Raw genomic sequence first — 54,223 nt, forward strand, 5'->3', positions numbered from 1 at the left:
ACACCGTCACCGTGTCCAAGAACGACATCCGCGGCCTGGTGAACAACTCGGGCGCCGGTTACGACTCCAACGTCTTCCAGGCCAACCTGCCTTACTCGGTCACCGGCACCTACACCGCCGGCGCCGTCGGCTCCACGGCCGCCGCGACCAACGGCAACTACATCAACCTGGCCGCCAACGCCAACTCCACCAGCGCCAGCCACGGCGCCTGGAAGTCGGCCATGGCCCTGAACGTGAACATCCCCGTTCCGTCCAAGTCGCTGCTCGCCGGCGCCTATGAAGGCCAGCTGACCGTCAACATCCAAGCCTTCTGATCTTCAGAAGCATCTACAAGCGGCAGCGCATCTCGGGCCGTCATCCTTCGGGGTGGCGGCCTTTCGTCATTCGGGGGTGCGCGTGGAAGTTCGCGTGATAGGCTACACGGATGGTTACTCTCGCCCTCCTTGCAGCCATGACCGGCTTCGCGCTTAGTCCCGCCCCGCAGGCTGACAAGCCGAACGTCATGTATATGGGACCGCACCCGCAGCCGGTTTCAACCTGGTCAGCGTCGTATAAGTTTGACTGCGGTGAGCGCCAGGTGATCTTGGACATTGCCGTGAGCGCAGGCCGGGCAAGGGTTTCCAAGCTCGATCTAGGACGGGGCGAGGCCGCCGACATCCTACCCGAACTAAATCGCACGCTGGCGACCCAAAGTTTCAACGATGTCGTTGTTACGTGTACGCGGATCGATCCCTATCCGAGCGTTATGTTCAAGACGTTTCGTGAGAACACGGAGGGCGGATATGAGCCTTCCGCTGTGTTGGTCAGTTCTGTCGGCCCAGCTGCCGGCGACGTCGCCCTTGAAGATCGAGGATTGAGGCGCGGCAGCGCCCTCCGCATGAATTCCAATTAACGGGTTAGCTCTCCGTTTTCAGCCTATGGGCGCGTGTTCCCCTCCGTAGGAACACGGTGGCTCGGTGAATCTCACCCTTCCGCAGGACGCCGGGCAACTACCCCTCGTGGCTCTCGTGACAGAATGCCACATCAATTAACGACAATCTGTGATTGCTAACAGCGTAATAGCATGACGCATTGAACGGCGGGAGATCAGCTCCCTTGGAGGACTGACTATGCTGAAGAAGATTGCCGTCGCCGCCACTTTTGCCGCTTCGACCCTGATAGGCGTTCCCGCCGCCAATGCCGGCAGCCAGGGAGCCTGCATGTCGAAGTACATGGATGATCTGATCGAATGCGGCGGTGTCACATCCTGCGAGATGTGGGCTGACGTCGTTTACATCCAATGCATCCAAGGGCTGCACGATGGTATCGATCCCGAGCCCAACACCTGACACTCCATACTGTGGGCCCGCCCTCTTTCGAGGGCGGGCTGCTTTCAGAAGTCGTTCGGCAGCATGGGCCGCTGCCAGTGCAGACATAGATCGGCATCGCATCGTAATAGGGCGAAGGCACGTTGGCCCGCAGCACATAGACATTGTCGCCCCAACCGCCGCATCCACGATCGGACACTTCGCCGAGATATTCAGTCTTCGCAGCGTCGGCGTAATAGACGTAGCTGTACGCCGTCAGATCAGCCTGAGCGGAGGCTGTCGTCACGCCGGCAGCGGCCACCAGCGCAGCGCCGACCAGCAGGGCTTTAACGCGGATTTTCATCGTGTTCACTCCCATGTGCACGCCCCATCGCGTGCTGTTCTAGGAGCGCCGCGCGGCTGACTGAAATCAACTCACAGGCGTGTCGTAAACCATGATTGTAAGCTTCACAGGGGAATGACTGCATTGACAGCACAACTGCTGAGTGCCGGTATAGGACCACCTTCGCCCCTGAAGGAATGGAGTATGTGATGAAGAACTCGCTACGCCTTTCACTGGTCGCCGCCGGTTCAGTGGCCATCGCCGCGCTGACCGCTACGGCGCCTTCCGCGCAAATATCCGGCCCTGGCGATCGGGTCGCGCTCTATGACATCGTCTATTACAGCGACGCCTCGAAGACCGAAGAGGTCGGCCGCAATCAGGGCGTCTGTTACGGCGGCTGGGGCAGCCCAATCTGGGCTGGAAGCAGCCAGTACACCTATGGCCAGCAGACCGCATTCTACGGCCAGGAACATGTCGGTTGGTGCACCGCCAACGGCACCGAATATTTTTGATGTTGGGAGCGCTGACATGATCACGAAGACCATCCGCACAACCATCGCCGCCGCAGCTTTCTGCGCCGCCGCCATCGCCACGACCGGTGCGCATGCTGCACCGGGCGACTACTGCCAGTATGTCGATGCCGCCGTGTACTGCGGTGTTGAGGAAAATCTCTATCCCGGGGCCTCGGGGTACAACGACTGTGTGAGACGCTGGGAACGCGCGTCCTGGGACTGCTAAGTCGCTACCGACAGTATCATGGGCCGTCATTCTTCGGGTGGCGGCCGCTCGTCGTTTCAGCACTCCGTGAGGAACTCTGCCTCGGCCTCCGTTCCGATCCGCGTCTGACTGCTGATCCAGACATCAAGACCCCGATAGTTCAGCCCGCCGTTGTTGCGGATCTTCAGATGCCGGCCGGCCTCCTGAACTAAAAACCAGGTCCAGTGCGCGACGATCAGGATCTTGGGCGCCGTCGCCGCCTCGATCAGGGCATCGATCTGGTCCAGCGTCAGGTCCGGTTCGCCGGCGGCCATCGCCACAACTCCGTCAACTGGCCCCCGCTGCCATGGTGCCCCCGGATCACGATCGTTGGGCGGCGGTTGCCGCATCGCTTGCAGACCATCTTCGCGCGCATGTCGCGCAGAGGCGTGAACCGCTGCGCCTGGGGCAGCTTCGCCCAGGCCGGAATGACGCTGCTGCCGCACTGGCAGACCAGAGCGCATTGGTCGCCTCGGCGGATGTCATCAGGCGTCGTGTCGTCGCGATAGAAGTTCAGCACGGCGTCACAGCTCCGGATCGTCGCTGATCGTCGCCTTCACCCGCGCCTCGGGCGGGTCGTGCATGGGCCAAAAGACGCCCTTTGGCTCGCCGGGGGGCGTGAACAGAAAGACCATTCGGCCGGGGCATCCGTAGCGCCGACAGCGCGCCCACCGGTTCCAGAGCTTCACCTGCGGTCCTGACAGGCGAATGACGACCGACAGGTCCACCCAGCAATCCAGATGACATCGCGGGCACCGAGTCGAGATTGTCCAGTGGTCGCGGCGCAGCTGCGACACCGTCATGTGCGGGGCCACGCTGAGGTGATGGCCGAGTCCCCGGTTCTCCGGCTTCTTGTAGCCCACGGCTCATCGGCGCGAGAGGCGCGCCGCGAGCATATGGGTTTCGTCCGCCGTCATCTTGGCGAACTGCCCCATGCCCAGCGCCAAGGCGGCGCTGACCAAGCGGTCGTTCTCTTCCTTCGACACATCGGCGACATTCGACCCCGGCCCCGGCGTCGCCGGTAAGCTAGGATGCGGCGGCGGATTCGGCACGACGCACGCGGCCAGCTCGGCCTCAAACCGCATCAGCTCTGACAGCGGCATCGGTCGTGACGAACCCGGTTTGTCGATCGGCATGCCCTTCCTCCTCCTTCATTTCGCCTCCGTCCGGGGCGGGATCGGCGCGTGCCAACGCGTCGATCTGCGGGCCTTACCCCGCACGACCAGGACCGATCGGCCGTCCGGCTGATCGCCGCCCCCGCTCACGCGAGCCGGGGACTCCTACTCGTGCAAAAGGCGACTCCGCAAATGAATTGTTCTCGTAATGTTCTCATCATTGATCAGCGCCCCGTCGCGCCGTGCGAACCGCCGACGGCGTGGCTGGGCGGCAAGCGCCACCTGGCCCGGCGGATCTGCGGCGTTCTGGCCGCCACGCCTCATGACGCCTATTGCGAGCCGTTCATCGGCATGGGCGGCGTATTCCTGCGTCGGCGGTTTCGCCCGGCCGTCGAGGTGATCAATGACCTGAGCGGCGACGTTGTGACCCTGTTCCGCGTCGCCCAGCGCTTCCCCGACGCCCTGATCCGCGAACTGGCGTGGCGGCCGGCGGCGCGGGCGGAGTTCGAGCGGATCCGCGGCACACCCGATGGCGATCTGCTGGACATCGAACGGGCGGCCCGGTTCCTTTACCTTCAGACGTTGGGCTTCGGCGGTAAGGTCGCCGGCCGGTCCTATGGCGTCAGTCCGACCAGTCCCCACAACTTCGACCTGACGAAGATCGAGCCGCGTCTGCGTCAGCTGCATGACCGGATGGCCGGGGTCGTAATCGAAAACTTGGACTGGCTGGCCTTCATCAGCCGCTACGATCGCGCCGGCAGCCTGTTCTATCTCGACCCGCCCTATTGGGGCGGCGAGAGCGACTACGGCGCCGGCATGTTCTCGCGGGACGACTTCCAGCGGATGGCCGACAAGCTGCGGACGATCGAGGGGCGCTTCTTGCTGTCGATCAACGACCGGCCGGAGATCCGCGAGATGTTCGCCTGGGCCGATATCGAGGCCGTGAAGACGATCTATTCCATCCAAGGCGGGAATGCGCCCAGCGCGGCCGAGTTGCTGATCGCCAAGGACGTCGAGCTTGCTCCGGCTGCTCCGCAGGCCAAGCTGCTGTAACCAACAGCAACCCAGGAGAATGTGGGCTAGCTACGCCGACCTCAGTCGCGGCTGGGGCGGCGGAAGATGGCTTCCTTGCCAAACATAGCCGCGTCGGCACGCATCGCTTTCATCGTTCGAGAAGATGCCACTCGATCCAAATCCGCAAACATCGCCGCCTCAATCTTTTCATGCTGGCTATCTGAGATTGCGGCGGAGGCGTCAGCCGCAATCTTAGCCTTCTCTTGATAGAGACCCATCAGCTCACCAGGAATAACGACACTCCCCGGTTTCAGGACGCCGTCCTTCACGTGAACCTTCGTGCCTTTCCAAACACGATCAGGGTCTACTACCGTCCCAAAAATCTGGAAGCGACCGAGCTTCGCCCAGGCGTACGTAGACCTGGAATTGCCGACTATATCGAGCATGATTGCATTCATCGTGAAGCGATTGAAGTTCGTGGGGAGGTCCACGAACGACGCAGTTTCAGCGACGTCCCAAATCACCAAGTGCTGCTCGTGCTTGCCTGGGTGAGGGAGACGGCCCAGTAAAAACTCGCGCCAAGCCAACTCCGTCTGCTGGAAAAGCTGTTCTTCAGCCTCCGTGTAGGTCACCTCGGGGTTGCGCCCCTTTGCATAGACAAGCACGCGCCACGTGACGGACACACAGAACTTTAGCAGCCAGTCGGTATAGCGAGTCAGTTCTCGCCCGTCAGACCACGCTGCCACCACCTCATTTGCGAACTTCCGCTCCCAAACGCTGAATAGTTGCTCGCAGTCGCCGCACAACCAAGGAAGCTTCAAGCCGTCCTGAGCGCGTTTGTTCGGCGCATCTGAAAACCGCATGTGACCGGTAGCGCTGTTTTTCTTCAAGTCGCGGAACACGAACGCCGGAATTATGTGGCTGACGCGGAGCGGCTTCTCTCGCCAGCACAAGCGACATGCCAAATCGGAACTTGGACCCAAAATCAGGCTCATCTCGACAAGCTATGATCTAGAAGGGTCTAGGTCCATCTGTCGGCTGTCGATGACAGTGCGCGAGAAGAACGGCCCGAGAACATCCTCCGGGACTATTCCGGGACTTTCTCTCCCGAACCGGGACTTTTGCTCCCTTTTGGTCCCCGTCATCGCGGCGCGGCCATACTGCTGCGCCAAGCCAACTGCCTGATTTTGGGGAGGAAAGTGGTGACTGGAGGCGGGATCGAACCGCCGACCTGTGGGTTATGAATCCACCGCTCTAACCATCTGAGCTACCCAGTCCCGGGCCCCGCGCGAGGCCGGGGCCAGCGCGAAAGAGGCGTGCCTATATCGCCGTCGGGCGCGCGGTTCAAGTCGTCTTGGACCAGAACCTGCGGCGATAGAGCGCAAGACGCCCTGCGGCAGGAACGGTAACGCTAGCCTCGCCGTTTCGTAACGACTGCCTACAGCCAGCCGGAGCTATCCCTTCATGCGCCTGATCGTCGCCGCCGCCTCGACATCCCTGCTCGTTCTCGCCGCCGCCTGTGGCGCGAATAGCGAGAGCGCCGTTGCCGGGCCTCAGGCTGGGGCCCCGCTGGAAACCCGTCCGGCGAACAATCCCGATCAGCAACCGGCCTTCGCCGGCCAGACCCGCGCGCCGGGCGTCAAGACTGAACAGGCCATGACCCACACGGTGGTCGCCTCGGGCCTTGTCCACCCCTGGGGTCTGGCGGCCCTGCCCGACGGCCGCTGGCTGGTGACTGAAAAGCCGGGCCGTCTGCGCATCATCACCGCTCAAGGCCAGCTCGGCGAACCGGTCGCGGGCTTGCCCGCCGTCGATGCGCGCGGTCAAGGCGGCCTGCTGGATGTGATCGTCGGGCCGAGCTTTGCGCAGGATCGCATGATCTATTGGAGCTATGCCGAACCGCGGGAAGGCGGCAACGCCACCTCGGTCGCGCGTGGGCGTCTGTCAGACGACGGATCGCGCGTCGAGAACGTCCAGGTCATCTTCCGCGCCCTGCCCGTCTATGACGGCGACAAGCATTTCGGGTCGTCCCTGGCCTTCGCGCCAGATGGCAAGTTGTTCATCACCCTGGGCGAGCGCTCGGACAAGCCCATGCGGCCCCAGGCGCAGGATCTAGGCTCGCACATGGGCAAGACCATCCGCATCAACGCCGACGGCACGGTCCCGCAAGACAATCCCTTCGTTGGCCGCGCCGGAGCCCTGCCGGAAATCTGGAGCCTGGGACACCGCAACGTCCAGGGCGTTGCCGTTCAGCCGGGAACGGGCGCCATCTGGACCATCGAACATGGCACGCGCGGCGGCGACGAGGTCAATCTGGACAAGGCCGGCGCCAACTACGGCTGGCCGGATGCGGCCTACGGCGTCGAATATGCGGGCGGTCAGATCAACAGCGGCGCGACGCAAAAGGATGGCACCGAACAGCCCGTCTACTACTGGGATCCGGTGATCGCACCCGGCGGCGCAACCTTCTATCAGGGTGCCATGTTCACCGGCTGGGACGGCAACCTGCTGGTCGCGGGCCTGAAGGAAAAACATATTGCGCGTCTGGTGATCCAGAATGACCGCGTGGTGGGCGAAGAGCGCCTGCTGACGGACTTGGGCGAACGCATACGCGACGTGGCGGTCGGCGCCGACGGATCGGTCTGGGCCATCACCGACGAGCAGAACGGTAAGCTGGTCAGGCTGTCGGCGACGCAGTAGTCTTTGAGGGCCGGGGGGCTATGCGGAGCGGTTGACGCTCCAAAGGGAGCAGCGAACCATGCGTATCCTCATCCTTTCCGCCGCCATTGTCCTGCCGCTGCTTTCGGGCTGCGGCACGATGGGCGCGACCAATAGCTATCAGCAGGAGCTGAACGCCTTGGAAGCCGCCTGCACGCGTGACCAAGGCATTCTGACGCCGACCGGCGTTCAGACCGGGCGTCCGCAGACCGAATACGCCTGCAAGATCACCGGCGGCGCCACCCGTATTCCGCCTCGCTGACAGCGGGCGCTCGGCCGGCATTCCCACGTTCTGATACCGTCAGTCCGTCGAAGCATCCGCCTCAAGCGGCCGCGATCACGCGGCTTATTACTTGACGTTGACGTAAACGTAGGGTTCTTGGCGTCCACGCTTGGAACCGCCTTGTCCGTCGTGCCGCGACCTGCCGCACGTTGAGGATGGGCCCAAAGATGGAGACGCACTTCCATGGCTGACGCCTATATCTACGACGCCGTCCGCACGCCGCGCGGCAAGGGCAAGAAGGACGGCTCGCTGCACGAGATCACCGGCCTCAGCCTGGCGACCCAGGTGCTGGAAGCGCTGCGCGACCGCAACGACCTGGACACCTCCAAGGTCGACGACGTCATCCTGGGCTGCGTCACGCCCGTGGGCGAACTCGGCGCCGATATCGCGCGCACGGCCGTGCTTTCGGCCGGCTGGTCGCAATATACGGCGGGCGTCCAGATCAACCGTTTCTGCGCCTCGGGCCTGGAAGCCGTGAACATGGCGACGGCCAAAGTGAAGTCCGGCGAGGCCGACTTCGCCGTCGGCGGCGGCGTCGAAGTCATGAGCCGCGTGCCCATGGGTTCGGACATGGGCGCCTGGCCGACCGACCCTTCCTCGGCCTTCCCGACCTATTTCGTGCCGCAGGGCGTCTCGGCTGACATGATCGCCACCAAATACGGCTTCAGCCGCGACGACGTGGACGCCTATTCGGTCGAGAGCCACAAGCGCGCCGCCAAGGCCTGGGCCGAGGGCCGGTTCAAGAACTCGGTGATCGGCGTCAAGGACCAGCTGGGCCTGACCATCCTGGATCATGACGAGACGATCCGTCCGAACACGGACATGCAGGCGCTCGGCGGCCTGAACCCCTCCTTCGCCATGATGGGCGAAATGGCCTTCGACGGCGTGATCAACCAGCGCTACCCCGAGGTCGAACGCGTCAATCACGTCCACACGCCCGGCAACTCGTCCGGCATCGTCGATGGTTCGGCCGGCGTGCTGATCGGTTCGTTGGAAGCCGGCCAGGCCCTGGGCCTGAAGCCGCGCGCCAAGATCCTGGGCGGCGCCTCGATCGGTTCGGAGCCGTCGATCATGCTGACCGGCCCGGAATATGTGACCCGCAAACTGCTGGGCAAGCTGGGCATGACGCCCGACGACATCGACCTGTGGGAGCTGAACGAGGCCTTCGCCGCCGTCGTCCTGCGCTACATGCAGGCGCTCGACATCGACCACGCCAAGATGAATGTGAACGGCGGCGGCATCTCGATGGGCCACCCGCTCGGCGCCACCGGCGCCATGATCACCGGCATCGCGCTGGACGAGCTGGAGCGCTCGAACAAGTCGACCGCCCTGGTCACCCTGTGCATCGGCGGCGGCATGGGCACCGCCACCGTCATCGAACGCGTCTGATCCGGGAGCAAATGGATATGGAAAACTTCAAGATCGACGTCGACGCCGACGGCATCGCCCTGATCACCTTCGACGTTCCGGGCCGTTCGATGAACACCCTGACGTCCTCGGTGATGAAGGAAATCCCCGAGTTGGTCGAACGCATCAAGACCGACGACGCCATCAAGGGCGCCGTCATCACCTCCGGCAAGGCCTCGGGCTTCTGCGCCGGCGCGGACCTGGGCGACATGGCCGGCGGCGTGCTGTCGGGCGGCGGCGACCTGCAAAAGGCGTTCGATGCCGGCTGGAAGCTGAACGGCGCCTTCCGTGCGCTTGAAACCTTGGGCAAGCCGATCGCGGCCGCGATCAACGGCCTGGCCTTGGGCGGCGGGCTGGAGTTCACCCTGGCGGCCCACTACCGCGTGGTCGAGAACGACAACAAGATTCAGCTGGGCCTGCCCGAGATCAAGGTCGGTCTGTTCCCCGGCGGCGGCGGCACCCAGCGCCTGACCCGTCTGGTTGGCGTCCAAAACGCCATGATGGCGATGAGCGAGGGCAAGTCCTTCCGCCCGAACGACGCCAAGGGCGCCGGCATCGTCCATGAGGTGGTCGAGAAAGGCCAGTCGGTCGAGGCCGCCAAGGCCTGGATCAAGAATAAGGTCGAGTCGGGGGGCAAGGCCGTCCAGCCCTGGGACGAGAAGGCGTTCAAACTGCCTGGCGGCGGCCCCTATCACCCGGCCGGCATCCAGAACTTCATGGTCGGCAACGCCATGCTGCGCAAGCAGTCCTACGGCAACTATCCGGCCGTGGTGAACCTGATGAAGGCCGTTTACGAAGGCGCCCAGGTGCCGATGGACGCGGCCCTGCGCATCGAGACCCGCTACTTCATCAAGACCCTGATGACGCCGCAGGCCCAGGCCATGATCCGTTCGCTGTTCCTGTCCAAGCAGGAGCTGGACAAGGGCGCCGTTCGCCCGGCCGGCGTGCCCAAGTCCGATCCGAAGAAGGTCACGGTCATCGGCGCCGGCATGATGGGCGCGGGCATCGCCTATGTGCAGGCGCTGGCCGGCATCGAAACCATCCTGATCGACCAGACGCAGGACGCCGCCGACAAGGGCAAGGCCCACGTCGAGGAACTGCTGAAGAAGCGCCTGTCGCGCGGTCAGCTGACGCAGGAGAAGTATGACGCTCTGCTGGGTTCGGTCACGGCGACGACGGACTATGAGCTGATCAAGGGTTCTGACTTGGTTGTCGAAGCCGTGTTCGAGAACCGGGAGATCAAGGCCGATGTGACCAAGCGCGCCGAGGCGCAACTGGCCGAGGGCGCCGTCTTCGGCTCCAACACCTCGACCCTGCCGATCACCGGCCTGGCCGAGGCCTCGGTGCGGCCCGAGGACTTCATCGGCATCCACTTCTTCTCGCCCGTCGACAAGATGATGCTGGTCGAGATCATCCTGGGTGAAAAGACGGGGCAAGCCGCCATCGCCAAGGCGCTGGACTATGTGCTGAAGATCAAGAAGACGCCGATCGTCGTCAACGACAGCCGCGGTTTCTACACCTCGCGCTGCTTCTCCACCTTCCTGATGGAAGGCATGGCGATGCTGGAAGAGGGCTATGGTCCCGCCTTGATCGACAATGTCGGTCGCATGACCGGCATGCCGCGCGGCCCGCTGGAAATGCACGACGACGTCGCCCTAGACCTGTCCTACAAGATCGCCAAACAGACGGCGCTGGACCTGGGCGACAAATACGTCCCATCGGAAGGCGCCGACATCGTCGCCAAGATGGTCGAGGGCGGGCGTTTCGGTCGCAAGAACGGCAAGGGCTTCTACGATTACGATCAGAAGCCCAAGACGATCTGGAAGGGTCTGGGCGAACTGGCCCCCACCACCAAGGGCATCGACCAGCCGGAAGAGCCGACCGCCTTCGCTCAGATCGACGAACTGAAGACGCGCCTGCTGTATCGCCAGGCCGTCGAAGTGGCCCGTTGCTGGGAAGAGGGCGTCATCGACGACCCGCGCGAAGCCGATCTGGGCGCCATCCTGGGCTGGGGCTTCGCGCCCTGGACCGGTGGCCCGATCAGCATGATCGACGGCATCGGTCTGGCCAAGTTCGTCGAAACCGCAGACCGCCTGGCCGCGACCTACGGCGACCGCTTCAAGGTCCCGCAGCTGCTGCGCGACATGGCGGCGAAGAACGAAACCTTCTACGGCAAGTTCACCCCGGAGAAGGCCGCCGCCTGATCGGTCGCGGACATCCACAGACGGAACGGGCGGCCTTCGGGTCGCCCGTTTTCGTTTGGCGTTTGACTTTCGTCATCCTCCGGCGCGCGAAGCGCGACCGGGGGGGACCCAGCGGCGCCGGCGGCGATCGTTCCATCGCAGGATCTTGGGGCGTCGAGTCCGCGACAGCTTCGCGCTCACGCGCGCCGCTGGGTCCTGGTTCTGCGCTACGGTTCGCCCGGAATGACGAAAAAAGGATCAGCACCGCTCACAAAAGAAAAAGACCCGCTCGACACGAGGTCGAGCGGGTCGCTCCGCCGCCCTTCGCGGGGTCGGTGGCGGGTCGCTAGGGGCGACGGAGTAGCGGTGAAAAGACCGGACCGAGCCCGGGACGAACTCTGAAAGTCCGCCCAGCCACGGAGGCTGGCGTCAGCCTTCCAGGTCCTGGCCTTCGTCCGGCTCGGGCGTGCCCAGCAGTTCGTCGGCGATCTTGTTGGTCGAGGCGCGCACGGCCTTTTCGATCGAGGCCGCGATGTCGGGGTTCTGCTTCAGGAACTCGCGCACATTCTCGCGGCCCTGACCGATCCGGGTGGAGTCATAGCTGAACCAGCTGCCCGACTTTTCGATGATGCCGGCCTTAACGCCCAGGTCGATGACTTCGCCCAGCTTGGAGATGCCCTCGCCGTACATAATGTCGAAGATGACCTCGCGGAACGGCGGGGCGACCTTGTTCTTGACCACCTTGACCCGGGTGGTGTTGCCGACCACCTCGTCACGGTTCTTGATCGCGCCGGTGCGGCGGATATCCAGACGCACCGAGGCGTAGAACTTCAGCGCATTGCCGCCCGTCGTCGTCTCGGGCGAGCCGTACATGACGCCGATCTTGTGACGGATCTGGTTGATGAACAGCACGATGCATTTCGATTTGGAGATCGAGGCCGTCAACTTGCGCAGCGCCTGGCTCATCAAGCGCGCCTGAAGGCCCGGCAGGCTGTCGCCCATCTCGCCCTCGATCTCGGCGCGCGGCGTCAGGGCCGCGACGGAGTCGACGACCACAATATCGACGGCGCCCGACCGAACCAGCGTATCCACGATCTCCAGCGCCTGCTCGCCAGTGTCCGGCTGCGACACCAGAAGATCATCCAGATTGACGCCCAGCTTCTGGGCATAGACCGGGTCCAGCGCATGTTCGGCGTCGACGAAGGCGGCGACCCCGCCCTTCTTCTGCACTTCCGCGACGGTGTGCAGAGCCAAGGTCGTCTTGCCCGAGGATTCCGGGCCGAACACCTCGATAACCCGCCCGACCGGCAGGCCGCCGATGCCCAGCGCCATGTCCAGGCCCAGCGAGCCGGTCGAGACGCTGTCGATCTCGGCGACCACGCCCGCTTTGCCCAGTTTCATCACCGAACCCTTGCCGAAGGCGCGATCGATCTGCGCGATCGCCGCCTCCAGGGCGCGTTGCTTGTCGCCGTCGTCCTTGCCCACCAATTTGAGTGCCGCCTGTGAAGCCATTGCCTTCGTCTCCCTTGCCATGATTCCCGTCATTCAGCTTGGGAGAGACCCGCCTGGACCCGCCCCCGTTTCGTGAGGCAGACTATGTGCATGGTTTGTTCTGGTTCACAAGATGTTCTCATTGATCAAAACGAGAACAGCCAAATCCTACGACCGTTTTTGACGCCGTCTAAAGCGGAAGGCGCAGGCTGAAGCTGGCGCCCTCGGGGTCGTAAGTCATGACCGCCGAGCCGTGCAGCGAGCGGTCGATCGTCGAGTCGATCAGCACCGAACCGAAGCCCTTGCGCTGAGGCGGCGACACCGCCGGCCCGCCACTTTCCACCCAATCCAGCAGCAGATGGCCTTCCGCCACGGACCAGTCGATCCGCACACAGCCCGAGGCGTTCGACAGTGCGCCGTATTTGGCGGCGTTCACCGCCAGCTCGTGAAAGACCATCCCCATCCCCAACGTCTGTTGCGCGTTCAGATCGACGGCCGGACCGGTCAGGCGGACCTGTTCCTCGGCATAGGGGGCCAGTTCCTGAGCCAGCATGGCGCGCAGATCGACATGCTCCCAGTTCGCAGCCGTCAGCAGGTTCTGAGTGTTGGACAGGGCCACGAGCCGCGCTTCGAAAAGGGCGGTGAAGGTGGCGACATCCGGCGTGCGCCGCGCGGTCTGGTGGGCGATGGACTGCACCGTGGCCAGTGTGTTTTTCACCCGGTGATTCAGTTCGTTGATCAGCAATCGCTGCAAGCGTTCGCTGTCGGCCAAGGCGGCGAAGGCCTCGCGGCGATCGGTGATGTCGGTGATGACGCCCGACATCTTAATCGGCCGGCCCGAACGACTGCGGATCAGGCGCCCGCGCAGATGGATCCAGCGACCCGAGGCCGGCAGACGCCATTCCTGATCATATTCGCCCTCTCCCGCCAAGGCGCGCTGCAGCGCCTGGCGATGCAACGGCAAATCCTCGGGCGACAGACGATCGCCGACCTCGGTTGCGCCAAGGCGGCAGGACGGATCAATGGACAGGATTTCGCGCGCGCGGTGCGACATCATCGTCGTCTTCATCGGCAGGGTCGCTTCCCAGAAGCCGACGCCGCCGGCGTCCACGGCCGCCAGAACATTGGCGCGTTGATCCACGATCGAGGCGCCCAGCGCGAGGAACAGCAGTGTCACCGCCCCGGTCGTCACCGCGACCGCCAGGACCACCGGCGACGCCCCGCCCTCCACCGGCCCTGCGTCAGCGATCGGGGTCAGGATCAGGGCCGCCATGCCGACATGGTGCATGGAGACGATGGCCAGACCCAGGATGACGGCGGCGACCGCGCGCCAGGCCAGGCTCCGCTCCTGGCCGGCCGCAATCAGGGCGGCGTAGGCGGCGGCGACCGCGACGACCACCGACAGGGCGACCAGCACGGGCTGATAGCTCAGGACGGCGTTCATCCGCATCGCCGCCATCCCGACATAGTGCATGGCGGCGACGGACCCGCCCATCAGCAGGGCCGCCGGCGCCAGTCGCAAGGGTCTGGCCTGGGCCGTCCCTGCCGTCAGGAAGGCCGCGGACGTGCCGGCCGTCGCCAGCAGAAAGGAGACCAGCGTCAGGCCGGGATCATAGAAGACGGGGCCTTCGGCCTCGAACCCCAGCATGGCAATGAAATGCATCGACCAGATGCTGACGCCCAGCGCCAGGGCGGCCACGCCCAGCCAACGCAACCGCGTCGCGCCGATCTGGTCGCGGGTGCGGTTGAACAGATCCAGAGCCGTCCACGCGCCCAGGATCGCGATCGCCAGCGACAGGACGGTGAACGGATTGACGTGAAGATGGTGCAAACGCGCCGAGGCCCCGAAAAACAGCAGCGGTATGCTTAGCCCGGTTTCATCGCGCGGACGACTGCGAAACGCATCCGGATCAAGCGACCAACCTGGCCCCCACGGCGACCGCGACGGCCAGCGCCAGGCTGGCGGCGGCGAAGATCGGCAAGGCCTGGCCCGATCGCGGCGCCAGCGGGCGGACCAGCATCGCGATCATCAGGGCGATCAGCCCCACTGCGCCAGGCAAGTCCATGCCGACCCCCAGGAAGACCCCGTGCCCCTGAACCAGCAACCACCCGCCGACGAGTGCTGTGGCGACGACGGCGGGCGCGAAGGACGCCCACGACCCGAAGCGGGCGCCGATCACCGCCGTCGACGCGGCCGCCAGGGCGGCGATCAGACCCGGCCACAGCAGCAGGAAGGCGGCTTCCGGCGCCACCGTCTGCACCCCGCCGCCCAGGATCAGAACCAAGATGATCAGCCCCAGCCAGCCGCCCCAGACGGCGTCTGCGTCCTGCGGTTTCGGCCGCGCCAGGCTGAGCGCCAGGGCGATCACCGTCGCCCCCAGGACCGGCAGGCTGAAACCGCCCAGCGCCGCTGCAATCGCGAAGACCGCCAGGACAACCCCGGCCGCGCCCCATCGGCCCAGCAGGCGTCGCCCTGCGGTCAGCATCAGAACCAGGGCCAGCATGGCCAAGGCCACGGCGATTTCCAGAACCGGCAGGCGACGCAGCAAGGTGTAATAGAGGTCGGCCGAATCCACGCGACGACCGATCGGCCCGGCCAGGACGCGCACCGCCTGCCCCACCACCACCGCGCTGGCCAGCAGCCACAGGCCATCCGTTGCGCCGCGTACGACCGACATGGCTCTCAAGCCCGTCGCATGGCGCGCGCCCCAAGCGGCGAAGGCCGTGGCTAGGGCCCCCGCGATCAGCAGCAGCCAGCCGATCGCCAGCGAATGCTGCACGACGAACAGGCCGAAGATGTCGGCATAGACGGCGTTCTGCGTCGCCTGCGGCAGGGTCGGCGCTCGCAGCAGGTCATCGGCCATTTCCAGCGCCTGGGAGCCGATATGCTGCACGCTGCCCTGATCCAGCGCCTGTGGCGTCGAGGACGGCGAATGGTACTGCGCCGGACGGCCGATGAAGGCCAGGTTGATCCCCGCCAGCTTGCGATCCGCCGCCACGGTGAAGTCCGTGCCGTTGGGCATCAGCCGATAGACGAAGATGGCCAGGGCGTTGCTGGACGGCCCGCCCGTCGCTCTCTGGGTCGCCTGGGCATAGCGGGCGATGGTCTGGGCGTTGCCGGGTCCGGTCTCGAACATCATGGCGCGGCCGCCACCGCCCCGCGCCTCCAGATTGATCACCGCGCCGATGTCGTCGCGCAGCGGATGTTCGCTGAAGAAGGCCCGCGCCCCGTCCAGATTCAGCTCCTCGGCGTCGGTGAACAGGACCACCAGCGTGCGTTCGGCCCCGCCCCGCGCCTTGATCGCGCGCACGGCCTCCAGAATGGCGGCCACCCCGGAGGTGTCGTCGGCGGCGCCCGGCGAGGTCGGCGAGGTGTCGTAATGCGCCATAATGGCCACGGCAGGCAGGGCCGGATTCCGTCCCGGCAGGACGCCGATGACATTGACGGCCTGGACGCCGCCCGCATTTCCACCCTCCCGCTCGAGCCGCGCGACGGCGGCGGGCGACAGGGCGCCGGTCTGCAGGCTGGGCTGAAGCCCCAGCGCCGTCAGCCTTTGGACAAGATAGGTCTGAACCTGCCGATGCTCGGCCGAGCCGACCGGATGCGGCGCTCGGGCAATCCGGTTCACGTCCATCATGGCGCGCGCGGCCGAGAACTGGACCGCAGGCGTCGAGGCGGGCAGGGGTTTGGGCGTCTGGGCGGTCAGCACCGCCAAACCGATGGCCGCCGCCAGGGAGGCCAGAAACAACACCCAACGCATATCCAATCCCCCGATCGCTCTGTCCCGCAATCATCCCCGAACCGCCGGTGTGCGCAAGGCCTCGATCAGCGTCGCACGATGTTCCGCGCCGTCAGATTGCCCGTGGCCCCGTCGCCGTCGTCCGCGCTGGACCCGAACGGCCAGCCCCGGTCGTCGCCGCAGTAGCGTCGTCCGCCCTCGCGCGACCCGATCACCACCGCGCGCGGCCTCAGCCAGCCCGCGCCGGTGAACAGATTGTCCGTAATCTGATTATAGGACGGCGTCTGGTGGCGGATGACGCCGTCCTCGCCGCAGTTGCGGTACAGAAACACCCCGCCCTTGCCGTGCAACGCCAGCCGGTTGCCGACTATTCGGTTGGCGCCCGACCCGTCCACCGCGATCTGCTCGCGTCCGGTGCGGATATCGAAATCGTTGTCCTGGATCAGCGCGCCTGCGCTCTCGGCGTCCAGATAGATGGCGGTGGCGGTCGAGCGCCCCGTAAAGCGGGATCGCGTCACCGTGGTGCGCGTCACCCCGGGTCCGACATACAGGGGAATGGTCCCCACGCCCTCGAACCGGACCCGGTCCAGGGTGACGCGGATCGGCGCAGCGGACTGGGCCGCTTGCGTGTGTCCGGCGGTGCGTGACGAGGCCAGCAGGTCGCGCATCGACCCGCCCGCCCCCATGCCCCAGATCCGCACATTGCCGACGACGGTGCAGTTTCGGATCGTCACATCGACCGGCCGCGACCACCGATCGCCCTCGCGGCGAGACCAGACGGCGAGGGTCGGGGCGGCGGTCGTCGCCGGGCCCGGCGCGCGGATGGATCCGCCTCCGCAATCGAGTGAGGCCCCTGAGCCTTCCGCGCCCTCGATCATTACGCGGCGGCGGATATCGACGCCCGACAGGTCGGCTTGGCATGTCAGGCGATAGGGCTGCGTCGACGGCGTCGTCAGCGCCGCGACCTCTTGCGGCGTGCACGGCCGGTCGGCCGGGGCCTGAAAGGTCAGCAAGGCCAGGGCCAGCGCCGCCGTCATATCAGGGCAGCGGGATCGCCAGGGCCGCGCGCTCGGCCGCGCAGCCGGGATTGGTCAGGCCGCTGCGGCGCGCGGCCGCCAGCTCGGCCCTCGCCGCCGCCATGTCCGCCTGGAAGGCCGGGGTGGCGACGACCCTGGCCGCAACATCCCGCCCGATCCGTTCGCCGACCGCGACATCGGTCGGATAGTGCATAGCGCAAATCAGGCGGCTGACCCCGATCTCGTAGCCGATCCGGCGCACGGCCTCGGCCCGGTCCGGCTCCAGCGCCGCAAAGGCCTCGCCATAGGCCGTCGCGACCGCTGCGCTGCCGGACGGATAGGAGGCGCTGCGTCTCGCCGCCGGCGTCAGGGTCTGGCAGGCGCGCCGGTTGGGATCTTCGCCGACCGGCCGCAGCCGCGCCTGGCGCGCCTTGACGCGTTCGGCCGCACTGTTCGCATCATGGAAGATCCGCGCCATCACGCGGTCCAGCGCCGGCGTCTCGGCCGACCCCAGCCGCACGCCCAAGGCGCAGTCGAAATGTTGTAAGGCCAGGGGCGGGCGCAGCTCGGCATGGGCGGTCGCCAGCAGCCATCGGTCGCCGTCTTCCAGCGCTGCAAACCGCGCCGAAGCCGCCTTGTCCGCCAGGTCTGCGACGGACCCCGGGGCCGGCGCCGGCGGGACCGCATCCGTCAATTGGGCGATCGCTTCATCGCTGAGGAAGCCCGCCGTCGGCATCGCGCCGTCCGGCTTGGGTGCGCCGGCGCACCCCACGGCCAGCAGCATCGCCGTCGCCGCGCCCCAGGCGGCGACCCGCCTCACTGACCGGCGCTCCAGCCCAGCTGGACCGAGGTCTGGCCGGTCTCGGTCGGCGTGGCGACGACCTGCAGCGAGGCGCCGTTCACCGCGTCCGCCGCCGCGCCATAGGCGCGCGTGTCGCCCTGGTTCATTCCGGCGACGGACCGCAGGCCCGCCTTCTCGGCGCGCTCGCGATAGAAGGCGACGACATCGTCCGGCGAGGCGGTGGTGGTGAAGGTGATCAGGCCGCCCGGCCCGGCCTCGCCGCCAGCGGCCAGCGGCTGCCCGTCCACCTGTGCGCCGGGATAGAGGACCGCAAAGGACGGCGCGCCGTCGGCGGCGGCGAGCGCAGCCCCCCCTACGACGGCGGGGGCTTCAGCTGCTGGAGGCGTCGCATCGGCGGTGACCGGCGCCGACGCTTCGGGCGCAGCCTTGGTCTCGACCGATTGGGCCGAGCGATCACATCCTGCGAGGCAAAACAGAACCAAGACGGCGGAGACCGCCAAGCGAAGCGTCATCGAGAGATCGTCCTTGGACCGAGAGGGTCAGAGCGCCACCGTGGCGCATGGTTGCGGCGGCGACAAGGCGCCCGCTCAGTCGGCGGCGTCGTCCTGATCCGCCGCGCCTTTGCCGGCCGACCCTTCTTCGGCCAAACGTGCATTGATCTTGGCCGAATCCGGGTCGTCATCCGTGCCTGCTGCCGACCCGCCGCGCAGCGAGCCTGCCCGCGTGTCCGATCCCGAATCGCTGCCGTCCAGCGCGTCGATCAGCGTATCCGCCTTGTGACCCAGATCCGGCTTCTCGCCCATGTCGGCGGCTTCGCGGGCGTCGTCGCAATCCGCTTCGGGCTTGGTGGGATCGGTGTCGGTCATGACGCAGTCTCCGTTCGTCGAGATGAGTTTAAAGCGCCTGATCCGGTTGCGGTTCCAGACCCTCGCCCTTGAACCCCGAAGGACAGACCCGATCTAGGCGTCATGATCCCGTTTTCAGTTCTCGACCTCTCCCCCATCGTCGAAGGCGGCGACGCCCGACGCGGCCTGGATGAAACCCTGGCCCTGGCCCAGGCCGCCGACCGGCTCGGCTATGAGCGGTTTTGGCTGGCCGAACATCACAATATGCCCGGCATCGCCAGCGCCGCGACCGCCATCGTCATCGGCCATGTCGCGGCGGGGACCGAGCGCATCCGCGTCGGCTCCGGCGGCGTCATGCTGCCCAACCATGCGCCCCTGGTCGTTGCCGAACAGTTCGGCACGCTGGAGACCCTGTTCCCTGGCCGCATCGACCTCGGCCTGGGCCGCGCGCCCGGCACGGACGGCGCCACCGCTCGTGCGCTGCGGCGCTATTTCGAAGGCGCAGACCAGTTCCCGCGCGATGTGGTCGAGCTGATCCACTGGTTCGAGCCGGCGTCGGAGAACCAGCCCGTCCGCGCCGTCCCGGGCGCCGGCCTGCGCGTACCGATCTGGCTTCTGGGCTCCAGCCTATTTAGCGCCCAGCTCGCCGGCCAGCTCGGCCTGGCCTACGCCTTCGCCAGCCATTTCGCACCCGAACTGCTGCTGGAGGCCCTGGCCCTGTATCGCCGCGAGTTCGTCTCCTCGGACCGCCTGGCCAAGCCCCACGCCATGGCCGCGATCAATGTCTTCGCCGCCGACACGGACGCCGAGGGCGTGCGCCTGTCCACCTCGATGCAGCAGAGCTTCGCCCGCCTCTCGACCGGGAGGCCGGGCAAGCTGCCACCGCCGGTCGATGACATCGCCGCGATCCTGACGCCGCAGCAGATCGCCGGCGCCAAGGGCCGGCTGCTCTATTCCGCCATCGGCGGCCCGGAGACCATCAAACGCCAACTGGCCGACTTCATCGCCCTGACCGGCGTGGACGAGCTGATGGTCACCGGCATGATGTTCGACAACGCCGCCCGCATCCGCAGCCTGGAGATCGTGGCCGAGGCGCGTGATCAGATGGCGACGAAGCAGGCGGCCTAAAGGCCGTTCAGAAAATCCAGCAGCAGACGGTTGATCTCGTCCGCCCGTTCCTGCTGGATCCAGTGGCCCGCGCCCGGCACGACGACCGAGCGGATCAGGTTCGGCGCCCAGTCCTTCAGGCCCGCCTCGTGCGCGCCGGCGTAGTGGCGCACTGGATCGTCCTCGCCGACGATGAACAGGGCGGGCACGGTGATCTTCTGGTCCTGCACGAAGGCCGTCAGCGACCAGTTCAGGTCCATCGCCCGATACCAGTTCAGGGGTCCTTCGAACCCGCCCGCCGAAAAGCCGTGCACATATTCGTCGAAATGCGCCTCGCTCATCCATGGCGGCAGGGTCGCGTCGTCGGCGATGGTGTCGAGCAGAGCCACGCCTTCGGGCATGAAGCCGGTCGATCTGCGATCGGCGGGGGTCGCGCCGTCATAGGCGTAAAACAGTTTCCTCAGCGCCATCGCCGGATCGGCGTCCAGCACGCGGTGCGCATCCGGCGCCTGGAATCGGCTGATATAGAGGTCGCCCAGCCCGGCCCGTTTCGAGATGGCGGCCATGGCGGCCGTGGGCGGTCCCTTGGGTCGGCGCGGCTGGAACGGCACCGACAGGCCCGCGACCGCCGTGAACAGATCCGGCCGCAGCAGGGCGCAATGCCAGGCGACCGGCGCGCCCCAGTCATGCCCGACGACGACGCCAGGCCCCTTGCCCAGCGCGCGGATCAGATCGACCATGTCGCCGACGAGATGCAGAATGGAGTAGGCCTCCACCCCCGCCGGCTTGTCCGTCCCGCCATAGCCCCGCATGTCCGGGGCGACGACATGATAGCCCGCCTGCGAGATCGCCTGGACCTGGGCGCGCCAGCTGATCCCCAGTTCTGGGAAGCCGTGGATCAGCAGGACCAGCGGCGCGTTGTCATCCTCGAACCCGGCCTCCAGAACCTGTTGGACCAGACCGTCGGTCTTGATATGCCGGGTTCGCATCGCTTCCTCCGACGGCGTCTTCGCCGCTCATTATCGTCAGGACGGACATGACCCGCCTCGTCACTTTTGCGGACGGTACGACCGTTCCCGCCCTCGGCCAAGGCACCTGGGAGCTGGGCGACGACCCGGCCTGGCGCGATGAGGAGCAGCAGGCCCTGGCGCGCGGCATCGACCTGGGCATGACCCTGATCGACACGGCTGAACTCTATGGCGACGGCCGCTCGGAACGGCTGGTGGGCGAGGTCATCGCCGGACGCCGCGATGAGGTCTTTCTGGTCTCCAAGGTCCGGCCCGAGAACGCGTCGGAGATGAAGATGATGCTGGCCTGCGAGAAGTCGCTGGAACGGCTCGGTGTCGAGCGGCTGGACCTCTACTTGCTGCACTGGGAAGGCCATGTTCCGCTGGAAGAGACCGTCGAAGCGTTCCGCGACCTGGTCGACGAAGGGATGATCGCCCGCTGGGGCGTGTCGAACCTGGACCTGCGCGCCATGGAGCAGTTGATGGAGATCGAGGGGGGCGAGGACTGCGCCGTCAACCAGCTGCTCTATAATCTCGCCTCACGCGGGGTGGAGTTCGACCTCTTCCCGTGGATGCAGGCGCGCGACATGCCGATGATGGCCTATTCGCCGCTTGGGCGCGGCGAACTGCTGGAGCAGCCCCTGATCCGCGACATCGCCAATCGCCATTCCGCCAGCCCGGCCCAGGTGGCGCTGGCCGCCGTCCTGCGCCACGACGGCGTCATCGCCATCCCCAAGGCCAGTTCGGTTGAACACGTCGAGGCCAACGCCGACGCCCTGGACATCCAGTTCGACCTGGAAGACCTGGAACGGCTGGATGCGGCCTTCCCGCCCCCGAGACACGCCGTGCCGCTGGATATCATCTAGCCGCCGGAGACGATCGTCAGCCGCCGCGCCCGCTCACCGTCCGCATACGGAATAACCGGTCCGCGACCCCAGACCGGATCGGGCCAGAGACCGTCGTCGCGGCGGCGGCCGACCACATGGACATGCAGCTGCGCCGTCACATTGCCGATGGCGCCGACGTTCAGCTTTTCGACCGCACCCAGCCGCCGAACCAGCGCCCCGGCCCGCACCGTCTCCTCCATCAACACGGCTCGCTGTTCGACGCTCAGATCCTCCAGCTCCACTGCGCCCTCGACGCGCGGGATCAGGATCAGCCAAGGAAAGCGGGCGTCGTCCTGAAGCCGCACATGGCACAGCGGCCATTCGACAGCGGCGACCGATCCTGCCTCGAAGGCCGGCGCGACCTCGAACCCCATCAATTCAGCCCGTAGATGACGCAGGCGCTGTCGGTCATCACCTGCAAGGGCGGTTGCAGCGCCAGCCGAGCCGCCTCGATCTGGGCCTCGCTAGGCGGCGGAGGCGGGGGTGCATAGGCCATGCGCGACCCCGTCACGACGATGTCGTCCACCGTCGTCTCCTGCCCGCCCCCTGCGGCGTATGAAGGCCAGCCCGCCAGCACGTCCGTCTGGCAGACTCGGCCCGACGGATCGATGATCTTGACCCGGCCCAGGGTCGCGCCGGCGTTGGTCGCCGCCGCCTCGGCCCGACGTCGCGCATCCTTCATCGCCTCGGCCTGCAGATTGGCCTTCCAGCTGTTGTCGGGGTCCAGGTTGAAATTGACTTGTCCGATCGAGGTCGGACGCGAAGCCACGATGGTCGCATAGACCCGCTCGATCAGGCGCACATCGCGCACCGTCACATTGACCGAGGCGTCGGCCTGATAGCGGGCCACGCGGTCGGCGCGGGTGTTGTCGCGCATCACCCCGTTTTCGTCGCGGTACTGGTCATAGAGCGGCCGCGTGGTGACGCTGGTCTCGACGCGCACCTTGTCCGCCCCATAGGCCGACAAGGCCTGGCTCAGCGCCCGAACCTGATCGGCGGCGGCGCGCGAGGCCTCGGCGACGCTGCGGTCCACCGACTGGAAGCTGGCCGAAACGAAGGCGCGGTTGGCCTGAATCTCCACCCGCACCTGGCCGACGGAGGCGATGACCGGATCGCGCATCCACCAAGGTGCGGGAATATAGCGGTCGCCGATGGTCGCGGGCGGCGTCTGGGCCAGCACAGGCGTGGCGACCGACGCCAGCAGCAGGGCGAAAGCGAATGAACGGCGCATCGAAATCCTCCGGTTTTCGCCGGACCTTCGCAAGCCTGACCAAGGCCGTAAAGCGAGGTTCTTGCGACAGCCGCGCGAGGGGTCTAGACCGCCCGCACGATTAATCCCCTTTCGCACACGCAATAAACGGAGACATCCATGGCTCGCGCGAAGATCGCCCTTATCGGCGCCGGCATGATCGGCGGAACCCTGGCCCACGTGGCCGCGCGCGAAGCCCTGGGCGACGTGATCCTGTTCGACATCGCCGAAGGCACCCCGCAGGGCAAGGCGCTGGACATCGCCGAGGCCTCGGCCGTCTTCGGCCAGGACGTGGCCCTGAAGGGCGCCAACGACTATGCCGACATCGCGGGCGCAGACGTCTGCATCGTCACCGCCGGCGTGCCGCGCAAGCCGGGCATGAGCCGCGACGACCTGATCGGCATCAACCTGAAGGTCATGAAGGCCGTCGGCGAGGGCATCAAGGCCCACGCCCCCAACGCCTTCGTCATCTGCATCACCAACCCGCTCGACGCCATGGTCTGGGCCCTGCAGAAGTTCTCGGGCCTGCCGAAGGAGAAGGTGGTCGGCATGGCCGGCGTGCTGGACTCGGCTCGCTTCGCCTACTTCCTGGCTGAAAAGACCGGCGTGTCGGTGCAGGACATCCACGCCTGGACCCTGGGCGGTCACGGCGACGACATGGTGCCGATGGTGCGCCACTCGACCGTCGGCGGCCTGCCCCTGCCGGACGCCGTCGCCGCCGGCTTCCTGTCGCAGGACGAACTGGACGCCATCGTCGAGCGCACCCGCAAGGGCGGCGGCGAGATCGTGGCCCTGCTGAAGACCGGATCGGCCTTCTACGCCCCGGCTGAATCCGCCATCGCCATGGCCAAATCCTATCTGCTGGACCAGAAGCGCGTCCTGCCCTGCGCCGTCTGGCTGTCGGGCGAATACGGCCTGTCGGACATCTACGTCGGCGTCCCCGCCCTGATCGGCGCCGGCGGCGTCGAGAAGATCGTCGAGTTCACCACCAACGACGAAGAAAAGGCGATGTTCGAAAAGTCCGTCGCCTCGGTCCAGGGCCTGCTGCAGGCCTGTAAAGATATCGACGGCTCGCTGGCGTAAGCCGCGCGACGATCAAATGACGAAGGGCCTGCGGAGCGATCCGCAGGCCCTTTTTTTGTCCCTTCTCCCATTGGGAGAGGGAGCTCATCGCGGCGCGACGTATCCCATCTGGCCCGCAAACTTCGGCAGCAGTTGCAGCCAAACCGTCAGCGGGTCCGCCATTTGCTTCACGCCTTCGCCCGACAGCACGACGACATCGTACTGCACCGTCGCGGTCGGCGTTTCGGCCGCGGTGTGGAAGGCTTTCAGATAGCGGTTGTCGCGGTTCCAGGCGTTCACCTTGTCCAGCGTCGCGCCGGCGCCCGGCACAACGGCGCTGAACTGAACCTCGCCGCAGCGAGACGCCTCGCAGCCATAGAAGAAGACCGCCCAGGTCAGGCCCGCATTGGTCACGGTGAAGAAGGTCAGGCCGTTCTCGGTCTGCACAGGCCCGACCCGCCCGCCCAGCCCGGTGATCCACGTCGCGACCTCGGCCGGCGTCAGCCCGCGACTGGCCGCAGCCGGCGCCGTTTGGGCGAACGCTCCTCCCGCCGTCAGCGGCGATAAGGTCAACGAAAGGGCGGCAGCGAGGGCGAGACGGCGCATGGAAACACTCCGAGGGTCAGCCCTACCCTAGCCGTCAGTCGCGGACGTGCGCCAGCCAGTCCTTGCTCTGCATTTCATTGAAGCGCGACACGGTGCGCTCGAACTCGAACGCCCCCACCCCTTCGGTATAGAGGGCCTCCGGCTTGGCCGCCGCCAGCACGATCAGCTTGGTCTTGGCCTCATAGAGGGCGTCCACCAGGGTCACCAGACGCCGCGCCTCGTGGTGGTTGGCCGAACTCAGGATCGGCACGTCCTCCAGGAACAGGGTGTGGAACCGCTGGGCGATGGCCAGATAGTCCTGCGGCCCCAGCGGCCTGGCGCACAGCTCCGCAAACGTCGCCCGCGCCATCGACCCCACGGTGCGCTCCACCACCACATCGCGACCCAGCACGGTCAGATGCGCCGGTTCTTCCGGTTCGCCCCCCTTCAGCTCGCGCCATAACGCCTCGAACGCCGCGCGGTCGTCCGGCGTGTGCCAGACCTGGGCCGAGGTCATCCGATCCAACCGCCAGTCGCGCGCCCCGGCCGTCTCCACGACCACGCAGCGCTCGCGGATGATATCGATGAAGGGCAGGAAGAGCTGGCGGTTGATGCCGTTCTTGTAGAGCTCCTCCGGCGCGCGGTTCGAGGTGATGGCCAGCACCACCCGATCCTCAAACAAGGCTTCGAACAACCGGCCCAGGATCATGGCGTCGGCGATGTCGGTGACCTGCAATTCGTCGAAACACAGCAGCCGGGCTTCCGACGCGATCAGCTTCGCGATCGGCGGGATGGGGTCGTCGCCCTTATGCGTTCCGAACACGGCCTTGCGGGTCTTCGCATCCCCCTCGCGCCACTGTTTCACCAGGTCGTGGATACGGGCCATGAAGGCGTGAAAGTGGGCGCGCGTCTTTCGCGGTTCGGGCGTCGCCGAATAGAACAGGTCCATCAGCATCGACTTGCCGCGTCCGGGCGGGCCGTAGAGATAGACGCCCCGCACCTCCGGCGCCTTGCCGAACAGGCCGCGTTTGGCCAGATCGACCTCCAGCCGCTCCAGCGCCGTGATCACGCTCTCCTGCGCCGCATCCGGCGTCAGCACGCCCTCTTCCACGCGGATGTCGTAAGCGTTGCGGATACGGGAGGTCATGGGAGGACTGCTTAAAGCCCGGCACAGTGAAAAGCGATTGCTTCGCGGCTGCGAACGCCTAAATGCACAGCACACACCAAACCGCGCTCAAGCAGCAAGGCTCCGCTGAGCCGAGCGTTAGCGCGTCCGAAGGACCAAGCATCATGGGTTATCGCGTCGCCATCGTCGGAGCCACGGGCAATGTGGGCCGCGAAATGCTGAACATCCTCGAGGAGCTGGAATTCCCCGTCGACGAAATCCACGCCATCGCCTCGCGCAAGTCCAAGGGGGTCGAGGTCTCCTTCGGCGACAAGACCATCAAATGCCAGGACATCGAGCAGTTCGACTTCTCCAAGGTCGATATCGTCCTGATGTCCGCCGGCGGCGCGGTGTCCAAGGAATGGTCCGAGAAGATCGGCAAGGCCGGTCCTATCGTGATCGACAACTCCTCGGCCTTCCGCAAGGACCCCGACGTGCCGCTGATCGTGCCCGAGGTGAATCCGGACGCCATCAAGGACGCGACCAAGAAGAACATCATCGCCAACCCCAATTGCTCGACCATCCAGCTGGTGACGGCGCTGAAGCCGCTGCACGATGCGGCCAAGATCAAGCGAGTCGTGGTCTCGACCTATCAGTCGGTGTCTGGCGCCGGTAAGGAAGGCATGGACGAGCTGTGGAACCAGACCAAGGCCATCTACGGCCTGGGCGACGCCACGCCCAAGAAGTTCCCCAAACAGATCGCCTTCAACGTCATCCCCTACATCGGCTCCTTCCTCGAGGACGGCTCCACCGACGAGGAGAAGAAGATGTCGGACGAGACGCACAAGATGCTGGACCCCGACATCAAGGTCACCGTCACCTGCGTGCGCGTGCCCGTCTTCGTGGGTCACTCCGAGGCCGTGAATGTGGAGTTCGACCGCCCCATCGAACCCGACGAGGCCCGCGCCATCCTGCGCGAGGCGCCCGGCGTGCTGGTCATCGATAAGCAGGAGCACGACGGCTATATCACCCCCGTCGACGCGGCCAGCGAACACGCCGTCTATGTCAGCCGCATCCGCAAGGACACGACCGTCGAGAACGGCCTGAACCTTTGGGTCGTGTCCGACAACCTGCGTAAGGGCGCCGCCCTCAACGCGGTGCAGATCGCCCAGCTGCTGGACGAGACCGGCGTGATCAAGTCGTCGTCGGGATATCGTTCGATCACGGTCTAGGCGGTCTCAACCGTCATGAACGCCGACGCAACCCCTGCCGACGGCCGCGCCGTCGGTACGGCCATCGCCTGCTACACCCTGTGGGGGCTGCTGCCGCTGCTCTTCATGGCGATGGCGGCGCACGGCTTCGGCGCGCCCGAAATCCTGGCGCATCGGGCGGTCTGGTCTGTTTTCGTTGCCGGCCTGGTCCTGCTGCTGGCCGGGCAATGGGGCGAGGCGCGCCGGGTGCTGGCCACGCCGCGCACCCTGGCCTGGCTGGCCCTGTCCGCGCTGCTGATCGGCACCAACTGGAGTCTCTACGTCTTCGCCACCACGCATCACGCGACGCTGGAGGCCAGCCTCGGCTACTATATCAATCCCTTGCTCAACATGGCGGCCGGCGCCGTGCTGTTCCGCGAGAAGATCGACCGCTGGAGCGCGCTCGCCATCGGTCTGGCCGCCATCGGGGTCGTGATCCAGACGATCGCCCTGGGCCATGTGCCGATCATCGGCCTGACCTTGGCCGTCACCTTCTGCGCCTATGCGGTGATCCGAAAGCGTGTGCCCGCCTCGGCCCAGACTGGTCTGTTCGTAGAATGTCTGGTGCTTCTGCCCATCGGCGCGGTCTTCCTGGCCTGGTTGACCACCCACGGTCAGGCGGTCGGATTTTCATCGCCCTCCGGCCTGATCTGGGCGCTGGTGAACGGCCCGGCCACCGTGATCCCGCTGGCGCTGTTCGCCTGGTCGGCGCGGCGTCTGCCCCTGTCCACGGTCGGTTTCATCCAGTTCCTGGCCCCGACGCTTCAGTTCGCCTGCGGCGTGGCGACCGGCGAGCCGCTGACCCTGCTGCGGATCGTGTCCTTCGTCTTCATCTGGGCCGGCGCCGGCGTCTTCGCCCTGGCCGCCTTCAATCGCAGCCGCGCCGCACGCGAGGCGTTGAAGACCACGGCGGAACCGGCGTAGCCTTCGCCCACACGGAGGCGAGGCCATGACGACCGCCCAACCGGGCCCCTGCGAAGGCGGACAGGTCCACGCCGCCGCCGAACCGGCCCATCCGCTGTCGGCGGCGCGCAAACGCTGGGTGCTGGCCGCGACGGTGCTGGGCTCCAGCCTGACCTTCATCGACGGCTCGGCGCTGGGCGTCGCCCTGCCCGCCGTACAGCGGGATCTCGCGGCCGGCACGGCGGCGGTCCAGTGGGTGTCGAACGCCTATCTGCTGACCCTAGGCGCTCTCGTTCTGATCGGCGGCGCGGCCGGTGATCGGTTCGGACGGCGGCGGGTCTTTCTGATCGGGGTCGCGATCTTCGCCCTGGCCTCCATCGGCTGCGCCCTGGCGCCCACTGTCCAGGGCTTGGTCGCCGGCCGGGCGATCCAGGGGATCGGCGCGGCCCTGCTGACGCCCGGCGCCCTGGCGGTGATCGGCGCGACCTTCCCGCCTGAGGAGCGAGGCAAGGCCTTTGGAACCTGGGCCGGCTTCGGCGCCCTGACCGGCATGGTCGGACCGCTGATCGGGGGTTGGCTGGCCGACGCCGCTGACTGGCGCGCCATCTTCTGGATCAACGTCCCGCTGGCGATCCTGACCGCCCTCGTGACCCTGGCCGCCACGCCCGAGAGCCGCGATCCCGACGCGCGCGGTCTGGACGGTCTGGGCGCGGTTCTGGCGGTCGCCGGGCTGGGCGCCCTGACCTGGGCCCTGACCGCCGCGCCCGATCTGGGGTTCGCATCGCCCGTCATCCTCGCCGGACTGGTCGTGGGCGCGGCGCTGCTGGTCGCCTTCGTCTGGGCCGAGGCGCGCCAGAGCCACCCGATGATGCCGCTGGGCCTGTTTTCGTCTTCCGTGTTCAGCGGGATCAATCTGCTGACCCTACTGCTCTATTTCGCCCTAGGCGGGGCGATGTTCTTCCTGCCTTTCGATCTGATCCGGGTTCACGGCTGGAGCGCGACCGAGGCCGGCGCCGCCATGCTGCCCTTCGCCGCCGTCATGGGCCTGTTCTCCGGCCTCGCGGGTCGGGTCGCCGATCGGTTCGGCGCGCGTCTGTCGCTCAGTGTCGGGCCGGCCCTGGCCGGCATCGGACTGGCGCTGCTCGCCGTGCCTGCGCCGGGCGCGGGCTATGTCGACGGACCGCTGGCGGGGATGACGGTGCTGGCGATCGGCATGACCCTGGCGGTCGGGCCGCTGACGGCGACGGTGATGGGGGCCGTCAAGGCGGGCCACGCCGGCGTGGCCTCGGGCGTCAACAATGCAGTGGCGCGCGTGGCCAGCCTTCTGGCCGTCGCCCTCCTGGGCCTCGTGCTGTCTGCGGTCTTCGCCGGGGTCGCCAACCTGCCTGACGCGCGCGCCCAGCTGGCCCAGGTCATGTCGGGCGCCGAGATCACGCCCGTCGTCCGCGACACCTTCCATGCGGCGTTTCGGGCCGTGATTCTGACGTGCGCCGGCTGCGCGGGCTTGGCCGGCCTGATCGGCTTGCTGACCGCGCCCGGCCCGGTTCAAAAGGCGGCGTAAAGCGCGTCCAGCAACCGCTTGGGCCGAGGGTCGCCGATCAGGTGCGGCGACTGGCGCGTCATCACATAGGCCGCCGACAGCTTCCGCGACGGATCGGCCATGGCCATCGACCCGCCCCAGCCATAATGGCCAAAGGCGTCGTTCGGCCCGAACACCTTCAGCCCGTCATTGCGCATCAGGCCCGCCGCCCAGCTGATCGTGTAGGGCAACACCTTGTCCGGCCCATGAATGCGCTCGCGCGTCAGCTGATCCAGGGTTCCCGCCGACAGCACCGACCGGCCGTCCAGCACGCCGCCATTAGCGACCACCCCAAGCATCTTCGCCAGCCCCAGGGCCGTGCCGTGCAGATTGGCCGACGGAATCTCCATCTCGCGCCAGGCCGCCGAACCGCGCCCGCCCGGCGCCGAGCCGCGATCCAGGAAGGCCGCCTGTTTGATCGGATCGATGGCTCCCAGGCTGGGCGCCGCCGTGGGTTTGCGCATCTGCGCCACGCGCCCGTGTTCGCTTTCGGGCAGGCCGATCCACAGGTCCAGCTCCGGGAAGTCCTGGCGCAGCGCCTGGCCCATCGTTCGGCCGGTCGCGCGGCGATAGACCTCATTGGCCAGATAGCCGACGGTGATCGGGTGATAGCCCGAGGCGGTGCCCGGCGCCCACATCGGCTGCTGAGCCGCCAGACGCGACAGAACCGCGGACACATCGAACCAGATCGTTGGATCGACGGCCTCGGAAAAGCCCGGTAGCCCCGACTGGTGGCTCATCAGCTGGGCGACGGTGACCTCCGCCTTGCCCGCCGCGCCGAACTCGGGCCACAGCGAGGCGACCGGCTGGTCATAGTCGATCTGCCCGGCCTCGACCGCGCTCGCCATCAGGATGGCCATCACCGCCTTGCCGGTCGAAAACACCGAGGTCAGGGTGGCGTCGGTGAACGGCGTCGTCCTGGCCGTATCCGCATGGCCCGCCCACAGATCGACGACCGTTTCGCCCTTGACCAGCACGCTGAACCGCGCCGCCTGCTCGTTCAGCCCCTCGGGTGCCTCGGTGAAGTTGGCGGCGAAGGCCTCGCGCACGGCCTCATAATCGGGTGCGCAAACGCCGTGGATGTCGATGAGATCGGTCATGGGCCGGTCCTAGCGCGCCCGCCGCCCACGAAAAAGGCCTCGCGCCGAAACGGGAGGCCTCAAATCGTTCGATCCTTCGCCAGGATCAGGCCGCGACGACCTCGGTGGCCTGTTCGGCCAGGATGGTCAGGCCTTCGCCGTTCACGTCGGCGAAGCCGCCGTGGACGTCGTACTGGGTCTTTGAGCCGTTGTTATAGACGGTCACCAGACCCTCACGCAGGGCGGTCATGAAGGGCGCGTGGTCCGGCAAAACGCCGAAGTCGCCCTCGACGCCCGGTGCATCGACCTGGTCCACGAGGCCCGAAAAGACCTCGCGTTCCGGCGAGACGAGGGAGAAGTTCAGCTTGCCGGCCATGATCAGGCTTCCGACGCCATCTTCTCGGCCTTGGCGACGGCCTCTTCGATGGAGCCGACCATGTAGAAGGCGGCTTCCGGCAGGTGGTCGTATTCACCGGCGACGATGCCCTTGAAGGAGCGGATTGTGTCGGCCAGCTCGACGAACTTGCCGGGCGAGTTGGTGAACTGTTCGGCCACGAAGAAGGGCTGCGACAGGAAGCGCTGGATCTTGCGGGCGCGCGAGACGACCAGCTTGTCCTCTTCCGACAGCTCGTCCATGCCCAGGATGGCGATGATGTCCTTCAGGCCCTTGTACTGCTGCAGCACTTCCTGAACCGAACGGGCGACGTTGTAGTGTTCGTCGCCGATGACCAGCGGGTCCATGATCCGCGAGGTCGAGTCCAGCGGGTCGACGGCCGGGAAGATGGCCTGGGCGGCGATGTCGCGGCTCAGAACCGTCGTCGCGTCCAAGTGGGCGAACGAGGCGGCGGGCGCCGGGTCGGTCAGGTCGTCGGCGGGCACGTAGATGGCCTGGACCGAGGTGATCGAACCCTTCTTGGTCGAGGTGATGCGCTCCTGCAGGTTGCCCATCTCGGTGGCCAGCGTTGGCTGATAGCCCACGGCCGAGGGGATCCGGCCCAAGAGAGCCGACACTTCAGAACCGGCTTGGGTGAAGCGGAAGATGTTGTCGACGAACAGCAGCACGTCCTTGCCTTCTTCGTCACGGAAGTATTCCGCGATCGACAGGCCGGTCAGGGCGACGCGAGCGCGGGCGCCGGGGGGCTCGTTCATCTGGCCGTACACCAGGGCGCACTTGGAGCCCTCGGTCGAGCCGCCGTTCTTGGACGGGTCCACGTTCACGTTGGACTCGATCATCTCGTGATACAGGTCGTTGCCTTCGCGGGTGCGCTCGCCCACGCCGGCCAGAACCGAATAACCGCCGTACGCCTTGGCGATGTTGTTGATCAGTTCCTGCATGGTCACGGTCTTGCCCACGCCGGCGCCGCCGAACAGGCCGATCTTGCCGCCCTTGGTGTAGGGGCACATCAGGTCGATGACCTTGATGCCCGTGACCAGGATTTCCGATGAGGTCGACTGCTCTTCGAAGCTGGGCGCTTCCTTGTGGATCGGGCGGTATTCGGTGGTGGCGATCGGGCCGGCTTCGTCGATCGGCTGGCCGACGACGTTCATGATGCGGCCCAGGGTGCCGGGGCCGACCGGCGCCTGGATCGACGAGCCGGTGTCTGTCACGGGCTGGCCGCGCGTCAGACCTTCGGTCGTGTCCATCGAGATGGCGCGGACCATGTTCTCACCCAGGTGCTGGGCGACTTCCAGAACCAGGGTGAAAGGCTCGCCCGTCTTCTGGTCGATGTTCTGGGTGTGCAGGGCGTTCAGGATCGCCGGCAGGTGGCCGTCGAACTCGACGTCGACGACGGCGCCGATGACCTGGGCGATCTTGCCAGTGGCGACGGCCGCGCCGGGCGCGGCCGCGGCGACAGGCGCCTTCTTGACGGCGGGCTTCTTGGCGGCGGGTTTCTTGGGGGCGACGGTGTCGGTCATGGTCAGGGTCCGTATCGGAATGTCTGTTCGGTCGGGATCAGAGGGCTTCGGCGCCGGCGATGATCTCGATCAGCTCGGTGGTGATCTGGGCTTGGCGCTTGCGATTGTATTGCAGCGTCAGGGCGTTGATGAGGTCGCCCGCATTGCGCGTGGCGTTGTCCATCGCCGCCATCTGCGAGCCGAAGAAGCCGGCCTGGTTCTCATACAGCGCGGCCAGGATCTGGGTCGTCAGCGCGCGCGGCAGCAGGGTTTCCAAGATTTCCTCTTCCGAGGGCTCGTACTCATAGACCGCGCCGTTCAGGTCGATCGGCTGGGCGTCGCCCTCGACCACGGCCGGGATCAGCTGCTTGGCCGTCGGGACCTGTTGGATCACCGACTTGAACTGGCTGTAGAACAGGGTGACCACATCGGCCTGACCCTCTTCGAACGCCGTGGCGATCATCTCGGCGACCGGCTGGGCCGACGGCAGGCCAATCGTCTTGTGGTCCGACAGTTCGAAGGTGTGGACCACCTTGTCGCCGTACAGACGCGCCAGCTGATCGCGCGACTTCTTGCCGACGGCGATGATCTTCACGTCCTTGCCGGCATTGATCAGGCTGTTGATCCGCTCGCGCGCGGCGCGGATGACATTGGTCGAGAAACCGCCCGCCAGACCCTTGTCCGCTGTTGCCACGACGATCAGGTGACGCTGGTCCTGACCGGTGCCCGACAGCATCTTGGGCGCGTCGGCGCCCGAGACGCCAGCAGCCAGGTTGGCGATGACCGAGGCCATCTTCTGGGCATAGGGCCGGGCGCTTTCGGCCTGGTCCTGGGCGCGCTTCAGCTTGGCCGCGGCGACCATCTGCATGGCTTTCGTGATCTTCTGCGTGGCTTTCACGCTTCCGATCCGATTGCGCATTTCCTTGAGGCTGGCCATCCGGCGCTTACTCTCTCAGCTTACCAGACGGGTTCAGGCGAAGGTCTTGACGAAGGCGGCCAGGATGTCCTTCAACTCGGCTTCGAGGTCCGAGGTCAGGTCCTTCTTGGTGCGGATGCCTTCAAGCAAGGAGGCGTGGTTCGCATGGATGCGCGCCAGCAGTTCCTTCTCGAAGCGGCCCACGTCGCCGACGGCGATGCCGTCGATGTAACCGCGCGTGCCGGCGTAGACCGAGACGACCTGCTCTTCCATCGCCAGCGGCGAATACTGCGGCTGCTTCAGCAGTTCGGTCAGACGGGCTCCGCGCGCCAGCAGCTTCTGGGTCGAGGCGTCCAGGTCCGAGCCGAACTTGGCGAAGGCGGCCATCTCGCGATACTGGGCCAGCTCGCCCTTGATCGAACCGGCGACCTTCTTCATCGCCTTGGTCTGGGCCGACGAGCCGACGCGCGACACCGAGATGCCGACGTTCACGGCCGGACGGATGCCCTGATAGAACAGGTCCGATTCCAGGAAGATCTGACCGTCGGTGATCGAGATCACGTTGGTCGGGATGTAGGCCGAGACGTCGTTGGCCTGGGTTTCGATGATCGGCAGGGCGGTCATCGAGCCCGAACCGTAATCCTCGTTCAGCTTGGCCGAACGCTCCAGCAGGCGGCTGTGCAGGTAGAAGACGTCGCCCGGATAGGCTTCACGGCCGGGCGGACGGCGCAGCAGCAGCGACATCTGGCGATAGGCGACAGCCTGTTTCGACAGATCGTCATAGACGATCAGGGCGTGCATGCCGTTGTCGCGGAAGAACTCGCCCATGGCGGTGCCGGCGAACGGGGCCAGGAATTGCAGCGGGGCCGGTTCCGACGCCGTGGCGGCGACGACGATCGTGTATTCCAGCGCGCCCGACTCTTCGAGGGTCTTGACGATCTGGGCGACGGTCGAACGCTTCTGACCGATGGCGACGTAGATGCAGTAGAGCTTGGCGCTCTCGTCATCGGTCTTGTTGACGTTCTTCTGGTTCAGGATGGTGTCGACGGCGACGGCGGTCTTGCCGACCTGACGGTCGCCGATGATCAGCTCGCGCTGGCCGCGGCCGACGGGGATCAGGGTGTCGATGGCCTTCAGGCCGGTTTGCATCGGCTCGTGAACCGACTTGCGCGGGATGATGCCGGGCGCCTTGACATCCACGCGGCGGCGTTCGGTGAACTGGATCGGGCCCTTGCCGTCGATCGGCTCGCCCAGCGGGTTGACGACGCGGCCCAGCAGACCCTTGCCGACCGGAACGTCCACGATCTCGCCCAGGCGGCGCACGTCGTCGCCCTCGGCGATGGCGGCGTCGGCGCCGAAGATCACGGCGCCCACGTTGTCGCGCTCGAGGTTCAGGGCCATGCCCTTCACGCCGGCCTTGGTGAACTCGACCATTTCACCGGCTTGGACATTGTCCAGGCCGTGGATGCGGGCGATGCCGTCGCCGACCGACAGCACGCTGCCGACGTCGGAGACATCGGCTTCGACGCCGAAGTTGGCGATCTGGGACTTGAGGATGGCCGAGATTTCAGCGGCGCGGATGTCCATGACGGGCTCTCTGTTCTTCAGTCTTCTGCGGGTGCGCCGTTCAGGCGCGCATTCGTTGTGGCGGGAGCGCGTTTAGGCGCGCTTGAGGGCGAACTTCATCTGGTCGAGCTTGGTCTTCAGCGAGGCGTCGAACAGTTTCGAGCCGACCTTGACCTTCAGGCCGCCCAGGATCGACGGATCGACGCGCGCGGTCAGTTCCGGCGCCTTGCCCAGGCTCTTGGACAGAGCGGCGGTGATGGCGGCGACCTGTTTGGCGTCCAGCGGCTGGGCCGAGACGACCTCGGCGGCGACCACGCCGGCGTGTTTTGCGTAGCGCGCCTCGAACCCGGCGATCACGGCAGGCAGATCCTTGGCGCGATGGTTCTGACCTAGCAGACCCAGGAAGTTGGTCGTGGTCTGCTCGAACTTGGCCTTGGCGGCGATAGCCACCAGACCTTTGGCCTGGTCCGGCGCGGCGATGACGGGCGAGGTGGCCAGGCGACGCAGGTCGGCGCTTTCGGTCCAGGCCGCCTTCAGCGACTTCAGGTCGGCGCGGACGGCGTCCAGGCGGCCGGTTTCCAGCGCCAGGTCGAACAGCGCCTGTGCGTAGCGATCGCCGACTTCCGTCGTTCTGAAATCATCAGCCACTGATTAGGGTCCGAGGTCGTTGTGTCAGGGTCGCAACCGACTGCGAGGCTCGCAACGGTCAAAAGCTTGAAATGCTTACGGAAAGCACGACGGAGGCCGTATCCGCAAATACGCCCCCTTCAAGCCGGGCGCCTGATAGCACGGGGTTTCGCCGCTCGCAACATTGCGTGAAGGCGCACCGATGCCGCAGGGCGAGAGCGCGCCCCCGTTTCCTTCCGCACAGCGTAGGAAGGGCGACCGCGCCCAGGGGGGTGCGACCATGACGCCGCACCCCATCGCTTGATCGGAACCTGCGTCGGCCCTAGCGCTTTCCGCTCAAGCTTTATCCTCCACCAGGAAACCCCATGCTCGACAGCATAACCCCCTTGCTCTCCGATCCGGCCGCCTGGGCCGCATTGGTGACCCTCATCGTGATGGAGGTCGTGCTCGGCATCGACAACCTGATCTTCATCTCAATTCTGTCGAACAAACTGCCCGAGCATCAGCGGCAGAAGGTGCGGCGCATCGGTATCGGCCTGGCGCTGATCATGCGTCTGGCCCTGCTGTCGATCATCGCCTGGCTGGTCGGTCTGGTGCAGCCGGTCTTCACCGTCATGGGCAATGAATTCTCGTGGAAGGACCTGATCCTGATTGCAGGCGGTCTGTTCCTGGTCTGGAAGGCGACCAAGGAAATCCACCACACGGTCGATCCCACCCCCAGCCACGATGTCATGGACAAGAAGGACGTGGTCATCGCCAACGCCGGCGCGGCCATCTTCCAGATCATCCTGTTGGACATCGTCTTCTCGATCGACTCGATCCTGACGGCCGTCGGCATGACCGAGCACCTGCCGATCATGGTCGTCGCCGTTCTGGTCGCCGTGACCGTCATGCTGCTGGCCGCCGACCCCCTGGCCAACTTCATCAACAAGAATCCCAGCGTCGTCATGCTGGCGCTCGGCTTCCTGCTGATGATCGGCATGGTGTTGATCGCCGACGGCTTCGGCTATCATGTGCCCAAGGGCTACATCTATGCGGCAATGGCCTTCTCGGCCGGTGTTGAGGCGTTGAACATGCTGGGTCGCAAATCCGCATCCAAGAAGGAAAAGGCCGAACTGGCCCGCAGCGAGGCGAACGCCGCCGAGGCCCGCGCGCAAAAGGCCGAGGCCGAAGCCGCCGCCGAGCGGGGCTGAGGCTCATGATGCGCCTGTCGTCCCGGCTCGCCGGCCTTGTCGCCGGTCTGCTGCTGACGACAGGCGTCGCCCTGCCGGTCGGGGCCGAAGTGCCGGTCCAGTCCTTCGAGGTCGTCCGGGCCTATCCCCACGACACGGGGGCCTTCACCGAGGGCCTCTTCTTCCACGACGGTGACCTTTACGAGAGCACGGGCCTGTATCCGTCCTTCATCCGCAAGGTCGATCTGGAGACCGGCCGCGTGGAGCGTCAGCGCGACCTGCCGACCATCTACTTCGGCGAGGGCATGACCACGCTGAACGGCAAACTCTACAGCCTGACCTGGCGCAACTACATCGGCTTCATCTGGAAGCTGGACGATTTCTCGCCTCTAGGCGGCTTCTCCTATCCGGGCGAGGGCTGGGCCCTGACCACCGACGGCCGCCGCCTGATCATGAGCGACGGCACCGATCAGCTGCGCTTTCTGGACCCTGAAACCCTGGCCGAGACCGGCCGCGTCTCCGTCACCGCCGACGGCCGGCCGCTGGATCAGATCAACGAGCTGGAATGGATCGACGGCGACGTCTTCGCCAATATCTGGCAGGACAACCGCATCGCCCGCATCGATCCCGAGACCGGCGTGGTGAAGGCCTTCATCGACCTCAGCGCCCTAGTCCCCAAGGACATTGGTCTGGACCCGAACGACGACGTCCTGAACGGCATCGCCTGGGACGCGGCGGGCAAGCGGCTGTTCGTGACCGGCAAACGCTGGCCCCAACTGTTCGAGATCAAGCTGCGCTAGATAGCGAAAGGGCCGGACGCCACGACGGCGTCCGGCCCTTTGCTTTCAGTTCTGGCTCAGGCTCAGCCGTGCAGGTCGAACCGGTCCAGCTCCATCACCTTGGTCCAGGCCGCCACGAAGTCAGAGACGAACTTTCCTTCGGCATCAGCCCCGGCATAGACCTCGGCCAGGGCGCGCAGCACGGCGTTGGAGCCGAACACCAGATCGACACGCGTGCCGGTCCACTTGGCTTCGCCCGTCTTGCGGTCGCGGCCTTCGAAGACGTCCTTGGCGTCCGAGGTCGCCGCCCACTTCACGTCCATGTCCAGCAGGTTGACGAAGACATCGTTGGACAGCACGCCCGGCCGTTCGGTCAGCACGCCGTGCGTCGCGCCGCCCGTATTGATGTTGATCGCCCGCAGGCCGCCGATCAGCACCGTCATCTCCGGCGCCGTCAGCGTCAGCCGCTGCGCCTGATCGATCAGCAGCGACTCGGCTGGCACCGCATAGCGGGCCTTCTGGAAGTTGCGGAAGCCGTCAGCGACCGGCTCCAGATAGCCGAAGGATTCGACATCCGTGTCCGCCTGGCTGGCGTCGGTCCGGCCGGGCGTGAACGGCACGCTGGCGTCGTGGCCCGCCGCCTTGGCCGCCTGTTCGACGCCGGCATTGCCGGCCAGCACGATCAGGTCGGCCAAAGAGACCTTCTTGCCGCCCGTCTGCGCCTGATTGAACTCGGTCTGGATGCGCTCCAGCGTCTTCAGCACCCGGTCCAGCTGTTCGGGCTGATTGACGGCCCAATCCTTCTGCGGCGCCAGGCGGATGCGGGCGCCGTTCGCCCCGCCCCGCTTGTCCCCGCCCCGGAAGGTCGAGGCCGAGGCCCAGGCCGTGCCCACCAGTTCGGCGGCGCTCAGGCCCGATTCCAGCACCTTGGCCTTCAGAGCCGCCGCGTCCGTCGCGTCGATCAGCGGATGATCCACCTCCGGCACCGGATCCTGCCACAGCAGGACTTCGCTCGGGACTTCAGGCCCGATGTAGCGCGAACGCGGCCCCAGATCGCGGTGGGTCAGCTTGAACCAGGCCCGCGCAAAGGCGTCCGCAAAGGCCTGCGGATCGTTCAGGAACCGGCGCGAGATCTTCTCGTATTCCGGGTCGAACCGCATCGACAGGTCGGTCGTCAGCATGGTCGGCCGCTTCTTCTTGGCCGGATCGTGGGCGTCGGGGATGATCTCGCCCGCGTCCTTGGCCACCCACTGATGCGCCCCCGCCGGAGACTTCTCCAGCTCCCATTCGAAGCCGAACAGGTTTTCGAAATAAAAGTTGCTCCACTGGGCCGGCGTCTGGGTCCAGGTGACTTCCAGGCCGCTGGTGATGGCGTCGGCGCCGTGCCCCGTGCCGAAGCTGGAGGTCCAGCCCAGGCCTTGCGCCTCCAAGCCGTCGCCTTCAGGCTCTGCGCCGACGTGGTCGGCAGGGCCCGCGCCGTGCGTCTTGCCGAAGGTGTGGCCGCCCGCGATCAGGGCGACCGTCTCCTCATCGTTCATCGCCATCCGGGCGAAGGTGTCGCGGATGTCGCGCGCCGCCGCGATCGGATCGGGATTGCCGTCCGGCCCCTCCGGGTTGACGTAGATCAGGCCCATCTGCACGGCGGCCAGCGGGTTCTCCAGATCGCGCGAATGCTTGTCGCCGTCCGCATTGTCATCGCTGACCAGCACGGCCTCGTCGCCCGGCTTCACCACCCCGTCCGAGCCGTGGGCATAGCGTTCGTCGCCGCCCAGCCAGGTCGTTTCGCGACCCCAATAGACGTCCTGATCCGGCTCCCAGGTATCGGCGCGGCCGCCCGAGAAGCCGAAGGTGCGGAAACCCATCGTCTCCAGCGCGACGTTTCCGGTCAGGATCATCAGGTCGGCCCAGGAGATGGCCTGGCCGTACTTCTGCTTGATCGGCCACAGCAGGCGACGCGACTTGTCGATATTGACATTGTCGGGCCAGGAGTTCAGCGGCGCGAACCGCTGCTGGCCCCGCCCGCCGCCGCCCCGACCATCGCCGACGCGATAGGTGCCGGCGCTGTGCCAGGCCATGCGGATGAACTGCGGGCCATAATGGCCGAAGTCGGCCGGCCACCAATCCTTGGAGTCCGTCATCAGGGCGCGCAAATCCGCCTTCAGCGCCTCATAGTCCAGCTTGGAAAAGGCCTCGCGGTAGTCGAACGACTCGCCCAGCGGGTCGGACTTGGTCGAGTGCTGGTTCAGCAGATCGACACGCAGCTGGTTGGGCCACCAATCGCGGTTCTGAACGCCGCCGCCTGCGACCGATCGGGGCGTCCGGCCGGAATAGGGGCATTTGGCTTCGTCGGTCATGGTGTTTTCTCCCTGCTGCACTGGCGCACGACGGCGAGCGATTTTTGCATCGCCCTGTAGATGATGCGGTCATACGACACGGGTCAAACGGATAAAGCCAATCGATTATCCTTGGCGTCAGCATAGGACAGGCCTATTTCCCTTGCATGCTCCCCACGTTGCGTCAGCTCCAGTATCTCAAGCTCCTGGCCGAACACGGCAGCTTCTCGCGCGCCGCCGAGGCCGCCCACGTCAGCCAACCCGCCCTCAGCGCCGGTGTGCAGGAGCTTGAGCGCATCCTGGGCGCGCCGGTGGTCGAACGCGCGCGAGGCGCCGTGATCATGACCGCCGTTGGAGGCGAGGCCGTTCGCCGCGCCGAGGACGTCCTGGCCCGCACCGAGGATCTGGTCGAGGCGGCCAAAAACGCCGGGCGGCTGCTGTCCGGCCGTTTCCGCCTGGGCGTCATCCCCACCGTGGCCCCCTTCCTGCTGCCCGCCAAACTCCCGTCGGTGAAGGCCGCCTATCCCAGCCTGAAGCTGTTTATCCGCGAGGATCTGACGCCCCGGCTGATCGCGGCACTGAAGGCAGGTCAGATCGACGCGGCGGTCATCGCCCTGCCCTATGATGCGCCGGGCATCGCCCACGCTCGCATCGGCGATGACGAGATCATGGCCGCCGCCCCCGCCGACCATGCCTTGGCCGCGCCCGGCCCCATCCGTCCCGGCTCGCTGCGGGCCGAGGATCTGATCCTGCTGGAGGACGGCCATTGCCTGCGCGACCACGCTCTGGCGGCGCTGGATATCGAGGCCCCGCGCGGCGACGACGTCTTTGCGGCCACCAGCCTGCACACCCTGGTTCAGATGGTCGGCTCGGGCCTCGGCGTCTCCTTTCTGCCTAAGATGGCGGTGCAGGCCGGTCTGGCCGACAATCCCTCCGTCGCCATTCGCGCCTTTGAGAACCAGGCCGACGGCGCCCCGCCCCACCGCGAGATCGTCGTCGCCTGGCGCGCCGGCTCCAGCCGCGCCGCCGAGGCCCGGTTGCTGGCCGAGGCCCTGAAGCTGGATTGAAGCTAGAGTGAAGCTTGAATGAAACTGGGCTGACATTCGATCGATCGATTGACCTGAACGACGAACAGGTCGCTTGGAAGCGGATGGCAACCGAAACCGTCTATATCGTCCAGGCCTATGTCCAGAGCCGGGGCAAGGCCCTGAGCGCCGAACCCCAGGTCGGCTGCAAGGATGCCGAAGAGGCGCGTCGCAAGGCGGAACGGCTGGCGCCGTTGCGTCTGGGCGTCGTCGCCTTCGCCGTCTCGGCCGACACCGAAATGGGCGACTACGACGAAGAGCCCACCATCCTCTTCAAGTCCGGCCAACTCCCGCCGCCGTTCAGCGATCCGGACTGACCGCCAGGCAACCCGCCCCGACAGGTCGCGTTTGCCTTCCTGACAACGGATCGGCGCCGCCCCGGGCGTCCGACCGAAGCTTCAGGACGCCCCATGGCCTATCGCACCCTCAATCCCTTCACCGAACAACTGGTCGAGGACTATCCGGAACACACCGACGACGCCGTCGAGGCCGCCCTGGCCAAGGCCGACGGCCTGTTCCATTCGGATTGGTCCAAGGGCGACATCCAGCCGCGTGTCGCCGTGCTGAAATCCCTGTCGGGCCTTCTGACCGAAAACCGCGACGACCTGGCCCGCACCATGGCCGAGGAGATGGGCAAGCCGCTGGCTCAGGGGCAGGGCGAGATCGATCTGTGCGCCGGCATCGCCGCCTACTACGCCGAGAAGGCCGCCGATTTCCTCAAGCCCGACAAGATTGACAGCGAACTGGGCGAGGCCTGGGTCGAGTTTCACCCGATCGGCGTGCTGCTGGCGGTCGAGCCGTGGAACTTCCCGATCTATCAGCTGATCCGCGTGGTGGCTCCCGCCATCGCGGTCGGCAATCCCGTGCTCTACAAGCACGCGGGCATCGTGCCGCGCTGCGCCGCCCGGTTCGCAGAACTGGTGCGCGAGGCCGGCGCGCCCGAGGGCTTCGTCGCCAACCTCTACATCTCATCCGAAAAGGTCGCCGAACTGATTGGCGACGACCGCATCCAGGGCGTCGCCCTGACGGGTTCGGAGGGCGCCGGCGCCAAGGTCTCGGCCCGCGCCTCGGAAATGCTGAAGAAGTCCACGCTGGAACTCGGCGGCAGCGATGTCTTCGTGGTGCTGGACGACGCCGACATCGAAAAGGCGGTCGCGGCGGGCGTCGAAGGTCGCCTGGCCAACGCCGGACAGGTCTGCACCGGCTCCAAACGTTTCATCGTCCAGAAGTCGGTCTCCGACGCTTTCATCACCGGCTTCGTCGAGGGCATGAAGTCCGCCGTCATGGGCGACCCGCTGGACGAGGCCACCGACTTGGGCCCGCTGTCGTCCGAGGACGCGCTGAAGACCCTGACCAAACAGGTGGAAGAGGCGCTCCAGCACGGCGCCAAGGCGTTGACCGGCGGCAAGCCCGCCGACCGCACCGGCTTCTTCTATGAACCGACCGTCCTGACTGACGTCGCGCGCGACAACCCGGCCTTCTATCAGGAGTTCTTCGGCCCGGTGGCCCAGGTCTTCGTGGTCGAGGACGACGATGCGGTCGTGGCCCTGGCCAACGATTCCCACTTCGGCCTGGGCGGCTCGATCTTCTCGGGCGACACCGACCGCGCCCGCAAACTGGCCTCGCGCATCGAGACCGGCATGGTCTTCATCAACACCACCACGACCTCCATGCCCGAACTGCCGTTCGGCGGCGTCAAACGCTCGGGCTTCGGCCGCGAGTTGGGCGATGTGGGCATCAAGGAGTTTGTGAACCGCAAGCTGGTGGTCGTCAGCGCCGACTGACCACCGCCTTTCGGCAAACGGAAAAGGGCCGGCGGATCGCTCCGCCGGCCCTCTTTCTTGTCTGGACGAACCGCGACCTATTCGGCGGCGATCGGCGCTTCGGTTTCCGGGCCGCGCGCCAGGTTGCGCAGCACATAGGGCATGACGCCGCCGGCCAGCAGATAGTCCAGCTCGGTCTGGTTATCGATGCGGCAGCGGACCGGGAAGCGGGCCATCTTGCCGTCCGACGGGCGGAACAGCTCGACCCACAGGTCCTGACGCGGCTTCAGCTTGCCGATGTTGGCGTCCGACAGGCCGCGGATCGTGACGATCTCTTCGCCCGTCAGGCCCAGCTTCAGCCAGCCGTCCTGCTTGAACTGCAGCGGCACGACGCCCATCCCGACCAGGTTCGAACGGTGGATGCGCTCGAAGCTTTCGGCGATGACGGCGCGAACGCCCAGCAGGCGCGTGCCTTTCGCCGCCCAGTCGCGCGACGAGCCGGTGCCGTATTCCTTGCCGGCGAAGACGACCAGCGGGCGGCCTTCCGACTGATACCGCATGGCCGCGTCATAGATCGACATGGTGTCGCCCGACGGGAAGTGCTTGGTCACGCCGCCTTCGATCTCGGGCGTGATGCGGTTCTTGATGCGGATGTTGGCGAAGGTGCCGCGCATCATGACTTCGTGGTTGCCGCGACGGGCGCCGTAGCTGTTGAACTCGGCCGCCTCGACGCCGTGGTTGGTCAGATAGACGCCGGCGGGCGAGGTCTTCTTGATCGAACCGGCTGGGCTGATGTGGTCGGTGGTGATCGAGTCGCCGAAGATGGCCAGAACGCGGGCCTCGACCACGTCCTGAACCGGGGTCAGGTCCATCGACAGGCCGTCGAAGTAGGGCGGGTTGGCGACGTAGGTCGAGCTGTCGTCCCACTCATAGGTCTGCCCGCCGGTGACCTTGATGGCCTGCCAGTGCTTGTCGCCCTTGAACACGTCCTTGTAGCGTTTGGCGAACATGGCCGGGGTGACGGACTTGCGCTGGATGTCGGCGATTTCCTGCGTGGTCGGCCAGACGTCCTTCAGGAAGACGTCGTTGCCCTTCTTGTCCTGACCGATCGGATCCTTGGTGATGTCGATCCGCATCGAGCCGGCGATGGCGTAGGCCACGACCAGCGGCGGCGAGGCCAGATAGTTGGCCTGGACGTCGGGGTTCACGCGACCTTCGAAGTTGCGGTTGCCCGACAGGACCGAGGTCGCGACCAAGGCGTTGTCGTTGATCGCCTTGGAGATGGCCGGATCCAGCGGACCCGAGTTGCCGATGCAGGTGGTGCAGCCATAGCCGACCAAGTTGAAGCCCAGGGCGTCCAGGTCCTTTTGCAGGCCGGCGTCGGTCAGATAGTCGGTCACGACCTGCGATCCGGGGGCCAGCGAGGTCTTGACCCAGGGCTTGGCCTTCAGACCCAGCGCATTGGCCTTGCGCGCCACCAGGCCGGCGGCGATCAGCACCGACGGGTTGGAGGTGTTGGTGCAGGAGGTGATGGCCGCGATGACCACGTCGCCGTCGCCGACGGTGAACTTCTCACCCTCGACCTCGGCGCGCGGGGCGTCGGCCGGGCGCGCGAAGACGTCGGTCAGGGCGGTTTCAAAGGCCGGGGCGGCGGTGGTCAGTTCGACGCGGTCCTGCGGACGCTTCGGACCCGCCAGCGACGGCACGACGGTCGAGATGTCCAGTTCCAGCACGTCGGTGAAGACCGGGTCTTCCGAATTCTCGTCGATCCACAGGCCTTGCGCCTTGGCGTAGGCTTCGACCAGGGCGACGCGCGCCTTGTCGCGGCCCGTGGCGGTCAGATAGCCGATGGTGGCGGCCGAGACGGGGAAGAAGCCGCAGGTCGCGCCGTATTCCGGCGCCATGTTGGCGATAGTCGCCTGGTCCTCGATGGTCATGTTCGGCAGGGCGTCGCCGAAGAATTCGACGAACTTGCCGACCACGCCCTTCTTGCGCAGCATCTGGGTGACGGTCAGCACCAGGTCGGTGGCCGTCGTGCCTTCGGGCATCGTGCCCGTCAGCTTGAAGCCGATGACCTCGGGGATCAGCATCGGGATCGGCTGGCCCAGCATGGCCGCCTCGGCCTCGATGCCGCCGACGCCCCAGCCCAAGACGGCCAGGCCGTTGATCATGGTGGTGTGGCTGTCGGTGCCGACGACGGTGTCGGGATAGGCGACCGTCTTCTTGCCTTCGTCCAGGGTCCAGACGGTCTGGGCCAGGTTCTCCAGGTTCACCTGGTGGCAGATGCCGGTGCCGGGCGGCACGACGCGGAAGTTGTTGAAGGCCGACGAACCCCAGCGCAGGAAGTTGTAGCGTTCGATGTTGCGCTCGTATTCACGCTCGACGTTCTGGCCGAAGGCTTTCGATGTGCCGAAGTTGTCGACCATCACCGAGTGGTCGATGACCAGATCGACCGGCACCAGCGGGTTGATCTTGGCGGCGTCGGCGCCCAGGGCGCTCATGGCGTCGCGCATGGCGGCCAGATCGACCACGGCGGGAACGCCGGTGAAGTCCTGCATCAGCACGCGGGCCGGACGGAAGGCGATCTCGTGCTCGACCGAGCCCTTGTTCTCGACCCAGGCGGCGACGGCCTTCAGGTCGTCTTCGGTGACGGAAACGCCGTCCTCGTTACGCAGCAGGTTCTCCAGCAGCACCTTCATCGAGCGCGGCAGGCGGGAAATCCCCGTCAGACCGGCTTCCTCGGCGGCGGGAAGGCTGTAATAGGCGTATTTCTTACGCCCGACGGAAAGGTCCTGGCGGGTCTTGAAGCTGTCGATCGACGGCATGGAGAGTTCCTCTGGTCAGCGCCGCCCGACAATCCGGTTGCGCCTTCGCGCGGCAGACGCAGCGGCTCACAGGGCCCCTGCGCGCGCGGCGAAAGCCTGCTGCGGCGACCGTGCCTATAGCCCCGCCACGCCGCACCGTCCATGTGTCCACACCCCTGACGTGGACATTGAGAAGGGTTCGCAGATTTGGCGCGGCGGGTGAAACGCGATGATCCACACCCTCATCCTCGCCGGCCTGACCGTCTCACGCGGCGAGCGGCGACTGTTCGACGGTCTCGACCTGACTTTGCGCGCCGGCGAGGTGCTGGCCCTGACGGGTGCAAACGGGGCGGGCAAGACCAGCCTGCTGCGCGCGATCGCCGGCCTGCTGCGGCCCGACGCCGGCACGGTCGCCTTCCAGGACGGCGACGGCAATCGGCTGGACGAACGACAGGCGCGTGGACGCGAAACCCATTTCCTCGGCCATCTGGACGGGCTTAAGGGCGGCCGCACCGCGCGCGAAGAGCTGGGGTTTCAGTGCGACTGGCTGGGCCACACCCAGTACGGCGTCGATCACGCGGTCGAGGCCTTCGGCCTGAAGCCCTTGCTGGACCTGGAGGTCCGTCGTCTTTCGGCCGGTCAGCGCCGTCGCCTGGCCATGGGCCGGCTGGTCGGTTCGCCGCGCGCCCTGTGGCTGCTGGACGAGCCGATGGCGCCGCTGGACGCGCGTTGGCGCGAAGCCTTCGCCGAGCAGATGCAGCGTCATCTGGACGCCGACGGCCTGATCGTCGCCGCCGTCCACGACCCCCTGCCGCTGCCGACCCGCGCTCTCGATCTGGGCGCGCTGAAGTGAGCCGCCGCGATGTCGATCAGGAACCCCGTCCGCCTGGCCTGCGCGGCGCGACGCGCGTGCTGCTGGAGCGCGAACTGGATCTGGCCTGGGGCGGGGGCGGCGGCCCCTTGCTGGCCTGCGGCTTCTTCGCCTGTCTGACCGCCATTCTGCCGCTGGCGGCCGGCGGCGATCCGCGCACGCTCGGCCCTGTCGCCGGCGGCGTCGCGTGGTTGGCGCTCGCCCTGGCGTCCCTGCTGTCGCTGGAGCGGCTGTTCGAGCGCGACATGGAGGACGGGGCGCTGGATCTGCTCGCCCTCGGTCATCTGGCGCTGGAGCAGGTCGTCCTGATCAAGGCCCTGGCCCAGTGGATCGCCGTCGGTCTGCCGCTCGCCCTGACGGCCCCCGTCGCCGCCCTGGCGCTGGGCTTGCCCGTTTCGCTGACGCCGCTGGTCGCCTTGACCGCCCTGATCGGCGGCGCCGGCTTCGCCTTCACCGGGGCGCTGGGCGCCGCCCTTGCGCTGGGCGCTAGGCGTGGCGGGCTGCTGATCGCCGTCGTCGTCCTGCCGCTGTTCATCCCGCCCGTGGTCTTCGGCGCCGGGGCATTGGAGCGCGCCGGATCGGGCCAGCCGGTCGGCCCGGCGCTGGCCTTGCTCTGCGCCTACGTGCTGTTCGCCGCCGTCGTCGCGCCCTTCGCCGGGGCCGCCGCCGTTCGCAACGCGCAAGGGTGAGCTTGCCCGCCGCCCCTTCGCCGCGTAAGCGCTGAACCGATGTTCGGCCTGTCCAATCCGCAGCGCTTCATGGCCTTCACCGGCCCGGTGACGCCCGTTCTGTGGGGGCTCGCCGCCGTGCTGCTGGGCGTCGGCGCCTGGCTCAGCTTCACCGTTCCGGCCGATTATCAGCAGGGCGACACGGTGCGGATCATGTTCGTCCACGTGCCTGCCGCCACCCTGGGCCTGAGCGCCTATGCGGCGCTGGGCGTATCCAGCTTTTTTGCGCTGGTCTTCCGTCACGCCCTGGCCGACGCCGCCGCCCGCGCCGCCGCCCTGCCGGGCGCCGCCTTCACGGCCCTGGCCCTGTTCACCGGCTCGCTGTGGGGCCAGCCGATGTGGGGGACCTGGTGGGTGTGGGACGCGCGCCTGACCAGCGTGCTGGTGCTGTTTCTCTTCTACCTCGGCTATATGGCGCTGAGAGCCTCGATCGACGACGAGCAGAAGGCTGGGCGCGCCGCCGCCGTCCTGGGTCTGGTCGGCCTGATCAATCTGCCGATCGTGAAATTCTCGGTCGATTGGTGGAACACCCTGCACCAGCCCGCCAGCTTCCTGACCCCCGGATCGTCGGGCTTGGACCCCGTCTATCTGCCGCCCTTTCTGACCATGCTGGCGGCCTATGGCGTGCTGTTCGCGGCTCTGTGGCTGACCGCCATCCGCACCGAGATCCGCCGCCGCCGCGTCATGACCCTGCGCGCCCGTCTGGCTCAAGAGGCCTGACGCCATGCTCGACCTCGACATGACGCCTTACGCCGCCTTCGTCTGGCCCGCCTGGGGCGTCAGCGCCCTGGTGCTGATCGTCCTGACCATCCGCGCCGTCGTCGCCTCCCGCAAATGGAAGCGCGAACTGGCCCGGCTTGAGGCAGACCAAGGCACACATCCAGAAGCAGCGGACACCAACCGCCCTCAAGCAGCGCGAAGCGCGTTAGGACAAGAGAAATGAACCGCTGGCTGGCCCTGATCCCGCTGGCGGTCCTCGCGGCGCTGGCGGCCTTGTTCGTCGGCTGGTCGCTGAAGCGCGATCCGGCGTTCAAGCCCGACGCCCTGGTCGGCCAGACCATCCCCGAGACGGTCCTGCCCCTGCTGTCGGGCGACCAAGCGGGACCGGGCAATCTGGACCTGAAGACCGCCGGCGTCGGCCGGCCCATGCTGGTCAATGTGTTCGCCTCCTGGTGCGCGCCGTGCCGGATCGAACACCCCAAGCTGCTGGCGCTGAAGGCGCGCGGCGTCGCCGTGGTCGGCATCGCCTACAAGGACGAGCCGGTCGCCACCCGCGCCTTCCTCGACGAACTGGGCGACCCCTATTCCATGGTGCTGGTGGACCGCGAAGGTCGCGCGGGCCTCGACCTCGGCATCTCCGGCGTGCCCGAGACCTTCGCCGTCGACGCCATGGGGCGCATCACCGCCAAACAGTCCGGCCCCCTGCTAGACGACGCCGACATCGACCGACTGGTCTCCTCCATGCAGGCCCCGCCTCGTCCCGCGCCGACCAAGCGGTGAGGCCGCGTTAACCCTTTTTCGAGGGTTTCCGTTAACCATGTCGGCATGAGCGCGATTCGTCCCGGCCTGCCGCTGAACACGCCCGCCCAGGGCCTTGATCTGCCGAGCGCCCGCAGCGCTCAGGCCGCCTTCTTCCGCGCTGCCCTGAACCAGAACGCGGTGGAGCAGACTGCGGTGCCCAAGCCGCCGGTCCCAGCCGCCGCCGTCATGTCCACGATCCGAACCGCCAACCCGGCCCGGCCGGTGGAGGCGCCCCCCGCCCCGGCCCAACGCGAGGAGCCGCGGATCATGCGCCCTGGCTCCTATCTCGACATCCGGGTCTGATCAGTTCCAGCCGCGGCTGGCGACATATTGCTGCAACGCCTCGATCCGGGTCGCATCCGACGGGTGGGTCGAAGCGAACTGCGGCGTCTGGGTCTGACGCTGCGCCGCCATCAGTCGCCATAGCGCCACCGCCTGCGACGGCTTGAACCCGGCTCCGGCCATATAGTCCACGCCCAGACGGTCGGCCTCCAGCTCGTCGCGCCGTGAATAGGGCAGCAGCAGCCCGTACTGGGCGGCCAGACCGCCATAGGCGTTGACCGCATCTCCGTATCGACCGGCCGCCCCGCCGACAGCCGCCAGACCGACGCTGGTCACCGTCTGGTTCGAGGCGCGCTCGGCCGCATGGTTGGCGACGACGTGCCCGATTTCGTGACCGATCACGCTGGCCAGCTGGTCGTCATTCTGTACCAGGGCCAACAGGCTGGTCGTCACGCCGATCTGGCCGGACGGCAGGACGAAGGCGTTGGGGCTGGCCTCCGTGAACACCGCATAGTCCCATGTCCGATTGCCCAGACCCGCCGCCTGGACGAGACGGTCGCCGACGCGCCGGATCCGATCGACCTGAGCGCCGGTCGTCATCACGCCTGGCTTGGCGATAGCCTCGCGCCAGGCCGCGGTCGATTGCTGCGACAGGGCGGCGTTGTCCACCAGAAGCAGCTGATTGCGGCCCAAGGCCTCGTTGTAGGCGCAGGCGGACAGGGCCGAGGCCGCGACGGCGGCGGCCAGGACAATGGCGGAACGGCGGAGCAGGATCACGGGGGCGGCCTCTTCGAGCAGAACGAAACAGCAAGGCAAATGGTCGCGCTGCGCCTGGGGTTCCACGGTCAATCGATCGGCGTCGCGCCCAGCAGCGTCCGGCACGCCTCCGCCTCGGCCGCCAAGGCCTTGCGCTTGGCCTCTCCGAACTTCTCCAGCGTGCGATAGGGCATGGCCAGCCGAACATTGTCCCGCAGCCGGCCGCGATTGCGCTCCAGAAAGCCCCAGTACAGCCGATTGAACGGACAGGCCGCATCGCCGCTCTTGCTCTTCACATCATAGCGACACGCCCCGCAATAGTCGCTCATCCGGTCGATATAAGCCCCCGAGGCCGCATAGGGCTTGGACCCCACGATGCCGCCGTCGGCGAACAGGGCCATGCCGCGCGTATTGGGCATCTCGACCCATTCATAGGCGTCGGCATAGACGCACATGTACCAGTCATCGACCTGATCGGGATGCACGCCCAGCAGCAAGGCCAGATTGCCCGTCACCATCAGCCGCTGGATATGGTGGGCATAGGCGTTGTCGCGCGTGGTCTTCACCACATCGGCGACACAGGCCATGTCGGTCTCACCGGACCAGTAGGACCAGGGCAGCTTGCGGTCCGCATCCAGGAAGTTGCGCGCCCGATACTCCGGCGCCTTCAGCCAGTAGATGCCGCGCACGAACTCGCGCCATCCCAGGATTTGCCGGATGAAGCCTTCGACCGCGTTCAGGGGCGCCTTGCCCGCCCGATAGACCGCCTCGGCGCGCTTACAGACGTCCAGCGGGTCCAGCAGGCCCAGGTTTATCGAGGTCGAGATCAGCCCATGCCACATCCACGGCTGACCCTCCGCCATCGCGTCCTGCCAGTCCCCGAACGACGGCAGGACGTCCTTCAGGAAGTGCTTCAGCGAGGCTTCCGCCTCCTGCGCCGTCGTGGCCCAGCCGAACCCGTCCAGCGATCCGAAATGGTCGCCGAACAGCCGCTCGACATCCGCCATCGCCTCGCGCGCCACGGCGTTGGGCGGGATGCGCAGGCGATCGGGCGGCGTCACGCCCTTGGCCAGCTTCTTGCGGTTCTCGGCGTCATAGTTCCAGCGCCCGCCCTCCGGCTGATCGCCGTCCATCAGTATACCCGTCGCGCGGCGCATCTCGCGATAGAAGAACTCCATGCGCAGCTGCGACTTGCCCGAGGCCCAGCGACGAAAACGGTCGTGGCTGCTGATGAAGCGGCGATCCTCGCGAATCTCGACCGGCAGCTCCGCCCCTTCCGCAAAGGCGGCCAGATGCTCGGCCAGCCGCCACTCGCCGCATTCGGTCATCACCACCGTTTCATAAGCGCCCTCCTCAAGCGCCCGGGCCAGTTCGCCGGTGATGGAGCCGCTGTTGTCCGCATCGTCTATGCGCACATAGCGCACGTTGACGCCCCGCCCCTTCAGCCGCTCGGCGTGATTGCGCATGGCTGCAAAGACCAGGGCCAGCTTCTGCTTGTGATGCCGGACATAGGTCGCCTCGTCGCGAACCTCGGCCATCAGAATCGTATCGACGTCCGGGTTCAGATCCTTCAGCGCCGGCAGGTCGTCCGACAGCTGATCGCCCAGCACCAGCCTAAGCACGGACATGCGTTATTTCCATCACCGGGCCCATTTGCGAGCGAGAGACTGAAGTCGAGGACGCAGGCGCAGAAATACCCGGTACGCCCTCTCCAACGCCGCAAGGACCCAGGGGATGCGTGCGGCCAGACCCAGCGGGCGCAACAGCGGTATGGCCCGCCACATCGCCGCAAAGGCCGCCGCGCCCGACAGCAGCCTTCCGTTTTCCGTCGCGTGGAATCGCGCCAGCAGCGCCTCGCGATTCAGCGGGCAGCTCGTCTGACCGTCCGACACATCGACAAATCGGATCGCGCCGCGTCGATCCAGCCGCCGCATCAGGGCGATCTCGCGTCGGCACAGGGGACAGCCGCCATCATACCAGACAAGCAAGGGGGTCATGACGATCGAAGGCTCTCGGCGACGGCGAACGGGCTCGCCATCCTATACGGGCGTCCTCTACAGTCTGGATCGCAACCCGCCTCGACAGGTGTCCGATGACGATTGAATCCACCGGCCGACATCGCTTGCCGCCGCTCGCCCGCATACTGGGTTTCGCCGGCCTGCTGCCCCAGGTGGCGGCGGTCGCCGTCCTTCTTGCAGGCGATGCTGACCAGCAGACCGCCCCCCTCGGCCTGGCCTACGCCTACGCCGCCCTGATCTTCAGCTTCCTGGGCGGCGTCTGGTGGGGACTGGCGGCTGCGACGGGCCTGAAGGCGCCCAAATGGGTCTGGATCGCCTCTGTGGCGCCCTCGCTTCTCGCGCTGGCGACCAGCGTCGTCTGGGCGGCGGGTTCCGATCCGGCCGTGTCGCTGGTCATGCTGGGCGTCTTCATCGCCGCCAGCGTCCTGATCGATCTGAAGCTGAAGGTGGCCGGTCTGACGCCCGAGGGCTGGCTCGCGCTGCGCGCGCCGCTGTCGATCGGCCTGGGCGCGCTGACGCTCGTCGCCGGACTGATCTGAAAACATCTCAGGCAGCGGTCAAAAAAATCGGGGCCTGCCGCAACCGACAGGCCCCTGATTTTATTCGTCTCGACTTGGAGCGGGCGAAGAGATTCGAACTCTCGACCCCAACCTTGGCAAGGTTGTGCTCTACCACTGAGCTACGCCCGCACTCCGTAGGAGCTAGGTGCGCTCCCCGTCGAGGAGGGGGCGTATAGCGGAGGGTTGATCGGTCCTGCAAGAGAGAATTTGCAAAAAGCGATCAAGTCCCGCTCACGCCCCCCGCGCCTCAGCGCGGCGCCAAGCGAATGGCGCCGTCCAGACGAATGCATTCGCCGTTGATGTAGACGTTTCGCGCCAGCTCCAGCACCAGCGACGCATAGTCGGCCGGCGTGCCCAGACGGCTGGGGAAGGGGATGGCGGCGGCCAGGGCGTCCTGAATCTTCTGATCCATCCCAGCCATCATCGGCGTCCACATGATGCCGGGCAGGATGGTGTTGCAGCGCACCCCTTCCTGAGCCAGATCGCGCGCGATCGGCAGGGTCATCGCATAGACGCCGCCCTTGGACGCCGAATAGGCCGCTTGGCCGATCTGGCCGTCCTGAGCCGCGACGGAGGCGGTGTTGACGATCAGGCCGCGCTCGCCGTCCGCCATCGGCTCAAGCGTCACCATGCCCGCCGCCGACTGCGACAGGACCCGGAAGGTGCCGAACAGATTGACCCGCACGGTGCGCTCGAACTGGGCCATGTCGTGGGCCTTGATCTCGCCGGTGTCCTTCTTGCGCGAGACGGTCTTCTGGCCCGTGGCGATGCCGGCGCAGTTGACGGTCAGGCGCTCCTGGCCATGGGCGGCGCGGGCCTTTTCGAAGGCGGCGGCGACCGAGGCGTCGTCAGTCACGTCCACCTGGCAGAAGACGCCGCCGATCTCGGCGGCGATAGCCTCGCCCTTTTCGGCGTTCAGGTCGAACAGGGCGACCTTGGCCCCCGTCGCCGCGATGGCGCGCGCGGTGCCTTCGCCCAGGCCCGAGGCGCCGCCGGTGACCACTGCGGCGATGGTGTTGTCGAGTTTCATCCTGATCGTTCCTATATTGTCGTGAACCTGAGTTTCGATTGAGGATTTAGCGGCCATGACCGCCAAAGCCAAACCCGCCGATCCGTCGGATGTCCTGGACCCGAAAAAGGCGCTCGTGCCGTCGGTGGTGAAGATCAACGAGGCCCGCGTGACCAAGGGCTTCTGGCCCAAGATCCAGCGCACGGCCGCCCGCATCCCCTTTGCGGACCAGGCCCTGGCCGCCTGGTACGCCGCGCGCGATCCGCAGACGCCGATGGCGGCCAAGGGCATGATCTTCGCGGGCCTGGCCTATTTCGTCATGCCGGTGGACGCCATTCCCGATATCTTCGCGGGCATCGGCTATACCGACGACGCGGCCGTCATCACCGCCCTGCTGGCCTTGGTCGGCGCCAACATCAAACGCCGCCACCGCGACAAGGCCGAGGACGCGGTGCAGCGGCTGAAAGCTAAATAGCTCAGCTTACCGATTATTCAGTTGTCTGGTGTCCAGGCGAGACTCAATCTTGGGCCATGTCCTTGTTGAAGCGCCTGGCGCCATTCGTCGCCCTCACCACTATCGGCCTGCCGCTTGCCGCCCTGGCCCAAAAAAGCGCGCCGACAGCCGAAGACTATAGGAGCGACGCCCGGTCCATCGAGGCGTTGGTCGCGGCCAACTACGCCTATCTGGATCGTTTTCCGCTTGGCCAGGCGCCCATGACTGAACG

The 54,223-nt window shown here is 66.6% G+C and carries 59 protein-coding genes and 2 tRNA genes (1 of these 61 cut by a window edge); 30 read left to right on the forward strand and 31 right to left on the reverse strand.

Translation table 11 applies throughout. From position 1 onward, the window contains the following. The 5 genes from BLR19_RS14890 to BLR19_RS12140 all read left to right on the forward strand — a co-directional run. Positions 1–314 (forward strand): hypothetical protein (locus BLR19_RS14890; protein ID WP_218119419.1); only part of this gene is annotated, 314 nt, incomplete at its 5' end. A gap of 110 nt (positions 315–424) precedes the next feature. Then, positions 425–892, forward strand: coding sequence for a hypothetical protein (locus tag BLR19_RS12125; RefSeq protein ID WP_091751373.1), 468 nt, complete (start codon positions 425–427; stop codon positions 890–892). 217 nt (positions 893–1,109) lie between these two features. Further along, complete coding sequence (locus BLR19_RS14895; protein ID WP_176758341.1) at positions 1,110–1,328, forward strand: hypothetical protein; 219 nt, start codon at positions 1,110–1,112, stop codon at positions 1,326–1,328. A 510-nt stretch (positions 1,329–1,838) separates the two neighbouring features. After that, entirely contained in the window at positions 1,839–2,141 is a 303-nt protein-coding gene (locus BLR19_RS12135) for a hypothetical protein (RefSeq protein WP_143007376.1), read from the forward strand. A 16-nt stretch (positions 2,142–2,157) separates the two neighbouring features. Beyond that, positions 2,158–2,367, forward strand: a complete 210-nt coding sequence (locus tag BLR19_RS12140) for a hypothetical protein (RefSeq protein ID WP_091751379.1) — start codon at positions 2,158–2,160, stop codon at positions 2,365–2,367. 56 nt (positions 2,368–2,423) lie between these two features. Here BLR19_RS12140 and BLR19_RS12145 read toward each other — a convergent pair whose 3' ends face one another. Genes BLR19_RS12145 through BLR19_RS12160 form a run of 4 tightly spaced genes read right to left on the reverse strand, consistent with a single transcriptional unit; the run spans position 2,424 to position 3,521 of the window. Further along, a complete protein-coding gene (locus BLR19_RS12145) occupies positions 2,424–2,660 on the reverse strand; it encodes a hypothetical protein (RefSeq protein WP_091751382.1) in 237 nt (78 codons plus the stop codon). Then, the gene (locus tag BLR19_RS12150; RefSeq protein ID WP_091751386.1) at positions 2,636–2,905 is read right to left on the reverse strand and encodes a hypothetical protein; all 270 of its coding nucleotides are present in this window, start codon (positions 2,903–2,905) and stop codon (positions 2,636–2,638) included. The genes BLR19_RS12145 and BLR19_RS12150 overlap by 25 nt, the downstream gene beginning before the upstream one ends. Before the next feature lie 4 nt (positions 2,906–2,909). Continuing rightward, positions 2,910–3,248, reverse strand: coding sequence for a hypothetical protein (locus BLR19_RS14705; protein ID WP_112863687.1), 339 nt, complete (start codon positions 3,246–3,248; stop codon positions 2,910–2,912). Positions 3,249–3,251: 3 nt separating this feature from the next. Further along, the gene (locus BLR19_RS12160) at positions 3,252–3,521 is read right to left on the reverse strand and encodes a hypothetical protein (protein ID WP_143007377.1); all 270 of its coding nucleotides are present in this window, start codon (positions 3,519–3,521) and stop codon (positions 3,252–3,254) included. A gap of 171 nt (positions 3,522–3,692) precedes the next feature. On the opposite strand from BLR19_RS12160, the gene BLR19_RS12165 reads away from it, so the two are divergent. Further along, the gene (locus BLR19_RS12165; protein ID WP_091751395.1) at positions 3,693–4,553 is read left to right on the forward strand and encodes a DNA adenine methylase; all 861 of its coding nucleotides are present in this window, start codon (positions 3,693–3,695) and stop codon (positions 4,551–4,553) included. Between the two features lie 41 nt (positions 4,554–4,594). Here the strand turns inward: BLR19_RS12165 and BLR19_RS12170 are convergent, their stop codons facing one another. Beyond that, positions 4,595–5,509, reverse strand: a complete 915-nt coding sequence (locus tag BLR19_RS12170; protein ID WP_143007378.1) for a hypothetical protein — start codon at positions 5,507–5,509, stop codon at positions 4,595–4,597. A gap of 205 nt (positions 5,510–5,714) precedes the next feature. Further along, positions 5,715–5,791, reverse strand: a tRNA-Met gene (locus BLR19_RS12175). A 187-nt stretch (positions 5,792–5,978) separates the two neighbouring features. On the opposite strand from BLR19_RS12175, the gene BLR19_RS12180 reads away from it, so the two are divergent. From BLR19_RS12180 to BLR19_RS12195, 4 genes are all read left to right on the forward strand, one after another. Continuing rightward, positions 5,979–7,214: a PQQ-dependent sugar dehydrogenase gene (locus tag BLR19_RS12180; protein ID WP_091751401.1), complete on the forward strand. Its 1,236-nt coding sequence runs from the start codon at positions 5,979–5,981 to the stop codon at positions 7,212–7,214. A 58-nt stretch (positions 7,215–7,272) separates the two neighbouring features. Continuing rightward, positions 7,273–7,494, forward strand: coding sequence for a hypothetical protein (locus BLR19_RS12185; protein ID WP_055807382.1), 222 nt, complete (start codon positions 7,273–7,275; stop codon positions 7,492–7,494). Positions 7,495–7,698: 204 nt separating this feature from the next. After that, on the forward strand, positions 7,699–8,904 hold the full coding sequence (locus tag BLR19_RS12190; protein ID WP_055807379.1) for an acetyl-CoA C-acetyltransferase: 1,206 nt from the start codon (positions 7,699–7,701) through the stop codon (positions 8,902–8,904). 17 nt (positions 8,905–8,921) lie between these two features. Beyond that, positions 8,922–11,126, forward strand: a complete 2,205-nt coding sequence (locus BLR19_RS12195) for a 3-hydroxyacyl-CoA dehydrogenase NAD-binding domain-containing protein (RefSeq protein ID WP_091751728.1) — start codon at positions 8,922–8,924, stop codon at positions 11,124–11,126. 408 nt (positions 11,127–11,534) lie between these two features. On the opposite strand, the gene recA is transcribed toward BLR19_RS12195, so the two are convergent. The 7 genes from recA to BLR19_RS12230 all read right to left on the reverse strand — a co-directional run bounded on the left by recA (position 11,535) and on the right by BLR19_RS12230 (position 19,020). Next, positions 11,535–12,617, reverse strand: coding sequence for a recombinase RecA (recA, locus tag BLR19_RS12200; protein ID WP_055807377.1), 1,083 nt, complete (start codon positions 12,615–12,617; stop codon positions 11,535–11,537). A 169-nt stretch (positions 12,618–12,786) separates the two neighbouring features. Next, complete coding sequence (locus BLR19_RS12205; RefSeq protein WP_091751404.1) at positions 12,787–14,427, reverse strand: MHYT domain-containing protein; 1,641 nt, start codon at positions 14,425–14,427, stop codon at positions 12,787–12,789. Positions 14,428–14,506: 79 nt separating this feature from the next. Further along, positions 14,507–16,357 (reverse strand): M20/M25/M40 family metallo-hydrolase, encoded by a 1,851-nt coding sequence (locus BLR19_RS12210; protein WP_091751407.1) that lies wholly within the window; start codon positions 16,355–16,357, stop codon positions 14,507–14,509. 65 nt (positions 16,358–16,422) lie between these two features. Then, a complete protein-coding gene (locus BLR19_RS12215) occupies positions 16,423–17,373 on the reverse strand; it encodes a right-handed parallel beta-helix repeat-containing protein (protein ID WP_091751410.1) in 951 nt (316 codons plus the stop codon). Position 17,374: 1 nt separating this feature from the next. Next, positions 17,375–18,172, reverse strand: coding sequence for a phosphatase PAP2 family protein (locus tag BLR19_RS12220; RefSeq protein WP_091751413.1), 798 nt, complete (start codon positions 18,170–18,172; stop codon positions 17,375–17,377). After that, positions 18,169–18,666 (reverse strand): hypothetical protein, encoded by a 498-nt coding sequence (locus BLR19_RS12225; RefSeq protein WP_091751416.1) that lies wholly within the window; start codon positions 18,664–18,666, stop codon positions 18,169–18,171. The genes BLR19_RS12220 and BLR19_RS12225 overlap by 4 nt, the downstream gene beginning before the upstream one ends. A 75-nt stretch (positions 18,667–18,741) precedes the next feature. Next, entirely contained in the window at positions 18,742–19,020 is a 279-nt protein-coding gene (locus BLR19_RS12230) for a ribonuclease (protein WP_091751419.1), read from the reverse strand. A gap of 102 nt (positions 19,021–19,122) precedes the next feature. Between BLR19_RS12230 and BLR19_RS12235 the strand changes: the two genes are divergently transcribed. Further along, positions 19,123–20,127 carry an LLM class flavin-dependent oxidoreductase gene (locus BLR19_RS12235; protein ID WP_091751423.1) on the forward strand — a complete coding sequence of 335 codons (1,005 nt, stop codon included), beginning with the start codon at positions 19,123–19,125 and terminating at the stop codon, positions 20,125–20,127. Here the strand turns inward: BLR19_RS12235 and BLR19_RS12240 are convergent. Further along, positions 20,124–21,095, reverse strand: a complete 972-nt coding sequence (locus tag BLR19_RS12240; RefSeq protein WP_091751426.1) for an alpha/beta fold hydrolase — start codon at positions 21,093–21,095, stop codon at positions 20,124–20,126. The two genes, BLR19_RS12235 and BLR19_RS12240, sit on opposite strands and share 4 nt — an antisense overlap. 47 nt (positions 21,096–21,142) lie before the next feature. On the opposite strand from BLR19_RS12240, the gene BLR19_RS12245 reads away from it, so the two are divergent. Next, positions 21,143–21,979: an aldo/keto reductase gene (locus tag BLR19_RS12245; RefSeq protein WP_091751429.1), complete on the forward strand. Its 837-nt coding sequence runs from the start codon at positions 21,143–21,145 to the stop codon at positions 21,977–21,979. Here the strand turns inward: BLR19_RS12245 and BLR19_RS12250 are convergent. Both BLR19_RS12250 and BLR19_RS12255 read right to left on the reverse strand, forming a co-directional pair. Then, positions 21,976–22,377: an HIT domain-containing protein gene (locus BLR19_RS12250; RefSeq protein WP_369818854.1), complete on the reverse strand. Its 402-nt coding sequence runs from the start codon at positions 22,375–22,377 to the stop codon at positions 21,976–21,978. The two genes, BLR19_RS12245 and BLR19_RS12250, sit on opposite strands and share 4 nt — an antisense overlap. After that, entirely contained in the window at positions 22,374–23,231 is an 858-nt protein-coding gene (locus BLR19_RS12255; protein WP_091751435.1) for an SIMPL domain-containing protein, read from the reverse strand. Before BLR19_RS12255 ends, BLR19_RS12250 begins: the two co-directional genes overlap by 4 nt. Before the next feature lie 138 nt (positions 23,232–23,369). Here BLR19_RS12255 and mdh point away from each other — a divergent pair, with 138 nt between their 5' ends. Further along, positions 23,370–24,332, forward strand: a complete 963-nt coding sequence (mdh, locus tag BLR19_RS12260) for a malate dehydrogenase (RefSeq protein WP_091751438.1) — start codon at positions 23,370–23,372, stop codon at positions 24,330–24,332. 84 nt (positions 24,333–24,416) lie between these two features. On the opposite strand, the gene BLR19_RS12265 is transcribed toward mdh, so the two are convergent. Both BLR19_RS12265 and zapE read right to left on the reverse strand, forming a co-directional pair. Beyond that, the gene (locus tag BLR19_RS12265; RefSeq protein WP_091751441.1) at positions 24,417–24,917 is read right to left on the reverse strand and encodes a YbjN domain-containing protein; all 501 of its coding nucleotides are present in this window, start codon (positions 24,915–24,917) and stop codon (positions 24,417–24,419) included. A 34-nt stretch (positions 24,918–24,951) separates the two neighbouring features. Then, positions 24,952–26,043 carry a cell division protein ZapE gene (gene zapE / locus BLR19_RS12270; RefSeq protein WP_091751444.1) on the reverse strand — a complete coding sequence of 364 codons (1,092 nt, stop codon included), beginning with the start codon at positions 26,041–26,043 and terminating at the stop codon, positions 24,952–24,954. Between the two features lie 143 nt (positions 26,044–26,186). On the opposite strand from zapE, the gene BLR19_RS12275 reads away from it, so the two are divergent. The 3 genes from BLR19_RS12275 to BLR19_RS12285 are packed head-to-tail and all read left to right on the forward strand — an operon-like array spanning position 26,187 to position 29,715. Continuing rightward, positions 26,187–27,233, forward strand: a complete 1,047-nt coding sequence (locus BLR19_RS12275; protein WP_055807329.1) for an aspartate-semialdehyde dehydrogenase — start codon at positions 26,187–26,189, stop codon at positions 27,231–27,233. A gap of 15 nt (positions 27,234–27,248) precedes the next feature. Further along, positions 27,249–28,175, forward strand: coding sequence for an EamA family transporter RarD (rarD, locus tag BLR19_RS12280; RefSeq protein ID WP_091751447.1), 927 nt, complete (start codon positions 27,249–27,251; stop codon positions 28,173–28,175). A 25-nt stretch (positions 28,176–28,200) separates the two neighbouring features. After that, a complete protein-coding gene (locus BLR19_RS12285; protein WP_091751450.1) occupies positions 28,201–29,715 on the forward strand; it encodes a DHA2 family efflux MFS transporter permease subunit in 1,515 nt (504 codons plus the stop codon). On the opposite strand, the gene BLR19_RS12290 is transcribed toward BLR19_RS12285, so the two are convergent. The 6 genes from BLR19_RS12290 to BLR19_RS12315 form a co-directional block, all read right to left on the reverse strand. Beyond that, positions 29,700–30,833 carry a serine hydrolase domain-containing protein gene (locus tag BLR19_RS12290; protein ID WP_091751453.1) on the reverse strand — a complete coding sequence of 378 codons (1,134 nt, stop codon included), beginning with the start codon at positions 30,831–30,833 and terminating at the stop codon, positions 29,700–29,702. The two genes, BLR19_RS12285 and BLR19_RS12290, sit on opposite strands and share 16 nt — an antisense overlap. Positions 30,834–30,918: 85 nt before the next feature. Next, a complete protein-coding gene (locus BLR19_RS12295) occupies positions 30,919–31,188 on the reverse strand; it encodes an ATP synthase F1 subunit epsilon (RefSeq protein ID WP_039243854.1) in 270 nt (89 codons plus the stop codon). A 2-nt stretch (positions 31,189–31,190) separates the two neighbouring features. Next, the gene (atpD, locus tag BLR19_RS12300; protein ID WP_091751456.1) at positions 31,191–32,729 is read right to left on the reverse strand and encodes a F0F1 ATP synthase subunit beta; all 1,539 of its coding nucleotides are present in this window, start codon (positions 32,727–32,729) and stop codon (positions 31,191–31,193) included. Positions 32,730–32,766: 37 nt separating this feature from the next. Continuing rightward, complete coding sequence (locus BLR19_RS12305; protein ID WP_066628192.1) at positions 32,767–33,645, reverse strand: F0F1 ATP synthase subunit gamma; 879 nt, start codon at positions 33,643–33,645, stop codon at positions 32,767–32,769. A 33-nt stretch (positions 33,646–33,678) separates the two neighbouring features. Continuing rightward, positions 33,679–35,211 carry a F0F1 ATP synthase subunit alpha gene (atpA, locus tag BLR19_RS12310; protein ID WP_055754289.1) on the reverse strand — a complete coding sequence of 511 codons (1,533 nt, stop codon included), beginning with the start codon at positions 35,209–35,211 and terminating at the stop codon, positions 33,679–33,681. Positions 35,212–35,283: 72 nt separating this feature from the next. Continuing rightward, positions 35,284–35,838, reverse strand: a complete 555-nt coding sequence (locus BLR19_RS12315) for a F0F1 ATP synthase subunit delta (protein ID WP_091751459.1) — start codon at positions 35,836–35,838, stop codon at positions 35,284–35,286. A gap of 344 nt (positions 35,839–36,182) precedes the next feature. Between BLR19_RS12315 and BLR19_RS12320 the strand changes: the two genes are divergently transcribed. Together BLR19_RS12320 and BLR19_RS12325 are read left to right on the forward strand one after the other, a co-directional pair. Further along, positions 36,183–37,010: a TerC family protein gene (locus BLR19_RS12320; RefSeq protein WP_055807309.1), complete on the forward strand. Its 828-nt coding sequence runs from the start codon at positions 36,183–36,185 to the stop codon at positions 37,008–37,010. Positions 37,011–37,015: 5 nt separating this feature from the next. Further along, complete coding sequence (locus BLR19_RS12325) at positions 37,016–37,789, forward strand: glutaminyl-peptide cyclotransferase (RefSeq protein ID WP_091751462.1); 774 nt, start codon at positions 37,016–37,018, stop codon at positions 37,787–37,789. 62 nt (positions 37,790–37,851) lie between these two features. On the opposite strand, the gene katG is transcribed toward BLR19_RS12325, so the two are convergent. Then, entirely contained in the window at positions 37,852–40,122 is a 2,271-nt protein-coding gene (katG, locus tag BLR19_RS12330; RefSeq protein ID WP_091751465.1) for a catalase/peroxidase HPI, read from the reverse strand. A gap of 146 nt (positions 40,123–40,268) precedes the next feature. On the opposite strand from katG, the gene BLR19_RS12335 reads away from it, so the two are divergent. From BLR19_RS12335 to BLR19_RS12345, 3 genes are all read left to right on the forward strand, one after another. Further along, on the forward strand, positions 40,269–41,168 hold the full coding sequence (locus BLR19_RS12335; protein ID WP_091751468.1) for a hydrogen peroxide-inducible genes activator: 900 nt from the start codon (positions 40,269–40,271) through the stop codon (positions 41,166–41,168). Between the two features lie 83 nt (positions 41,169–41,251). Beyond that, entirely contained in the window at positions 41,252–41,503 is a 252-nt protein-coding gene (locus BLR19_RS12340) for a hypothetical protein (protein ID WP_091751731.1), read from the forward strand. Between the two features lie 93 nt (positions 41,504–41,596). Beyond that, positions 41,597–42,970: an NAD-dependent succinate-semialdehyde dehydrogenase gene (locus BLR19_RS12345; protein WP_091751471.1), complete on the forward strand. Its 1,374-nt coding sequence runs from the start codon at positions 41,597–41,599 to the stop codon at positions 42,968–42,970. 77 nt (positions 42,971–43,047) lie between these two features. Here BLR19_RS12345 and acnA read toward each other — a convergent pair whose 3' ends face one another. Continuing rightward, positions 43,048–45,774 carry an aconitate hydratase AcnA gene (acnA, locus tag BLR19_RS12350; RefSeq protein ID WP_091751475.1) on the reverse strand — a complete coding sequence of 909 codons (2,727 nt, stop codon included), beginning with the start codon at positions 45,772–45,774 and terminating at the stop codon, positions 43,048–43,050. 208 nt (positions 45,775–45,982) lie between these two features. On the opposite strand from acnA, the gene ccmA reads away from it, so the two are divergent. From ccmA to BLR19_RS12380, 6 genes are read left to right on the forward strand one after another with little or no spacing between them, the layout of a single operon-like run. After that, on the forward strand, positions 45,983–46,606 hold the full coding sequence (gene ccmA, locus BLR19_RS12355) for a heme ABC exporter ATP-binding protein CcmA (RefSeq protein ID WP_091751479.1): 624 nt from the start codon (positions 45,983–45,985) through the stop codon (positions 46,604–46,606). Continuing rightward, the gene (gene ccmB, locus BLR19_RS12360) at positions 46,603–47,313 is read left to right on the forward strand and encodes a heme exporter protein CcmB (RefSeq protein WP_091751482.1); all 711 of its coding nucleotides are present in this window, start codon (positions 46,603–46,605) and stop codon (positions 47,311–47,313) included. Before ccmA ends, ccmB begins: the two co-directional genes overlap by 4 nt. Before the next feature lie 39 nt (positions 47,314–47,352). After that, positions 47,353–48,072 carry a heme ABC transporter permease gene (locus tag BLR19_RS12365; protein ID WP_091751484.1) on the forward strand — a complete coding sequence of 240 codons (720 nt, stop codon included), beginning with the start codon at positions 47,353–47,355 and terminating at the stop codon, positions 48,070–48,072. 4 nt (positions 48,073–48,076) lie between these two features. Further along, complete coding sequence (gene ccmD, locus BLR19_RS12370) at positions 48,077–48,295, forward strand: heme exporter protein CcmD (protein ID WP_091751486.1); 219 nt, start codon at positions 48,077–48,079, stop codon at positions 48,293–48,295. Next, positions 48,292–48,852, forward strand: a complete 561-nt coding sequence (locus BLR19_RS12375) for a DsbE family thiol:disulfide interchange protein (protein ID WP_091751490.1) — start codon at positions 48,292–48,294, stop codon at positions 48,850–48,852. The genes ccmD and BLR19_RS12375 overlap by 4 nt, the downstream gene beginning before the upstream one ends. Before the next feature lie 45 nt (positions 48,853–48,897). Beyond that, positions 48,898–49,176 carry a hypothetical protein gene (locus BLR19_RS12380; RefSeq protein ID WP_091751493.1) on the forward strand — a complete coding sequence of 93 codons (279 nt, stop codon included), beginning with the start codon at positions 48,898–48,900 and terminating at the stop codon, positions 49,174–49,176. On the opposite strand, the gene BLR19_RS12385 is transcribed toward BLR19_RS12380, so the two are convergent. The 3 genes from BLR19_RS12385 to BLR19_RS12395 form a co-directional block, all read right to left on the reverse strand. Then, on the reverse strand, positions 49,177–49,932 hold the full coding sequence (locus BLR19_RS12385) for a M48 family metallopeptidase (RefSeq protein WP_091751733.1): 756 nt from the start codon (positions 49,930–49,932) through the stop codon (positions 49,177–49,179). Between the two features lie 68 nt (positions 49,933–50,000). Beyond that, complete coding sequence (locus tag BLR19_RS12390; RefSeq protein ID WP_091751496.1) at positions 50,001–51,539, reverse strand: cryptochrome/photolyase family protein; 1,539 nt, start codon at positions 51,537–51,539, stop codon at positions 50,001–50,003. Positions 51,540–51,551: 12 nt separating this feature from the next. Continuing rightward, on the reverse strand, positions 51,552–51,908 hold the full coding sequence (locus BLR19_RS12395) for a thiol-disulfide oxidoreductase DCC family protein (RefSeq protein WP_091751499.1): 357 nt from the start codon (positions 51,906–51,908) through the stop codon (positions 51,552–51,554). A gap of 95 nt (positions 51,909–52,003) precedes the next feature. Between BLR19_RS12395 and BLR19_RS12400 the strand changes: the two genes are divergently transcribed. Continuing rightward, positions 52,004–52,468, forward strand: a complete 465-nt coding sequence (locus BLR19_RS12400; protein WP_091751502.1) for a DUF3429 domain-containing protein — start codon at positions 52,004–52,006, stop codon at positions 52,466–52,468. A 75-nt stretch (positions 52,469–52,543) separates the two neighbouring features. On the opposite strand, the gene BLR19_RS12405 is transcribed toward BLR19_RS12400, so the two are convergent. Both BLR19_RS12405 and BLR19_RS12410 read right to left on the reverse strand, forming a co-directional pair. After that, positions 52,544–52,618 (reverse strand) — tRNA-Gly (locus tag BLR19_RS12405). 118 nt (positions 52,619–52,736) lie between these two features. Beyond that, positions 52,737–53,519, reverse strand: a complete 783-nt coding sequence (locus BLR19_RS12410) for an SDR family NAD(P)-dependent oxidoreductase (protein WP_039243834.1) — start codon at positions 53,517–53,519, stop codon at positions 52,737–52,739. 55 nt (positions 53,520–53,574) lie between these two features. Between BLR19_RS12410 and BLR19_RS12415 the strand changes: the two genes are divergently transcribed. Both BLR19_RS12415 and BLR19_RS12420 read left to right on the forward strand, forming a co-directional pair. Continuing rightward, positions 53,575–53,973 (forward strand): YkvA family protein, encoded by a 399-nt coding sequence (locus BLR19_RS12415; protein ID WP_091751505.1) that lies wholly within the window; start codon positions 53,575–53,577, stop codon positions 53,971–53,973. 56 nt (positions 53,974–54,029) lie between these two features. Beyond that, on the forward strand, positions 54,030–54,223 hold the start of the coding sequence (locus BLR19_RS12420; RefSeq protein WP_091751509.1) for a PDZ domain-containing protein. The gene runs 295 nt beyond the window's last position; 194 of the gene's 489 nt are visible here — the first part of the coding sequence; the start codon lies at positions 54,030–54,032; the stop codon falls past the right edge of the window.

This window comes from Brevundimonas sp. 374 (assembly GCF_900102995.1).
Lineage (GTDB): Bacteria > Pseudomonadota > Alphaproteobacteria > Caulobacterales > Caulobacteraceae > Brevundimonas > Brevundimonas vesicularis_C.

Excerpts from the sequence above, each read along its gene's own strand:
- BLR19_RS12145 (WP_091751382.1), bottom strand. The coding sequence starts at position 2,660 with ATGGCCGCCGGCGAACCGGACCTGACGCTGGACCAGATCGATGCCCTG.
- katG (WP_091751465.1), bottom strand. The coding sequence starts at position 40,122 with ATGACCGACGAAGCCAAATGCCCCTATTCCGGCCGGACGCCCCGATCG.
- BLR19_RS12225 (WP_091751416.1), bottom strand. The coding sequence starts at position 18,666 with ATGACGCTTCGCTTGGCGGTCTCCGCCGTCTTGGTTCTGTTTTGCCTC.
- BLR19_RS12295 (WP_039243854.1), bottom strand. The coding sequence starts at position 31,188 with ATGGCCGGCAAGCTGAACTTCTCCCTCGTCTCGCCGGAACGCGAGGTC.
- atpA (WP_055754289.1), bottom strand. The coding sequence starts at position 35,211 with ATGGACATCCGCGCCGCTGAAATCTCGGCCATCCTCAAGTCCCAGATC.
- BLR19_RS12305 (WP_066628192.1), bottom strand. The coding sequence starts at position 33,645 with ATGGCCAGCCTCAAGGAAATGCGCAATCGGATCGGAAGCGTGAAAGCC.
- BLR19_RS12255 (WP_091751435.1), bottom strand. The coding sequence starts at position 23,231 with ATGCGCCGTTCATTCGCTTTCGCCCTGCTGCTGGCGTCGGTCGCCACG.
- BLR19_RS12230 (WP_091751419.1), bottom strand. The coding sequence starts at position 19,020 with ATGACCGACACCGATCCCACCAAGCCCGAAGCGGATTGCGACGACGCC.
- BLR19_RS12365 (WP_091751484.1), top strand. The coding sequence starts at position 47,353 with ATGTTCGGCCTGTCCAATCCGCAGCGCTTCATGGCCTTCACCGGCCCG.
- BLR19_RS12375 (WP_091751490.1), top strand. The coding sequence starts at position 48,292 with ATGAACCGCTGGCTGGCCCTGATCCCGCTGGCGGTCCTCGCGGCGCTG.
- BLR19_RS12390 (WP_091751496.1), bottom strand. The coding sequence starts at position 51,539 with ATGTCCGTGCTTAGGCTGGTGCTGGGCGATCAGCTGTCGGACGACCTG.
- BLR19_RS12380 (WP_091751493.1), top strand. The coding sequence starts at position 48,898 with ATGAGCGCGATTCGTCCCGGCCTGCCGCTGAACACGCCCGCCCAGGGC.
- BLR19_RS12415 (WP_091751505.1), top strand. The coding sequence starts at position 53,575 with ATGACCGCCAAAGCCAAACCCGCCGATCCGTCGGATGTCCTGGACCCG.
- BLR19_RS12410 (WP_039243834.1), bottom strand. The coding sequence starts at position 53,519 with ATGAAACTCGACAACACCATCGCCGCAGTGGTCACCGGCGGCGCCTCG.
- BLR19_RS12160 (WP_143007377.1), bottom strand. The coding sequence starts at position 3,521 with ATGCCGATCGACAAACCGGGTTCGTCACGACCGATGCCGCTGTCAGAG.
- BLR19_RS12285 (WP_091751450.1), top strand. The coding sequence starts at position 28,201 with ATGACGACCGCCCAACCGGGCCCCTGCGAAGGCGGACAGGTCCACGCC.
- BLR19_RS12190 (WP_055807379.1), top strand. The coding sequence starts at position 7,699 with ATGGCTGACGCCTATATCTACGACGCCGTCCGCACGCCGCGCGGCAAG.
- BLR19_RS12125 (WP_091751373.1), top strand. The coding sequence starts at position 425 with ATGGTTACTCTCGCCCTCCTTGCAGCCATGACCGGCTTCGCGCTTAGT.
- BLR19_RS12240 (WP_091751426.1), bottom strand. The coding sequence starts at position 21,095 with ATGCGAACCCGGCATATCAAGACCGACGGTCTGGTCCAACAGGTTCTG.
- ccmA (WP_091751479.1), top strand. The coding sequence starts at position 45,983 with ATGATCCACACCCTCATCCTCGCCGGCCTGACCGTCTCACGCGGCGAG.
- BLR19_RS12395 (WP_091751499.1), bottom strand. The coding sequence starts at position 51,908 with ATGACCCCCTTGCTTGTCTGGTATGATGGCGGCTGTCCCCTGTGCCGA.
- BLR19_RS12195 (WP_091751728.1), top strand. The coding sequence starts at position 8,922 with ATGGAAAACTTCAAGATCGACGTCGACGCCGACGGCATCGCCCTGATC.
- ccmD (WP_091751486.1), top strand. The coding sequence starts at position 48,077 with ATGCTCGACCTCGACATGACGCCTTACGCCGCCTTCGTCTGGCCCGCC.
- BLR19_RS12290 (WP_091751453.1), bottom strand. The coding sequence starts at position 30,833 with ATGACCGATCTCATCGACATCCACGGCGTTTGCGCACCCGATTATGAG.
- BLR19_RS12215 (WP_091751410.1), bottom strand. The coding sequence starts at position 17,373 with ATGACGGCGGCGCTGGCCCTGGCCTTGCTGACCTTTCAGGCCCCGGCC.
- BLR19_RS14895 (WP_176758341.1), top strand. The coding sequence starts at position 1,110 with ATGCTGAAGAAGATTGCCGTCGCCGCCACTTTTGCCGCTTCGACCCTG.
- BLR19_RS12165 (WP_091751395.1), top strand. The coding sequence starts at position 3,693 with ATGAATTGTTCTCGTAATGTTCTCATCATTGATCAGCGCCCCGTCGCG.
- BLR19_RS12210 (WP_091751407.1), bottom strand. The coding sequence starts at position 16,357 with ATGCGTTGGGTGTTGTTTCTGGCCTCCCTGGCGGCGGCCATCGGTTTG.
- acnA (WP_091751475.1), bottom strand. The coding sequence starts at position 45,774 with ATGCCGTCGATCGACAGCTTCAAGACCCGCCAGGACCTTTCCGTCGGG.
- BLR19_RS12245 (WP_091751429.1), top strand. The coding sequence starts at position 21,143 with ATGACCCGCCTCGTCACTTTTGCGGACGGTACGACCGTTCCCGCCCTC.
- BLR19_RS12345 (WP_091751471.1), top strand. The coding sequence starts at position 41,597 with ATGGCCTATCGCACCCTCAATCCCTTCACCGAACAACTGGTCGAGGAC.
- BLR19_RS12140 (WP_091751379.1), top strand. The coding sequence starts at position 2,158 with ATGATCACGAAGACCATCCGCACAACCATCGCCGCCGCAGCTTTCTGC.
- BLR19_RS12235 (WP_091751423.1), top strand. The coding sequence starts at position 19,123 with ATGATCCCGTTTTCAGTTCTCGACCTCTCCCCCATCGTCGAAGGCGGC.
- BLR19_RS12185 (WP_055807382.1), top strand. The coding sequence starts at position 7,273 with ATGCGTATCCTCATCCTTTCCGCCGCCATTGTCCTGCCGCTGCTTTCG.
- BLR19_RS12320 (WP_055807309.1), top strand. The coding sequence starts at position 36,183 with ATGCTCGACAGCATAACCCCCTTGCTCTCCGATCCGGCCGCCTGGGCC.
- zapE (WP_091751444.1), bottom strand. The coding sequence starts at position 26,043 with ATGACCTCCCGTATCCGCAACGCTTACGACATCCGCGTGGAAGAGGGC.
- atpD (WP_091751456.1), bottom strand. The coding sequence starts at position 32,729 with ATGACCGACACCGTCGCCCCCAAGAAACCCGCCGCCAAGAAGCCCGCC.
- rarD (WP_091751447.1), top strand. The coding sequence starts at position 27,249 with ATGAACGCCGACGCAACCCCTGCCGACGGCCGCGCCGTCGGTACGGCC.
- mdh (WP_091751438.1), top strand. The coding sequence starts at position 23,370 with ATGGCTCGCGCGAAGATCGCCCTTATCGGCGCCGGCATGATCGGCGGA.
- BLR19_RS12170 (WP_143007378.1), bottom strand. The coding sequence starts at position 5,509 with ATGAGCCTGATTTTGGGTCCAAGTTCCGATTTGGCATGTCGCTTGTGC.
- BLR19_RS12340 (WP_091751731.1), top strand. The coding sequence starts at position 41,252 with ATGGCAACCGAAACCGTCTATATCGTCCAGGCCTATGTCCAGAGCCGG.
- BLR19_RS12180 (WP_091751401.1), top strand. The coding sequence starts at position 5,979 with ATGCGCCTGATCGTCGCCGCCGCCTCGACATCCCTGCTCGTTCTCGCC.
- BLR19_RS12335 (WP_091751468.1), top strand. The coding sequence starts at position 40,269 with ATGCTCCCCACGTTGCGTCAGCTCCAGTATCTCAAGCTCCTGGCCGAA.
- BLR19_RS12275 (WP_055807329.1), top strand. The coding sequence starts at position 26,187 with ATGGGTTATCGCGTCGCCATCGTCGGAGCCACGGGCAATGTGGGCCGC.
- BLR19_RS12325 (WP_091751462.1), top strand. The coding sequence starts at position 37,016 with ATGATGCGCCTGTCGTCCCGGCTCGCCGGCCTTGTCGCCGGTCTGCTG.
- recA (WP_055807377.1), bottom strand. The coding sequence starts at position 12,617 with ATGGCTTCACAGGCGGCACTCAAATTGGTGGGCAAGGACGACGGCGAC.
- BLR19_RS12135 (WP_143007376.1), top strand. The coding sequence starts at position 1,839 with ATGAAGAACTCGCTACGCCTTTCACTGGTCGCCGCCGGTTCAGTGGCC.
- BLR19_RS12265 (WP_091751441.1), bottom strand. The coding sequence starts at position 24,917 with ATGCGCCGTCTCGCCCTCGCTGCCGCCCTTTCGTTGACCTTATCGCCG.
- BLR19_RS12400 (WP_091751502.1), top strand. The coding sequence starts at position 52,004 with ATGACGATTGAATCCACCGGCCGACATCGCTTGCCGCCGCTCGCCCGC.